The following is a 57671-nucleotide window of genomic DNA, read 5'->3' on the forward strand; positions in this document are numbered from 1 at the left end:
GTGACGCCGACGTTGTCGGTGGAGGCGCCCCACGACAGCGAGATGGTGGAGGAGGTCGTGCCCGTCACCTGGAGGTTGGAGGGCGCGCTCGGCGGGGTCGTGTCGCCGCCGCCTCCGCCGCTCTGGGTGGTGCCGGTGACGGAGTTGCTGGCGGCCGACACGTTCCCGGCGGCGTCCTTGGCCTTGACGGTGTAGGTGTAGCTGGTGCTCGCCGCGAGACCGGTGTCGGTGTACGTGGTGCCGCTCACGGTGTTCAGCAGGGTGGAGCCGCGGTAGACGTCGTAGGCGGTGACGCCGACGTTGTCGGTGGAGGCGCCCCACGACAGCGAGATGGTGGAGGAGGTCGTGCCCGTCACCTGGAGGTTGGAGGGCGCGCTCGGCGGCGTCGTGTCCCCGCCACCCCCACCGCCGCCGGTGACCGAGATCGCCGACACCGTGGCGTAGTTCGCCCCGCCGTTCATGTTGAACTGCACGTTGAGCTGGCCGTCGCTGACCGTCGTGGTGAACGACCTGTCGCACGCGGTCAGCGCGCCGCAGGAGGCGAAGATGTCGAAGCCGGTGAGCACGGTGGCGCCCTCGGCCTTCACGTCGAACTTGCGCTGGCCCGCGGCGTTCGCCCAGTCCTCGACCATCTTCAGCGTCACCGTGTAGGTGCCGTTGGCCACGTCGAACTTGTAGCCGGTCCAGCCGCTGAAGAGGTTGTAGTTCTGGTAGAGCCCGTCATCGGTGGTCCCGGCGATGGCGCTCGCGGTCGAGCTCGCCCCGTACAGCGTGTCGTAGCCCCAGTTGCCGCTGGCGTACGCCTTGTCGGCGGACCAGGAGTTCCCCGAGCCGTCGGTGAAGGCCGGGCCGTTCGAGTTGGCCCGGATCGGGACGGCCACCGCCCCGTACGCGCTGGGCGCCGAGACGGCGAGAGGAATCAGCAGTGCCCCCACTGCCGCTAAGAGGGTCGGAAGAATCCTGCGTTTCATAAATGCTCCACGTCCAATGGGCGGATACGAGGGGTGGGGTGCGCTGGACGCGTGCGAGGCGGCGGAGGGGCCGGTCGCTGGGTGGTTCGCAGTGTTTCCGCGGTGTTCGCGAAGGTTCGCCGTGTTCCGCGCTGGTTCGTGATGGTTCGCGGTGGCTTCGCGGTCTGTTTCGCGGGCGTGGGGTGCATGTCAGGATGGGGGCGGCGATCGCGGCATGGGCGCGCTTCCTGCCAGTGGGTTCCCGGGGAATTAATAGTAAGCTTTCTTGTTAATTTGACGTGAACCTACCCGCAGGCCGATGCACCGTCAATATGCGCGAACGCCTTACGGCCGCACGCCGAGGCTCCGCGAAACCCGTCAGCGCAGAACCTTCTCGTAGACCTCGACGCTCGTGACCACGAGGAGTGAGATCGCCAGCAGGGTGTACGTCATGGCCGGGGAGTGGCCCCGCCGGCCGGCGGCCTCGAAGAGGGGCGCGGTCGCCGCCGCGCGGGCCCGGGCGATCGCCGCCTGGTGGGAGAGGTAGCCGGTGGGGAAGGTGGTCACGCTGCCGCAGCCGCAGGCGGGACAGGTCATGCCGGACCACGGGGGCTGGACCTGCGTGCCCTCCCGGGTCCAGACGACCACGTCGTTGCCGTGTCCGTCGGACATGCGCCGGACGAGGTACTCCTCCTCCCAGACGCACAGACACCGCAGGCACTCGAACGGCCACGTCTCGTAGGCGCTGAACCCCTCCCGCACCTTGATCACCCCCGCATTTCTCACAAGCCCTTTTCGAGTGTGGTCGTGTGGCCAGAACGCCCGCAAGGGGAGGGCATGCCACGATTAGTAATGATTGCGTCGCTCGCCGCCTCCCGGCTTAAGGCTCAGCAGGGGGCTCAGGCCAGCTCCAGCACCCCGTCGATCGCCTGCAGTGCGAGGGTCTTGTAGCCCACCGAGTCGAAGAGCACGGTGACCCGGTCGCTCTCCCGGCTCATCACGATCCCCTGGCCCCACTCGGCATGCCGTACGCTCGCGTGGAGCGGGAACGGCCCGTTGCCGGTGGCGGGGGCGCTCGCCTCGCCCGAGCGGCAGGTGTCGCAGGCTCCGCAGGCCCGCTCGTACGGCTCGCCGAAGTATTCCAGCAGGAAGCGGCGGCGGCAGCCGCTCGTCTCCGCGTAGCCGCGCATCATGTCGAGGCGCGACTCCTCGAGCCGGTGCCGCATGTCGTCGAGCTCCATGGCCCGGGCGGCGGCCTCCCGGGGCGGCGGACCGTCGTCGGCGTATCTCAGCCCGCCTCCGTGGGCGGCCTCCACGGCGCCGGCCCTCTCCAGCAGGTTGATCTGGGAGGTCAGCTTGGCCGCCCCGATGCCGAGCAGCTCCCGAAGATCCCCGGCCGCGACCCCGGCCCTGTTCTCGCGGACGATCGTGGCGATCCGCTCCAGGAGCTCCTCGCCGGCCCGGCCGCCGGTGAAGAACTTGCGCAGCCCGAGGTCCTCCGACCTGTAGAACAGCACGGCCGAGGCGGGGTTGCCGTCGCGGCCGGCCCGGCCGATCTCCTGGTAGTAGGCGTCGACCGACTCCGGGGGCGAGGCGTGCAGCACGAACCGGACGTCCGGCTTGTCGATCCCCATGCCGAACGCCGACGTCGCCACCACGACGTCGAGCTCGTCCCCCTGGAAGCGCTCGTGGACGTCACGGCGCTCGGACGCCTTCATCCCCGCGTGGTACGGCTCGGCCTTACGGCCCCGCTCCCGGAGCAGCCCGGCGTACTCCTCGGCCTGGCGGCGGGTCGCCACGTACACGAGGCCGACGCCGTCGAGCCCCGCGGCGTGATCGGCGAGGGCTCCGCGCTTGTCCTCGTCCCTGACGAACCGGCGGACCTCCAGATCGAGGTTGGGCCGGTCGAAGCCGCGGACGATCTGCTGGGCCCCCGTGATGCCGAGAGATCGGATGATCTCCTCGCGCACGGTCGGAGCCGCGGTCGCGGTCATCGCGATCACCGGCGGGCGGCCGAGCCGTTCGATCACCTTGCCCAGCCGCAGATATTCCGGCCGGAAGCCGTGACCCCAGGCGGACACGCAGTGCGCCTCGTCCACCGCGACGAGCGAGGGCCGCGTCTCGGCCAGCCGGTCGACCACCTCCGGCTTGGCGAGCTGCTCGGGGGAGAGGAACACGTACTCGGCGTGGCCGGCGGTGACCTGGTCGAGGCCCGCGTCCACCGATCCGGCCGAGTTCACCGCCACCGCGCCGCCCGCGCCCGCCCTGAGCAGGCCCATGACCTGGTCGCTCTGCAGGGCGATGAGCGGCGAGACGACGACCGTGGGGCCGTCGAGGATGAGGGCCGGCACCTGGTAGACCGCCGACTTGCCGCCTCCGGTCGGCATGACGAGGAGCACGTCGCGCCCGGCCAGCAGGTGCTCCATCGCCTCCTGCTGGCCGGGGCGGAGCCGCTCCCAGCCGAAGGTGTCCCGGGCGGTGGCGCGCAGCCGTCTGCCCCGCCTGCCGAAGCGCCGCCCCCACCTGCCGCCCGCCCAGCCGCCCGCCCTCCGCCTCTCGCCCATGGTCACCGCTTTCCTCGCCGATCCGCCCTGCCCTACCCCGAGGGGCACGGGCGAACCGGCCCCCAGTCACAGGGCGGTCACAGGGCGGTCACAAGGCGGCGACAGCGGGAAGGATCAGCCGGAGTCGGACCCGCGCAGGGCCAGCGTCCTGTTGGTGAAGCCCGTGCCGGAGAAGGCATTGCGGTAGCCGGCTCCCCAGATCGTGGTGCTTCCGTTCGTCCCGGCGACCGCGGCCGCGCTGTTCAGCAGCCCGCCGTACTGCGTGGTCGTGCCCGGCTCGATCTGCCAGGAGGAGCCGTTCCAGCGCTCGACCAGAGGCTCCGGGTTGTTCGTCCCGGCGGAGGTGTAGCCGACGGCCCAGACCTTGCCGGGGCCGGTGCCGGTCACGCTGTAGAGGAAGTTGTTCCCGGTCCCGCCCAGCGCCGGTAAGGGGACCTCCGCCCACGCGGTGCCGTTCCAGTGGAAGCTGATCGGGGTGCGGTAGTCCCTGCCGCCGACGGCCCACACATCGGTCGGCGAGAGCGCCTTGACCCCGCGCAGGAAACCGCCCCCGGCGGGCTCGGGCACGGTCACCGGCGTCCAGGCCGAGCCGTCCCAGTGCAGGGCGAGCGGGTGGTACGGCTGGCCCGGGCCGCGGTCGCGCCAGCTGCCGACGGCCCAGACGTCGGTCGGCGAGGTGCCGGACACCGTGTAGACCTGCGTGAGGTAGTCGCCGACCGCCGGCAGCTCGACCTGTTTCCAGGTGGAGCCGTTCCAGTGGGCCGCGTAGCCGGCCCCCACCGCCGTGGGGGTCAGCGACTCGTAGTACCAGCCCACCGCCCAGGCGTCGCCGGGGGAGAGGGCCTCGACGCCGGTGACTGTGGGGGTGTTGGCCGGCTTGGGCAGGTCGACGATGCGCCAGCTCGTGCCGTTCCAGCGCCAGGCCGCGGCCTTCTTCGGGCCGTCGCCGCCGCCGTTCGGGCCGTGGGCGGTCTCGATCGAGCCGACGGCCCACGCGTCGCTCGCGGACGTGGCGTCCACCGCGTACAGCTCGTTGTAGAGCTGGGAGCCGTTGGGGCTGGTGACCCGCGACCAGGACGTGCCGTTCCAGCGGGCGATCAGCGACCGCTGGGCGCCCAGGCTGAAGTCGTAGGCCGAGCCCACCGCCCACGCGGCGTCGGGAGCCGTCGCGGCCACGCCGTACAGCTGGCTGAGATCGCCACCGGGAGTCGGGACCGCCGACCAGGTGGTGGACGCGGAGGCGGGTGAGGCGGCGAGGAGCGTGAGGGAGGCGGCCAGAGCGCCGATGACGGCGAGGGGGTGTCTGGTGGAGCCCACGGGGGTTTCCTTCCGTCGGAGTGTCCTGCCCCCACGACGTATCCCCGCCGGCCGCTGGCCGGGGGATGACCGGATGTGGACAAAACACAGGCTGTAGCGTCGGATCATGCGACTTGGAGTCCTGGACGTCGGTTCCAACACGGTGCACCTCCTGGTGATGGACGCGCATCAGGGCGCACGCCCCCTTCCCGCGTACTCGCACAAGGAGGAGATGCGCCTGGCCGAGCACCTCGTGAACGGCGACAGGCTGTCCGACGCAGGTGCCGCCCGGCTGCGGACCTTCGTGGCGGAGGCCGTGCGGATCGCGGAGGACAAGGGCGTGGAGGACCTGGTCGCGTTCGCCACCTCGGCGGTCCGCGACGCGGTCAACGGGGAGGAGATCCTCGCCCAGATCAAGGCCGACACGCGGGTGGACATCCAGGTCCTGTCCGGTGACGACGAGGCGCGTCTCACGTTCCTCGCCGTCCGCCGGTGGTTCGGCTGGTCGTCCGGGCGGCTCCTGGTCGTCGACATCGGCGGCGGGTCGCTGGAGATCGCCTCCGGGATCGACGAGGAGCCCGACGTCGCCGTGTCTCTGCCGCTTGGGGCGGGACGGCTGACCCGCGACTGGTTCACCGCCGACCCGCCGGACCCGGACGAGGTGCGTGCCCTGCGGCGGCACGCGCGGACCGAGATCGCCCGCACGGTCGGCGTCGTCGGCCGGTACGGCAGGCCGGACCACGCCGTCGCGACGTCCAAGACGTTCCGGCAGCTCGCCAGGATCGCGGGCGCGGCTCCCTCCAGCGAGGGCTCCTACGTCAAGCGGACGCTCGCGCACGAGGACCTGACGGAGTGGGCGGGCCGGCTCTCCCGGATGCCCGCGGCCGAGCGCGCCGAGCTGCCGGGCGTGTCGGCGGGCCGGGCCGCGCAGCTCCTCGCGGGAGCGGTCGTGGCCGACGCCGCCATGGACCTGTTCGAGCTGCCGGTCCTGGAGATCTGCCCGTGGGCGCTGCGCGAGGGGATGATCCTTCGCCGCCTCGACGTCCTGCCCGTCGGTCGCCCTCCGATAGCCGATCAGTAAGGCATGAGCCACCGGTAACGGGGCAAGTCAGGAGGTTCCGGGCCTATCTCTATCGAAGTCCGTCCGGGGGTCGTCTCTTAAGGGGGGAAGAGCGGAATGGTGGAGCTGCTGGGAGCGATCGTCTCCCTGGCGGCCGTGGCGGCGCTCACGGTGATGGCGCTGCTGGTGATCTCCGTCGTCGTGCTGGCCGTGCTCGGGGTGATGGCCGCCACGACCGGGCGGGAGCCGAAGGAGCGGATCGTCCGGTTCGGTCAGCCGAGCTTGTAGGCCTTCAGGTCGCGCAGCAGCAGGTAGCAGTCCTGGAGGGAGCCGGACTTGTCGCCCAGTGAGCGGTAGATGCCCCACTTCGGGCGGACCCGGTCGCTCAGCCAGGTGTCGAGCCCGCCGCGCTTGATGTCGAGGACCGTGGTGGAGCCGTCGCGGATCACCCAGTGGACCGAGCCGTTCGGGGCGTCGCCGATCTTCAGCTCGAAGTCGACGTCGATCCACTTGTTCTGCAGAGGGGCGAGGTTGGTGGACCCGACCACGACGCCGGAGTTCTCGACGTTCAGCTCGATCTTGGGCGTGCTGCCGTACCTGCGCAGTGAGGTGGTCAGGATGGGCGAGCTGTCGTTCCCCGGCATCTTCATCTGCATGATGTGCGTGAAGGTCGTGGTGGCCTTCAGCGAGGCCGGGATGTACATGGAGTAGGTGAGCCGCCAGGTCTCACCCTTCTTCCACTCCAGGTACGGCCCGCCGGCCGGGCTGCGCATGCCCTTGACCTCCTGGCGCTGGCGGTCGGTGGAGCTGTCCCGATCCTTCATGTGCATGTCGAACCGGTACACGCCGTTCTGCACGTAGATGTGCTTGACGCCGGGGTGGGAGCCCGCCCGGTCGTCCTCGACGCCCTCGAAGGCGGCGAGACCGTCCTTGGCCGCCGACGGCGACCACTTGAGCTGCCAGGCCGCTGCCTGCGCGGTGGGGCCGGTGAGCAGGCCGCCCAGCAGGGCCACGGCGCAGACGGCGGGCAGGAGGGCGCGTGAGCGGATCACTGAGGTTCACCTCGGGGGGGTTTAAAGCGAAGGGGGTGCTTTTGTTAGGAAGGTTTCTTATCATACGGAGACTACGGGCCGCCGTAATTCGAAAAAGGTACGGCTTCCACCCTGACGGGCGGAAGCCGTACCGGAGCGCGAAAGCGGGTGGATGAGTGCTCTCGCGCTCAGCTCATCGGACGCCGGGATCAGGCCCGGCCGGTTTTGATCATCTGTTCGCTCATGATCAGGAAGGCCCCGAGGCCGTGGAAGTCGTTCGTGGCCCGGGGACGGCCGTAGTAGAAGCTCAGCGCGTCATCCGCGTTGGTGCCGATGCAGATGTCGGCGACGTTCGTCCGGCCGTCGGAGCCGATCGACGTCTTGGCCAGCACGCCGTGGTAACCCTTGTCGGCGTAGGTCTGGTAGCTCGCGTCGACGTAGCCCTTCTCGATGGCCCGCGAGATCGTGGTCGTGTACATCGCCGAGCAGGACGTCTCCAGCCAGTTGTTCGGGTCGGTGCCCTTGTCGACGACCTGCCACCAGCGGCCCGTGGCCGGGTCCTGGTAGCGGGCGAACGCGTCGACCAGCTTGCGCAGGATGTCGATCAGCTGGGCCCGCTGCGGGTGGTCGGCCGGCAGCAGCTCCAGGATGTCCGTGATCGCCAGGCCGTACCAGCCCTCGGCGCGGCACCAGGTGATGCCGTTGGTGTTGCCCAGCTCGGGGTGCACCCAGCTCGCGGTGGCACCGCCCGGCTCGTCGTAGACGTGGTACAGGAGGCCCGCCTGCGGCCCGGTGGTCCGCTGGAGGTGCTTGGCGTAGACGACCAGCTGCTGGGCCGCGTTGTTGTTGCCCCACGTGGCGTCGTTGAACTGCTGGCCGTACCGGATCGCGAACGGGTCGGCCATGAAGGTGCCGTCGCCCCAGAGCTGGCCCTCGCGCGAGCTGCCGCTGCCGTGCCACCAGCCGCCGTCGGAGGTGCGCGGGTAGGTGGTCAGCCGGTCCCTGATCTTCTTCGCGGCGATGCGCCACTTGTCCTGGCCGGTCTCCTTGTACAGGATCAGCAGGACGTTGCCGGGCTCCATGCTGTCCAGGCTGCCGAAGCTGTTGCTGATGTTGCCGCTGCTGTCGACGAACCGGTTGCCCCAGTCCTTGATGTACTGCAGGTACCGCGCGTCGTGCGTGCGCAGGTAGACCTGGTACTGGCCCTGGAGGTAGAGCGCGACCGGGTAGCTCCAGCCGCCGATCGTGGACGGCGTGAAGCGGGCCATCGTCGAGTCGACGACCGCCTTCGACCAGTCCGTGGCCGGTGGCGTGACGACGTCGCCGACGGTGAGCGAGTCGACGTTCGGGCCGCCGTTGGAGGTGGTGCCGGTCGCCCGGATGACGTTCGTCCCGGCGACCAGGTTGGCGGTGACGGACTTGTTGGCCCAGGTGTCCCAGTTGCCCGTGCTGCCGAAGGAGAGCCCGGCGGAGACCACCGATCCGTTGACGGCGAGGTCCATCGGGCGGACGGTTGTGGTGCCGTTCGAGTACCGCAGCGTCAGGGTCTGCGGCCCCGCCGCGGCGGCGGTCACCGTCCACTCGACGTAGCCACCGGTGGTGTTCACGTAGTCGACGAACCCGGTGCCGGTGTAGCCGAGGTGGTTGTTGAACACTCCGGCCTGCGACAGCGTGGCGTTCTCGGCCTCGTAGACGGTGGAGGCCGCCGTGGCGGGGAGGGCGGGAAGGCCCGCCGCGGCGACCGCGGTTACCGCGATGGCTACGGCGAGCCTTCGCAAACCTCGGATGTGGGGGATCACCTTTCGGTCTCCTTGTCTCTGGAAACAGAGGGGGGACGGCAAGTCCTCCTATGTATGAGCTGCGCTCGGGACAGAGGCTTGCCGTACGGCCGTAACGCGCACGAGTCAGAAGCCGCACTGACCGTGTCCATCGGTTGTCAGGTCACGCTAAAAGATCCAACCTTTCGCGTCCACCTTTCCGTAATAGAGATACACCGTGGAGGCGAGTTCGGTCCATGTATCGGAACAAGAATCTGTATACCGGAACACGGTCGTGAAGGAAAGCGTTTCCTGTCGCCGGAACCCGGACAATTCGTGCAGACGGCGCACTACTCCGTGACATCCGATGTATCGGTCCGACATATCGGCGTTACAGGCAGGCAAACTTGCACCGGTCCATCTGTAACTTCGCGTTGACAAGCGACCGCCGAATGTGGGATCACGGTCCAAAGGTCCAACCTTTCGTCTCAGGAGCCTGCCGTCAGGGGCAGGCCGCCGAGGAGGTTCGATGAGATCTGGAAGGCCCAGAGCGCGCGCCGCGGTTCTCGTGGCGGCGCTGGTGGGAGGACTGTTGACCATGGGCGCGATGGCCGGACCGGCCGGCGCCGCCACTCGCTACGAGGCCGAGAACGCCACGATCTCCCAGGGCGCCGTGGCGACCAACCACCTGAACTACTCCGGCACGGGATTCGTCGACGGCACCAACGTCGCCGGAAGCTATCTCGAGTGGAGCTTCGACGCTCCGGCGGCCGGGACCGCGACCCTGGTGCTGCGATACGCCAACGGCACCACCACCACACGGACGTCGGACGTGTCGGTCAACGGCGCCGTGGTGTCGGCCGGGCGGGCGTTTCCCGGCACCGGCAACTGGGACACCTGGGCGAACTCGACCCTGACCGCCCCCGTGACAGCGGGCGCCAACAAGATCCGGGTGACCGCGACCGGCGCCGACGGCAACGCGAACCTGGACTACCTCGAGGTCACCGTGGCCGCGCCGTCGAACGACTACCAGGCCGAGGACGCCACCCTGTCCCAGGCCGCGGTGTTCAGCAACCACCTCGGCTACACCGGCACCGGCTTCGTCGACTACACGAACGTCACCGGGTCGTACGTGCAGTTCACCGTGAACGCCGCGAGCGCCGGGCCCGCCTCGCTGACGTTCCGCTACGCCAACGGCACCACGGTCGCCCGTCCGATGACGATCTCGGTCAACGGCGTGGACGTCGCCGCCGACCTCGTCTTCCCCGGCACCGGCAACTGGGACACCTGGGCGGACCTGGCCGTCAACGCGACACTGAACGCGGGCGGCAACACGATCCGCGCCACCGCCACCACCGCGAACGGCGGGCCGAACCTCGACCGCCTCAGCGTGGGGACTCCCTCGGACACCGAGCGGCCGACCACGCCCGGCCAGCCGTCCTGCAGCGGCGTCGGCGAGAACGGCCTCACCCTGAACTGGGGCGCCTCGACCGACAACGTGGGCGTCGTCGCGTACGACATCTACAACTACGGCAACAAGATCAGCGAAGCCGGGAACGTCACCTCCAAGCAGCTGACCGGGCTCACGCCGAACACGACCTACAGCCTGACCGTGTTCGCGCGGGACGCCGCCGGCAACGTGTCGCCGCCCAGCCCGATCGTCGAGTGCACGACGTCGCCGAGCTCCGACACCCAGAAGCCGAGCGCGCCGGGCACCCTGACGTCGTCGAACCTCACCGCCAACAGCGTCCAGCTCTCGTGGGGCGCCTCGACCGACAACGTCGGCGTCGTCGCCTACGAGGTCCGCAGCGGCACGACCGTCTACGCCACCGTGACCGGCAACCCGCCGGCCACTTCGGCGACCGTCAGCGGCCTGGCCTGCAACAGCCCGTACAGCCTGACCGTGGTCGCCAAGGACGCGGCCGGCAACGTCTCCGACCCGAGCAACACGGTCCAGTTCACCACCCCGTCCTGCAACGACCCCGACGGCGGCGTGCCGTCCGGCATCACGCAGATCTCCAGCGGCTGGACGATCCCGTGGGGCATGGCGTGGCTCCCCGACGGCCAGACCGCGCTCGTCACCGAGCGGGACGACAAGGTCGCGTCCGGCCAGTTCCGGGTCTACAAGGTCACCCTGTCCGGCACGAAGACGCTGGTCGGGACCGTCCCGAACGCCTCCACCACCGGCACGACGAGCGGTGAGGGCGGCCTGATGGGCGCGGCGGTGGACCCGAACTGGACCACCAACCACTTCGTCTACTTCTTCCACACGTCGCCGACGGACAACCGGATCGTCCGGATGACCTACAACGGCACGTCGCTGAGCAGCACTTCGACGCCCATCGTCACCGGCATCAGGCGGAGCCTGTTCCACAACGGCGGACGCCTCGCGTTCGGCCCGGACGGCTATCTCTACGCCACCACCGGTGACTCACAGCAGGGCAACCTCGCGCAAGACCGGAACTCCCTCAACGGGAAGGTCCTGCGGATGACCACGACTGGTCAGCCGGCGCCGGGCAACCCGTTCGGCACCCTCGTCTACAGCTACGGCCACCGCAACCCGCAGGGCATCGCCTGGGACTCCCAGGGACGCCTGTGGGAGGCGGAGTTCGGCAACAGCTCCGTGGACGAGCTCAACCTGATCAAGCCGGGTCTCAACTACGGCTGGCCGACCTGCGAGGGGACTTGCAGCGTCTCGGGGATGACCAACCCGAAGAAGACGTGGTCGACCGGCACGGCCTCGCCCAGCGCGATAGCGATCGTCCGGAACGTCGTCTACATGGCGGCGCTGAAGGGCGAGCGTCTGTGGCGAATCCCCATCGGAAGCGGTGAAAGCGTGGGCACCGCGACCGCCTACTACGTCGGCGCCTACGGCCGTCTCCGGACGGTGATCAAGGTGCCCGGCGCGAACCAACTGTGGCTCAGCACCACCAACTGCGACAACAACGGTGACGCTTCGCCAGGATCGGACCGGATCTTCCGGGTCACGATCACGTAATGAACGGCGAGTGGCCGCGTCCCAAGTCCCAAGGGGCGCGGCCACTCGCTCCCCAGCGCTGGAGGAACCCCCCACGTGGACAGACGAGATTTCATCAAGACCACAGGCATCATGGCGGGCGGCGTCCTGCTGACGGGGCTCACGCCCCGGTCGGCGTACGCCGCGTCGCCATGGGACCAGGTGCCGGCGATCCTGGCGAGGATCGTGCCGCCCACCTTCCCGGACCGGACGTTCGACATCACCGCGTACGGCGCCAAGCCGGACAACACGACCGACTGCACCGCCGCTTTCAAGAACGCGATCGCCGCGTGCAACGCCGCGGGCGGCGGCACCGTTCTGGTGCCGGGCACGGGGACGTTCCGCACCGGGAAGATCCACCTGCTGTCCAACGTCAACCTGCACGTCAACGCGGGGGGGACGATCCGGTTCCGCAGCGACGCCGCCTCCTTCCTGCCGAACGTGTTCACCCGGTGGCAGGGCATCGAGTGCTACAACTACTCGCCCTTCATCTACGCGTACGGCCAGACCAACGTCGCGATCACCGGCCCCGGGACCATCGACGGCAACGCCGCGGCGGGCCCCTGGTTCGGCTTCGACGACCAGCGCGGCCCCGACTGGGACCGGCTTCAGCAGATGGCGGTCGACGGCGTCCCGGTCAACCAGCGGCAGTTCGGCGACGGCCACTACCTCAAGCCGAACATGATCCAGCTCTACAACTGCACGAACATCCTGATCGAGGACGTCAACATCAAGAACCCCGCGATGTGGACGATCCACCCCGTGCTCTCGCGCAACGTGACCGTGCGGAACGTCAAGGTCTACAGCCGGGGCGCGATGGTCGACGGATGCGACCCCGAGAGCTGCTCGGACGTGCTCATCGAGGGCTGCTCGTTCGACACCGGCGACGACGGCACGGTGATCAAGTCCGGCCGCGACATCGACGGCCGCCGCGTCGGCGTGCCCAGCGAGAACATCGTCATCCGCAACAACAAGTACTACGGGCGCTGGGGCGCCATCACGGTCGGCAGCGAGATGTCGGGCGGCGTGCGCAATGTCTTCGCGCAGGACAACCAGATCTTCCCCGGTTCGAGCTACCACTCGTTCTACGCGGTCTACATCAAGACCAACAACCGGCGCGGGGGAGTGATCGACGGGATCCACGTCCGTAACCTCACCGGCGGCCCGTGCGACCGCGGCGGCTTCTTCATCGACATGAACTACAGCCTGACCGGCCCCGGCTTCGGCCCGATCGTCAACCCGGTCGTGCAGAACATCACCGTGGACGGGCTGAACATCGACAAGTCGCCGTTCGCGATCAAGCTGTCCGGGTCGTCGGCGAGCCACATCAAGAACGTGACGATCAGCAACAGCACGTTCACGAACATCACCACGGCGGCGCCCTCGATCAGCAACGCCGACAACGTGGTGCTGAGCAACGTCAGGATCAACGGCACCCTGTACGGCGGAGGCCCCCCGCCGGGGACCCGCTACGAGGCCGAGAACGCCACTCTCTCCGCGGGCAGCGTGGTGGCCAGCAACCACCTGAACTACTCCGGGGCCGGGTTCGTCGACACGGCGAACGCGGCGGGGAGCTACGTCGAGTGGACCGTGACCGCCGCGAACGCCGGCACCGCCACGCTGCTGCTCCGCTACGCCAACGGCACCACCGTCAACCGCCCGATGGACATCTCGGTCAACGGGACCGTCGTCGCGGCGGGCAAGGCCTTCAACGGCACCGGCAACTGGGACACCTGGGCCTCCTCGACTCTCACCGCCACCCTCAACGCCGGAAGCAACACCGTGCGCGTCACCGCCACCACGGCCAACGGCTGCCCCAATCTCGACTACCTGGAGGTGACCGGCCCATGAGAAAGGTCATAGCGGTCCTCGGCGGGGCGCTCCTCGTCCCCCTCGCGTTCATCCCCCTCGCCCAGACCCCCGCCCAGGCCGCCCCCGGCTGGGAGCTGAAGTGGGCCCCCGAGGCGAGCCGTGACGGCCTGGCGGCGTTCGAGACGATCGAGGACGACCGGGCCGACTCGCACAAGGCGGGACAGCCGCACATCTTCGCGGAGGGCAACAACTTCCGCTGGAACATGCACATGGTCGACCGCGACTCGATGACCGACCGGCAGCGCCAGGAGGTCACCGGCATGCGGACCCCCGCCGGCGGGCCGTACCTGCAGATGCTGAGCGGCCAGAGCTGGCGGTTCACCTACTCGATGTTCATCCCGAGCACGCTGAAGGGCACGACGACCTTCACCCACATCATGCAGTTCAAGATGCCGGGCACCGGCTCGCTGCCGATCATGACGATCTCGCTGGACCGCGACAGCAACAACCAGCAGATCATCGAGATGCAGGACTTCAACGAGAACAACCTCATCATCGGGTCGACGCCGCTGGTGCCGCTGCAGAACTCCTGGATCGACGTCGAGGTCGAAACCAAGATCGGCAACGGCACGGCCGGGTCGCTGCGCTTCGTGATCAAGAAGGCCGGGACGACGATCCTCGACAAGACCAAGACGGGGATCGACACCTTCCTGGACGACCGCGTCCGGCCCAAGTGGGGCATCTACCGGTCGCTCGGCGACAGCTCCGGTTCGCTGCAGGACACCTACATGCTCATCACGAACATGCGAGGCTACCAGTGGACCAACAACGCGACCCCCAGCCCGTCGCCGTCGCCCTCGCCCAGCCCGTCGCCGAGCCCGTCGCCCTCGCCGTCTCCCACTCCGACCGTGACGAACCGGTATGAGGCGGAGACCGCGACGATCTCCCAGGGCACCGTGGCGTCGGACCACACCGGGTTCAGCGGCACCGGCTTCGTGGACTACACGAACGTGGCCGGAAGCTACGTGCAGTGGGCCGTGAACGCGCCGGCGGCGGGCCAGTACAACATCAAGCTCCGGTACGCCAACGGCACGACGGTCGACCGGCCGGAGGACATCACGGTCAACGGCAACCTGGTCGCCAACGACCTGTCCTTCCCGGCGACCGCGAACTGGGACACCTGGCAGACCAAGACGATCACAGCGACCCTGAACGCGGGCACCAACCTGATCCGCGCGACGGGGGTCACGGCCAACGGCGGTCCCAACACCGACTACATCGAGATCGACCCGGCCCCTGCCGCGGTCGACTATCAGGCGGAGAACGCCACGATCTCCCAGGGCGTCGTCGAGTCCAACCACCTCGGCTTCACCGGCACCGGGTTCGTGAACTTCACGAACGTGGCCGGCAGCTACCTCCAGCAGGCCGTCAGCTCCACCGCGGCCCGCACCGGCTCGCTCACGATCCGCTACTCGAACGGCACCACCGTGAACCGGCCGATGGACATCACGGTCAACGGCGTCCTCGTCGCGGACAACCGCGCCTTCAACAGCACCACGAACTGGGACACCTGGGCGACCGCCACGATCCCGATCACGCTGAACGCCGGTTCCAACACGATCAAGCTGACGTCCAGCACCGCCGACGGCGGACCGAACATCGACAAGATCACGATTGGCTAGGGGCCTCCCGACATGCATGCTTCCCGACGTGAGTTCCTGAGGGCCGCCGGGCTGGTGGCGGGCGGCGCGCTGCTGCCCGTCCCCGTGCTGGCCGGCGCCGCCTCGGCCGCTTCCGGCACCGCCGCCGCCCTGGCGGCGTCCCCGTGGGACCAGGTCCCGGTCATCCTGGCCAGGATCGTCCCGCCGGCCTTCCCCGACCGGACGTTCGACGTCACCTCCTACGGCGCGGTCGGCAACAACAGCACTGACTGCACCACCGCGTTCAAGAACGCGATCGCCGCGTGCAACGCCGCGGGCGGCGGCACGGTGCTCGTCCCGTCTGGCACCTTCCGCACCGGCAAGATCCACCTGCTGGACAACGTCCGGCTCCAGGTGAACGGCACGATCAAGTTCCGGACGGACCACGGGTCGTACCAGCCGAACGTCTTCACCCGCTACGAGGGGATCGAGTGTTACAACTTCTCGCCCTTCATCTACGCCAACGGGAAGACCAACATCGCGATCAGCGGCACCGGGACGATCGACGGCAACGCGCCGGCCGGTGACTGGTCGTCGTTCGGCAGCAGCGGCACCGACCGCACGAAGCTCACCCAGTACGGCGCGAACGACACCCCGGTCGAGCAGCGCCAGTTCGGCGACGGGCACAAGCTGCGGCCCAACATGATCGGCCTCTACAACTGCACGAACGTCCTGGTCGAGGGCGTCACGCTGACCAACCCGCCGATGTGGAGCCTGCACCCGGTCTACAGCACCAACGTGACCGTGCGGGGCGTCACCTTCCGCACCACCAACTCGCAGGGCGACGGGTGCGACCCCGACTCCTGCACCGACGTCTACATCCACGACTGCCGGTTCGACACCAACGACGACTGCATCCCGGTGAAGTCGGGCCGCGACCGCGACGGCCGCCGGGTCGGCAAGCCGAGCGAGAACATCGTCATCGAGAACTGCAAGTTCAGCGGCCGCTGGGGCGGCGTGACCATCGGCAGCGAGGCGTCCGGCGGTGTGCGCAACGTCTTCGCGCAGGACTGCCAGGTCAACCCCACGGACTTCCCCGGCCGTTACCCCTGCAAGTACGCCCTGTACGTGAAGACCAGCTTCAACCGGGGCGGCTTCATCGAGAACGTCCATCTCCGCCGCATCAACGGGCGCAACCTGGAGCGGTCGGCGCTCTACATCACGCTCAACTACGAGACCAGCGGCTCGCTCCCGCCGGTCGTGCAGAACTTCACGGCCGACCAGATCGTGATCGACGGCGCGGCGCAGGCGTTCAACCTCGACGGTCGCTCGGCCGACCACATCAAGAACGTGACGATCACCAACAGCACGTTCACCAACATCACGACCGCGGCGCCGACGGTGAACTACGTCGACAACCTCGTGCTCACCGGCGTCACCGTCAACGGCAAGGACATCTCGAACACCCAGCCCCCGCCGGCGAACCGGTACGAGGCCGAGAACGCGACCATCTCGCAGGGAATCTTCGAGAACACGCACACCGGCTTCAGCGGCACCGGCTACGTCAACACCGACAACGTGGCCGGGGCGTACGTCGAGTTCACGGTGCCCGCCGACACCGCGGGCAGCAGGACGCTGCGGATCCGGTACTCGAACGGGACCACGACCAACCGGCCGATGGCCATCGCGGTCAACGGGACGACGGTCGCCACCCGCAACTACAACGCCACGGCGAACTGGGACACCTGGGTGACCGACACGCTCACCGTGACGCTCAACGCGGGCTCCAACACGATCCGGCTCACCGGGACGACCGCGGGCGGCTGCCCCAACCTCGACTGGATCGAGGTGGCCTGACATGAAGCGCGTGACGAGAAGGACGGCGCTCGCCCTTGGGGGCGCCGCCGTGCTGCCCTGGTGGCTCGCCGAGCCCGCGCGGGCCTCGGCGCTGTGGACCGGAGACCCGGCCCTTGGCACCGGCGTCTTCGACGGGATCGAGCTCGAACCCGGGAAGATCACGGTCGTCAACGACCCCAAGGGCCTGTACGGCTCCTGCTTCAAGTACGAGACGTGGGGCAACCCCGACGGGTCGAAGGCCCGCTGCGAGAGCCGCGGCCTGCGCAACCCCGACGGGTCGGTGCTGCGCCTGAACGACGCCTACCTCGGCGCCGTGCAGTACCTGGGCTGGCGGGCCCTGTGGAACCCGATGCCGACCAAATCGGGCAGCTGGATCGCGCTCTACCAGTGCCACATCTCCGGCGAGTCCAGCTCGCAGCCGCAGTCCGGCCCGTTCGTGCTGCGCACGCTCGGCGACGGCATGCTGCACTTCCAGCTGACCACGCCGGGCGGCTCGACCCCGCACATCTGGAACGGGCCACTGCGCCTCAACACCTGGCAGAGCTTCGTCATCGGCTACCGGGTCTCGCGCGGGACCGACGGCTGGGTTGAGTTCTACGTCGACGGCGTCCAGCAGAAGTTCACCAACGGCCAGACCCGCTATCCCTGCGCCACTCTGTGGGGCGACCACATCAACCACAAGTGGGGCGTCTACCGCTCCGGCTCGAACGGCGACGCCGTCGCCGACGCGTACCTGAACAGCGCGCGTCTGGCCACGACGTACGCCGAGGCGGTGCCGGGCGGCGGGACCACACCGCCACCGCCGCCGCCCGTCACACGCTACGAGGCGGAGAGCGCGACGATCTCTCAGGGCGTGCTGGAGACGACCCACACCGGCTTCAGCGGCAGCGGCTACGTCAACACCGACAACGTCTCCGGGGCGTACGTGCAGTTCGCCGTCTCGGCGGAGAGCGCGGGGAGCAGGACGTTGCGGATCCGGTACTCGAACGGCACCACGACGAACCGTCCGATGGCCATCGCGGTCAACGGCACCACGGTCGCGACCAGGAACTACAACGCCACGGCGAACTGGGACACCTGGGCGACCGACACGCTGACCGTGACGCTCAACGCGGGCTCCAACACGATCCGGCTCACCGGGACCACCGCGGGCGGCTGCCCCAACATCGACTACATCGAGGTCGCATGAGATATCTGAAGCGCCTGGCCGCCGTCCTGGCGGCCGGCATCGCGTTCGCCGGCGTCCAATGGACACCGGCCTCGGCCGCGGCCGAGTACAACGTCAAGGACTACGGTGCGACGGGCAACGGGTCGACCAACGACGACGACGCCATCGACAAGGCCATCAACGCGGCCAACGCGGCGGGCGGCGGCATCGTCGTGTTCCCGTCCGGGAACTACCGCTCGCGGACCATCCACCTGAAGAGCAACGTCACGCTCCGGCTTGACTCCGGCTCGACGATCAAGGCGGCCGCCAGCGGAATGGACGCCCCCGAGTCCAACAGCTACAGCCAGTACCAGGACTTCGGGCACAGCCACTTCCACAACTCGCTCTTCTGGGGCGACCACGTCAGCAACGTCGGGTTCACCGGCGTGGGCACGATCGAGGGCGACAAGAACCTCTCGACCAGCAGCTCGCCGCCCTCCGGCGCGGCCAACAAGGCCATCGCGCTGACCGAGTGCGACCACATCACGATCTCCGGCATCACGATCAAGCACGGCGGCCACTTCGCGCTGCTCATGAACGGCTGCCACGACGTCCTGATCGACCACCTGACGACCGTCCGTGACACGTCCGCCACCCGCGACGCGCTCGACATCATCAACAGCTGGAACGTCGAGGTCGCCAACAGCAACATCGCCTCCAACGACGACGCGATCGCGTTCAAGAGCGACTACGCGCTCGGCCACACCTACGTGAGCCACGACAACTACGTCCACGACACGACCGCGTACTCCTACCAGAACAACGCGCTCCAGTTCGGCTCGGAGACCTGCGGCGACTTCCGCGACATCCGGTTCGAGAACGTCACGGTCACCGGGGCGGGCAAGGCCGGGATCGGGATGGTCTCGATGGACGGCGCGATCATCGAGAACATCAGCTACACCAACGTGACGCTGTCGCGCACCACCACCCCGATCTACTTCAAGATCGGTGAGCGCAAGCGCTGCCCCGGCTCGCCCCCGGCCGGCCGGATCAGGAACATCACGCTGACCGACGTCACGGGCTCGAACCTGAACGCCCCCGTGGTGGACGGCACGACCGGCGCGAACGACTACGCCAGCACGGTCACCGGCACCACCTCGGTGGACATCGGCCCCGGCATCACGTTCAACAACGTGAACCTGACCGTCCCCGGCGCGCACCCTGCCTCGGACGCCACCAAGGTTCCTGGGGAGTTCCTGACCAGCTACCCGCCGCGCGACTACGGCACCCGCCCGTCGTACGGGTACTGGATCAGGCACGCCACCGGCGTCAAGGTCAACGGCGGCACGCTGAAGTTCAGCTCCAACGACGACCGGCCCGCCATCATCGCCGACGACGCCTCGACGGTGGTCGTGGACGGCCTGACCGCGCAGCGCGGCAGCGCCAGCCCGTATGACGTCGGAGTCAGCAACGTCACCGGCTACGCGGTCACCAACAGCAAGAACACCTCGGGCGGCGCGCTGCGGGTGAAGGCGACCAACTCGACGCCGCTGCCGAGCGGGCCCCCGCCCACGAGGTACGAGGCGGAGAACGCGACCATCTCGCAGGGCATCTTCGAGACGCTCCACCCAGGCTTCAGCGGCACGGGTTACGTCAACCTCGACAACCTCGTGGGCAGCTACCTGGAGTACTCGGTCACCGCCGCGCAGGCCGGCAACGCCACGATCGCCATCCGGTACGCCAACGGCACCACCGTGAACCGGCCGATGGACATCGCGGTCAACGGCACAGTGGTGGCGGCGGGCAGGGCGTTCAACCCCACGACGAACTGGGACACCTGGGACACCTCGACCCTGACCGTCCCGCTCAACGCCGGTTCCAACACGATCCGGCTGACCTCCACGACCGCGAACGGCGGGCCGAACCTGGACTACCTCGACGTGAGCCAATGAGCTGAGGCGAGCGACGAGGTGAACCGGTCGTAGACCGGCGACCGAGCCGCGTCCGGCAGGCGGTGTCCGCAGCGTTCCCGCCTGCCGGACGCAAGCAATCCCTTTCCAACTCCCGAACACCCCCCGAAACCCCCCGAGGCCCTAAAGGAGCCCGCACCATGGTTTCCAGTTCCAGGAGACGAATCGCCGCCGCGTTACTCGCGGTGGCGACCGTCGTCCTTAGCATGACGCTCGTCAGCCCCGCCCGGGCGGACCTGCAGAACCCGCGCCAGGCGTTCCTGCGCAACTCGATCTCCGGGCTCTTCCTGCACTGGGGCGAGCGCACCTCGCCGCAGCACACGAGCTGCACCCAATGGGAGGCCGACGTCACCAACGGCGGCTGGGACCCGAACTACTGGGTGAACGAGGCCAAGAAGCTGCACGCGCAGTACCTCGTGCTGGCCACCTTCCACAGCCGCCTCGGCTACGCCCGGCCGTACCCGTCGAAGATCCCCGGCTCCTGCGCCACCAAGCGCGACTTCCTGGGCGAACTGATCAACGCGGCCGACGCGCAGGGCCTCAAGGTCATCAACTACATGACCGACGACCCGCAGTGGCACACCCAGGGCCTCAGCTCGGGCAGCTGGCTGAACTCCTCGGCGTTCTCCTCCTACGTCGGCCACAGTGTGGACATCACCACCCGTGACGGTTTCGGCGAGTTCAGCTACCTGCAGTTCTTCGAGCAGATGCAGCGCTATCCGAAGCTGGCCGGATTCTGGATCGACAACGACAACGCGTACTGGGAGAGCCACAACCTGTACGGCCAGATCCAGCAGCAGCGGCCCGACATGACGCTCAGCAACAACAACGAAGACACGCCGATCATGGACATGATCAGCAACGAGCAGAAGACCGGCATGACGCCGAGCTACGACTACCCGCAGGCGGTCTACACGGCGGCCCCGCGGCTGATCGAGGCCGACTTCAAGCTGCCGTCCACCGGCGCGTGGTGGTACGACGGGTCCAACTCGTCCGTCGACAACAAGCTCACCCTCGGCCGGCTGATCACGAACGCCGGGTCGTCGGTCAAGGCGCTCATGGCCGAGACCGCGATGGTGAACGGCAAGTTCCCGAGCAACCAGGTGAACTTCAACAACTTCGCCAACACCTACCTGGACCAGATCTGGGAGTCCCTCAACGGGACCGAGGGCGGCGGCTACATGTACGGCGGCCTCAAGCCCGGCTTCTGGAACAACGGCGCCCACGGCGTGACGACGATCAGCAAGACCAACCCCAACCAGCACTACATCCACGTCGTCACCGCGCCGTCGGGCAGCACGCTGCAGGTTCGCGACAACGGCTACAAGATCTCCAGCGTCACCAACCTGCGGACCGGCGCCGCGGTGAGCTTCACCCAGGCGAACGGCACGCTGACGCTCTCGGGCATCTCCAGCTGGGACCCGTACGACACGGTGTTCAAGGTGATCTCCAGCGGCCGTGAGGGCATCTACTCCGGTGTCACGGTGAGCGCGAGCTCCTCCACCAGCGGTCACGGGGGCTCCGCCGCCGGTGACGGCGACTACCTGACCTACTGGGACAGCAACGGAGCCGAGCCCGCCTCGCTCACCTTCGACCTCGGCTCCGCCAAGAAGGTCCAGTACATCGGGTTCAACCAGCGCGAGGACTCCACGGTCTACCCGTCGACCGACTCGGCGCGAATCGCGGGCTACTCGGTCTACCTGAGCAACGACGGGTCGACCTGGGGCAGCGCCGTCAAGACGGGCACCGTGCCCAACGCCCGCGGCGTCCAGTTCATCGACCTGTCCGGCCAGACCGCCAGGTACGTCAGGCTGACCAAGACCGGCCACCACGGCATCTCCCGGTGGCGGGTCGACGAGGCCTGGGTCGGCGGCGCCTACGCCGCGGGCGGCGGCGTGGTCGAGCCTCCGCCGGGCCGGTACGAGGCCGAGGACGCGACGATCTCCCAGGGTGTCCTGGAGACCACGCACACCGGCTTCAGCGGCACCGGTTACGTCAACGGCGACAACGTGGCCGGGTCGTACCTCCAGTGGAACGTGAACGCCGCGTCGGCGGGCACCGCGACGGTCAAGCTCCGCTACTCGAACGGCACCACGACCAACCGGCCCAGCGCGATCTCGGTGAACGGCACGACCGTGTTCGCGAGCCGCGACTACAACAGCACCACCAACTGGGACACCTGGGCGACCGACACCTTCACCGTGCCGGTCAACGCGGGAGCCAACGCGATCAAGGCCACGTCGACGACCGTGAACGGCAACCCCAACATCGACTACATCGATGTGGACGTCACACCGGGCGGCGGCGGAACCCCGACCGACTACCAGGCCGAGGACGCGACGATCTCCCAGGGGGCCGTGGCGAACAACCACCTGAACTTCACCGGGACCGGCTTCGTCGACTACACCAACATCGCGGGTAGTTACGTCGAGTTCACGGTGAACGCGGCGTCGGCCGGCAGCGCGCCGCTCGTCATCCGCTACGCCAACGGCACGACGGTCGGCCGGCCGATGGACATCTCGGTGAACGGCACCGTGGTGGCCTCCGACGTGCCCTTCAACGCGACCACCAACTGGGACACGTGGGTCACCTCCACGCAGTCGGTGCCGCTCAACGCCGGAAGCAACACGATCCGGCTGACCGCCACCACCGCCAACGGCGGGCCCAACCTCGACAAGATCACGGTAGGCTAGCCTGCCGATTTGCCCCCACCAGGCCTCGCCTGGTGGGGGCATCGCCGTTTCCGGGCTGCTCAGCCGGAGGAAACGGGGGGACTGGTCAGCTGGACTCGCGCTGGTCGCCGGAGAGCGCTTTTACCAGCTCGGTGAGATGCGCGACCTGCGTCTCAAGCCCGCGCACCCGGGCCTCAAGCTCGATCAGCGTGGGGTTCTGGAAGCCGTCGGCGATCTGCCTGGTCATCGTTATCCTCCCGAGCGGCTCCAGGTGGGGGCCGGCGTAGGCGCGCACGCCTCCGCCTGTCACAGCCGGCACGGCCAGTCAGGGCCGGGGACGAGCCATGGCGGGGGCGTATTGGCGAAGTCCTGTTGTCCTATTCCCCGAATACGGTGGTTATCCCGGCAATCCGCCGCCCAGTTCCGCCGGAGTGCGGGGAGGTGCGAGGGAACTGCGAGGCAAGATGGAACGGTGAAGGTCGTGGTGCTGTCGGACACCCACGCTCCGCGGCGGTGGAAGTCCTGTCCGCCCGCGGTGGCCGGGCATCTCCGCCACGCCGACGTGATCCTGCACGCGGGCGACGTCTGCACGGCGAGCGTGCTCGACGAACTGACCGCCTACGCGCCCGTCCACGCGGTGCTCGGCAACAACGACGGGCCGGACGTCGCCGCCTGGGGCGCGCCGGAGACCCTGGAGCTCGATCTCGCCGGGCTGCGCGTCGCGATGATCCACGACAGCGGGCAGGCCACCGGCAGGACCGCCCGGATGCGCCGCCGGTTCCCAGCCGCGGACCTCGTCGTCTTCGGCCACTCCCACATCCCGATGGACCTGACCGGCGACGGCGTCCGGATCTTCAACCCCGGCTCCCCGACCGACCGCCGCCGCCAGCCCCACGGCACTCTCGGCGTCCTCGGCATCGCCGGCGGCCGCCTCGTCAAGGCCGAAATCATCCCGGTGACCTGACCGTACGGCGGAGTAAGGCCGTGCCGTGCGTGTGAGCCGGACCTCCAGCGTGATCCCGTCGGCCCGGACGTCGCAGGTCCGGAAGACGTCTCGGCACGGGGCCCGCTCACCCGTTACGCTGCCACGATGGCTGATGTGCAGGAGCCGCGGCACGAATGGCGGGTGCCGGGGCGGATCACCGTGCTGAAGGCCGTGGGCGCCGCCGTGTGTCTGGCGCTCGCGCTCGTCGGCGACCGCCTGCAGCTCTTCCTCGCCGGGGTGGCCGCCCTCGGCTTCGCCGTACTCGTGATCCGCGACCTCATCGCGCCTGTGCGGCTCGCGGCGGGGGAGGACGGGCTGGTCGTCGCCGGGCTCGCCGGCAAGGAGCGCGTCTCCTGGAACGACGTCGACCGCATCCGCGTGGACAGCCGCCGCCGGTACGGCCTGACGACCGAGCTGCTGGAGATCGACGCCGGAGACCAGATCCACCTCTTCAGCCGCTTCGACCTGGGCGAGTCGGTGTTCGACGTGGCCGAGGCCCTGATCCGCCTGCGCCCCTGATCATCCCTGATCGCCATCTTGATCGTTTCGTCATGGCGATCGCAACCGGAGCGCAACTGGCGGGCCGTACGGTTCGAACGTGCCACAGAACATCCTCCTCCCGCTCATCCTCGGTCTCATCGGCGTGGTCTTCGCGCTCATCGGAGGCGGGCTGACGATCAGCGCCCGCGACTTCCGGAAACGGGCCCAGCGCGTCCAGGGTGAGGTCGTCCGGCTGCGCCCGAGCCGGTCCAGCGAGGGCGGCACCGTCTACTACCCGACCGTGCGCTTCACGACGGTGTACGGCCAGCGGGTGGAGGCCGAGTGCCCCTTCGGCAGCAGCCCGCCGCCCGCGATGCCGGGTGACCAGGTGCCGATCCTGTACGACCCGGCCAAGCCGACGAGGGTCCGCATCGACAGCGCGACGGGCAGCGGAACGCTCATCGGCGTGATCTTCCTCGGCGTCGGCCTCGTCCTGTTCACCGCCGGAGTGGTGGTCGCAGCCGTCATGTGACCCCGTCTCCGGCGCGGTACACGACCAGTGTGACTTTGTGTCTGACTCCTTGTCATTGCCGTCGTGGGGCCGCTCGGCGAGAATGGCGACTGCCGGGAACCGACCTTAGGGGCGTCGCCATGCGCATCACCGCCGTCGAGTCCACCGAGCTCTTCGTCGAGGGCCCGCGCCAGATCGTCCGGGTCACCCTGGAGGGGCCCTCCGGAGCTGTCCAGGTGCGGATCACCGGCCGGGACGTCTCCGGTACGGCGACCTCCCACGGTGAGGCAGCGGGAGCCCGCGCGGCCGAGGTGCCCGTGGAGACGGGCGCGCCGCCCGGAACCCGCGTCCCCATCATGGTCCGGGCCGCCGTCGCCGGCTCGGCGGCCGGGCACCAGGCCGTCGCGGAGGCCGAGTTGGTCGTGGCGGAACCGGGGTGGACGGTGTGGATGATCCCGCACTTCCACTACGACCCGGTCTGGTGGAACACGCAGGCGGCCTACACCACAACGTGGGACAGCGCGGGCGACTGGGCGCAGGCCACCCGGATGGAGTTTCAGCACGCGGGCTTCGAGCTGGTCCGGCTGCACATGGAGACCGCCAGGCGCGACCCCGGCTACAAGTTCGTGCTCGCGGAGGTCGACTACCTCAAGCCCTACTGGGACGCCCACCCCGAGGACCGCGCCTATCTCAGGCGGCTCCTCGCCGAGGGCCGCCTGGAGATCATGGGCGGCACCTACAACGAGCCGAACACCAACCTGACGAGCGCGGAGTCGACGATCCGCAACATCGTGCACGGGATCGGCTTCCAGCGCGACATCCTCGGCGGAGATCCGCACACAGCCTGGCAACTGGACGCGTTCGGGCACGACCCGCAGTTTCCCGGCCTGATCGCCGACGCGGGGCTCAGCTCCAGCTCGTGGGCGCGCGGCCCGTTCCACCAGTGGGGCCCCATGCTGGTCAGGGGCGGGTGGAACGATCCCTCCGTCATGCAGTTCCCCTCCGAGTTCGAATGGCTGTCGCCGTCGGGCCGCGGCGTGCTCACCCACTACATGCCCGCCCACTACAGCGCCGGCTGGCGGATGGACTCGGCCGCCACGCTGGAGCTGGCCGAAGCCCAGGTCTACGACCTGTTCGTGCTGCTCAAGAAGGTCGCCGCCACCCGTAACGTCCTGCTTCCCGTGGGCACCGACTACACGCCGCCGAACAAGTGGATCATGGACATCCAGCGCGACTGGAACGAGCGCTACGTCTCGCCCCGGTTCGTCTGCGGACTGCCCAGGGAGTTCTTCGCGGCGGTCCGCTCCGAGATCGGGGCCCTCTCGCCGCAGACCCGGGACATGAACCCGATCTACACCGGCAAGGACGTCTCCTTCATCGACACCAAGCAGGCCCAGCGGCACGCCGAGGCGCAGCTGGCCGACGCGGAGAAGTTCGCCACGATAGCCGCGATCGAGTGCGGCCTGCCGTACCCCCATGCCGTGCTCGACAAGGCCTGGCGGCAGCTGGTGTACGGCGCGCACCACGACGGGATCACCGGGTCGGAGTCCGACCAGGTCTACCTCGACCTGCTGACCGGCTGGCGCGAGGCCTGCGACCTGGGCGCCGAGGTCCTGGAGGCGTCGCTCCGCCGCCTCGCCGACGGCCTGGACGGCGTCGTGGTCTTCAACCCGTCCTCCTGGCCCCGGACCGACCTCGTCAGGGTGCGGCTCACGCTCCCCGAGCCCGGCGCGTACGGCCTCACACTCGAAGCGGCCCTCGAAGACCGTGCCGCGCCGGAGCACGCGTTGCTGCTGGAACACGCCGAGCATCACCCCGACCGGAGCCTTTCGGCCGTGGACGTCGTGTTCCTGGCCCGCGACGTCCCGGCCCTCGGGTACCGGACGTTCCGGCTGGTCCCGACCCGCAGGCCGTCCCCGGTCGGCTGGGCCGTACGGGAGGGGAACCGGATCCAGAACGCCACCCACGCGGTCGAGGTCGATCCGGCGCGCGGGGGAGCGGTGTCCAGCCTGCGGGCCGGCGGCCGGGAGCTCCTCCAGGCGGGCCGGGTCGGCAACGAGCTGCTCGTCTACGACGAGCACCCGGCGCATCCGAGCTTCCACGAGGGGCCCTGGCACCTGCTGCCGAGCGGCGCGGTGGCCGGCTCGGCCGAGGCGCACGCCGAGGTGGTGGTCATGGAATGCCCGGCCGGGCGGCGGATCGCCGTCACCGGCAGGGTCGGGCCGGTGGCCTACACCCAGGAGATCACCCTGTGGGACGGGCTTCCCCGCGTCGACCTCACCACCCACGTGGACGAGTTCGAGGGGACGGACAAGCTGCTGCGGCTGCGCTGGCCGGTGTCCGTGCCGGGAGCACTGCCGGTGAGCGAGGTGGGGAACGCGGTCATCGGCCGCGGGTTCGGCCTCATCGACGTCGACTCCGCGGAGCATCCGTGGACGCTGGACAACCCCGCGCACAACTGGTTCGCCCTGTCGTCGACGGCCCGGGTGGTGCTGCGCCCGCCCAGCCGGGGTAGTGCGGGGCGAGGGGGAAGCGCCCGCGCGATCGGCATCGCCGAGATCATCGCGCCGGCCTCTTCGGACCTCCCGGTCAGGGAACTGGCCGTGGCGCTCGTACGGCAGGGCGTCACGTCCACCTGCTCGACCGGTGCCGGCCCGCGGTACGGCGATCTCGCGATGGACTCGAACCTGCCCGATGTCCGGATCGCCGTCGGCACGCCCGAGGAGAACCCGTTCGTGGCGGAGCTGCTCGACGACGGGGAGGCGGCGCTGCTGCGCGAGCGGCTCGACGCCCACGGCCGGGCGAGGATCTGGATCCCGGCGGCCGAGCCCCTGGAGAAGGTCTGGGTGCCGGGCGCCGACCTGACCGGGCGGAGGGCGCTGCCGGTCCTGGTCGTCTGCGGAGAGGGAGCCGTCGAGGAGCTGATCGCCGACCTGCACGACGCGACGATCGAGGTGGTCCAGCCGGACGCCGAGCCGGCCGAGCCTTTGGACGACTACACGATCGGTCTGATCAACCGGGGCGTGCCCGGCTTCGCCGTGGACTCCTCCGGGGCGATGCACGTGTCGCTCATGCGCTCGTGCACCGGCTGGCCGTCCGGCATCTGGATCGACCCGCCGCGCCGCACCGCGCCCGACGGCTCCAACTTCCAGCTCCAGCACTGGACCCACTCGTTCGAGTGCGCGCTCGTGGCGGCTCCGGGGGACTGGCGCGACGCCGATCTCGTACGGCTCGGCCACGACGTCAACCATCCGCTGCTCCCAGTCTGGGCGGGCGCCGTACAGGCCGGACGTTCACCCGGGGGCGGCGGCGAGGCGCGCTCGTTCCTGGAGACCGGGCCGGGTGTGGTCCTCACGGCGCTGAAGGCGGCGGGCAGTCCGATCGCCTCCGGCCGGACACCGGGACCGGTCGGCGCGGTGACCGTCCGGCTGTACGAGGCCCACGGCGGGGAGGCGGACCCGGCGATCACCACGTCCCTGCCCCTCGGCCCCTGGGAGCGCGCCGACCTCCTGGAGAACGTCACAGGGAAGGCTCCCGAGACGCTGACCGGCATGGAGATCGTCACGCTCCGGGCCGGCCTCTCGGATGACATCGAAACACGAGGCGCCGCCGTCGGAACACAGGGCGCCGCCGTCGCGGCCGAGCCGTACCAGCCGGTCTACACCCGATACTGGCTCAACAACACCGGGCCCGCGCCGCTGGGCAACCTCCCCGTGGCGGTACACCTCTCGGAGACCGACGTGGTGCTGGACGGGGACGCCTCGGGCCCGGTCACCACGCTGACGCTCACGGTGGCGTCCGGCCTGACCGAGGAGGAGGCGGCGGGCGCGGTCGTGCTGACCCCGCCGGACGGCTGGACCGTGGATCCCGCCACCCTGCCGTACGCGCTGTCCCCCGGCGGTCACGCCCTCGTCCCCGTACGGCTCACCCCGCCCGCCGACGTCCGGGGCGGGCTCCACCTGCTCCGGGCCACGACCGAGTTCGGCGGGCAGGCCTACGAGGACGTGACCCGCCTCCACGTCGGCGGCCGCCACGCCACGGGGCCGGAGGCGTCGCTGGAGGGCTTGGGCGATCCGCCGTTCGTGCGGCTGCGGCCCGGCGGCGAGGCGGAGATCGTCGTGCGGCTCCAGTCGGGGGCGCTGTCCCCGATGCCCGTCCAGGCGCGGCTGATCAGCCCCTGGCACACCTTCGAGCTGTTCCCCGGCTGGAACACCGGAGTGGTCGTGCCGGCGGAGGGAGAGGCCGAGGTCCGCTTCGCCGTACGGCCTCCGAAGGGTGCCAGACCCGGCCGCTGGTGGGCCGTCGTGAAGCTCGCCGCGGCCGGCTGGCTCCACTACACCGACACGATCGAGGTCGAGGTGCTCTGACCGGCGTTCAGCTGGGATTTCGTGCCAAAGGGACGGCCCCGCGACGGTCGAAGACGGACGTTTCGGGGCAAGGACTAGGGCATGGGACGGCAGCTCAGCGCGCTGGACGCGCAGTTCCTCAACTTCGAGACGGCCACGAACCTCGCCCACATCGCGGGGCTCACGATCCTCGACCCCTCCACCGCTCCCGGCGGGGCGATCACCCGCGACGGCCTGGTCGGCCTGCTCAGCAAGCGGCTCCACCTCGCTCCGCCGCTCCGCCGTCGTCTGGTGGAGGTCCCCCTGGGGCTCGACCATCCCTATTGGGCCGAGGACCGCGATGTGGACTTCGACTACCACGTCCGGGAGATCGCGCTGCCGCCGCCCGGTGACGATCACCAGCTCGCCGCGCTGGTCGCGCGGCTGCACGGGACGCGCCTGGACCGGCGGAGGCCCCTGTGGGAGCTCGACCTCATCCACGGGCTGGCCGAGGGCCGGGTGGCCGTCTACACCAAGGTCCACCACTCTGCCATCGACGGGGTGACCGGCGCGGAGGTCCTGGCCGCGCTCATGGACTTCACGCCGGAGCCCCGCGAGGTCCCGCCGCCGGAGCCGGCGGCCGACGTCCCCATCTGGGAGTCGGCGGAGCGGGCGCCGGACGCGGTCGAGATGGTCATCCGAGGGGTCGCCCGCGTCCTGGACAACCCCCTCGCCCTGGTGCGCTTCATCGCGGGGGCGGTGCCACGGCTCGACGAGGTGCCGATCGTCTCCCAGATCCCCGGCGCGGGGCTCCTCTCCCGGCTGATCCGCGGCGTCGGCACCGACCTGCCCGATCTGCCGCGCATGGCCGTGCCGCGCACGCCGTTCTCCGGGCCGATCTCACCCCATCGCCGGTTCGCGTTCGGCACGCTGCCGCTCGCCGAGGTCAAGCGCGTCAAGAACGCCTTCGGCGTCACCGTGAACGACGTCGTCATGGCGCTGTGCGCGTCGGCCCTGCGCCGCTGGCTGGCCAAGCGCGACGAGCTGCCGCGCCTTCCTCTGGTCGTCGGCATCCCGGTCTCGACCAGGGGCGAGCTGCCCAACGACTCCCTGGCGAACGAGGTCACGCTGGCGATGACCGCGATCCCCACCGACATCGCCGACCCGGAGGCCCGGCTGAGAGCTGTGAGCCAGGCCATGAAGCTGGTCAAGGAGCGGTTCGCGGCGGCCCCGGCGACCTGGCTGCTGGAGTTCAGCCAGGCCATGCCCGCGGCGCTCAGCGCACTCGCCGACCGGGCGGCCTTCCGGCTCGCGTCCCGGACCGCGCCCGCCATGAACCTGGTGATCTCCAACGTCCCCGGGCCGCAGTCGCCGCTCTACATCTGCGGCGGGCGGGTCGTCGCGCAATATCCCATGTCGGTGATCACGGACGTGAGCGGCGGGATCAACATCACGGTGTTCTCGTACGACGGGTCGCTCGACTTCGGCATCGTCGTCGACCGCGAGATGGTCCCGGACGTGTGGGACCTCGTCGACTACCTGCGTGACGCCCTGTCCGAGCTGACGACCCTCGCGGAGCACGAGCCGTGAGGCGGCGCCGGCGCAGGCCCGACCTCGGCTAGCCTGGACCGGCGGCGCCGAAGGCGCTGCCGACCGTGTCCTTGCCCGCCACGTGGCCGAGGCACCGGTAGGTCCGCACCCCGGCGGCGAAGCGGGCAGCGCTCGGCGGGAGCACCGTGACGTCCCACCTGTCCGCTGACACCGCCCTCGCCGCGCCGGTCCGGGACTTGAGCAGGACGGCCATCGTGCAGAGCCCCGCCACTGCGGGGTGCCTGGACACCGTGTACTCGTCGCTCGTGGTCACGTCCTTGGGAAGCGGAGCGATGGCGAAGGTCTCCCATACGTGCTCCCCAGCGCAGGGGAGCGGTCGCGCCGTCACGTCACCGGCGGTCGAGACGGTTCCGGCCCAGCATTCCGGCTTGGCGACGCAGGCCGCGCCCGCCCCGGCGACCGACGCGGCGGGGCAGCCGTCCGTGCGGACGGGCACACCAAGGCGGCCGGCGGCGGAGGTCACGCCCGGCGCGGCCGTACGTGCCGTCCGACCCGGTGCCGTCCCGGTCGGCTCGGCGGACGGCGTCGACTGGGGACTCCCGTCGCCACGCGCTATCACGACGATCCCGGCGGTGAGCAGCAGAGCGAAGACCGCCGCGACCGCCGCGAAGCCGAGCGAGTGGCGTGACCCGCCCGCCGGACGTGTGGTCGGCCCACTGCGCGCGTTCCCGAGGCCGCCAGGGGGCGCGGGCGCCGCCAGGCGGCCCGGCGGGGCCGGGTGGCCGGGTCCGGCCAGGGCGTTGGGCTCGGTCATCGCCCTCCGCACGTCCGGTACGGCCGCCACCCCCCGCCGGCCGCTCGGGCCGGTGACGGCGTAACGCGGAGGCGCCGTCCCCGGGCCGCCCGGTCCGGAGGGCCGCCACTGCTCCGGCACCGCGCCGCCGGAGGGATCCGCCCCCCAGGACAGCGGGGAACCGGGCGACCCCGCGCCGGGCGCGGCGGCCGGATGACCGTGGCGGGCGGACCCGTCGACATCGAGGGCGGCCAGGGCGTCCCGCAGTTCGGCGGCCGTCTGAACACGCTGCCCGGGGTCACTGGCCATGCCGTGCCGCAGCACGTCGGTCAGAGCGGACGGCACGCCGGGGATGTCCGGGATGGGCCGCCGATGCAGCGCCATGATGACGGCGATGTTGACCACGCCGCTCTCCGGGAAGCGCGGCGGCCTGCCGTACAGGAGGGCGTAGAGGGTCGCGGCCAGCGCGTAGACGTCACCCGCGGCCGTGGGTTCGGAGAGGTCGAACGCCTCTGGCGGGGCGTAGGCGGGCGTGAGCGACTCCCGAGTCACCGAGACCTCGCCCTGCGCCGTGCCGCCCTGCGCGGGCATCGTGGCCAGCCCGAAGTCGGACAGCGCGACCAGCCCGTAGGAGTTGATCAGGATGTTGGCGGGCTTGACGTCCCGGTGCAGCACTCCGGCGGCGTGGGCGGCGGCCAGCGCGTCGGCGATCTTGATGCCGATGTCCCGGACCTCGCGCACGCTCAGCGGCCCATGCCTCTTCAGCCGGTCCGCCAGCGACCCGCCCGGGCACAGCTCCAGCACCATGTACGGCCGGCCGTCCGAGAGCACTCCAGCGTCGTAGACGTCGGCCACGTGGGGGTGCCCCGACAGCGCGCCCGCCGACGTGACCTCGCGCATGAAACGGCGCCGGTCCCGGTCGGAGACGAGCACCCGGTTGTCGATCTTGAGGGCGACCTCGCGGCCGACCGCGAGCTGCCGGGCGCGGTAGACGATCCCGAACCCGCCCTGACCGAGGATCCCGAGCACCTCGTAGCCCGGAACCAGCGGCCCGCCCGCCTCGTCCACCTCTGCCGCCTCCAGACCCCTTGACATCGGGCGAATCCCGCGTCCGGCACATTACCGGAGAGATCGCCCGGTCGATCGTTTTCCGGCCCGGTCGAGTCCCGTCACGACCCGGGTCACGATCCCCCGCCGCGCTCGCGGTCACGGGGAAACCGGCACCCTATGCTGACTGCATGGCGGGCACAGCGGAGCGAGGCCGGAGCCCGGAACGGCGGCGGGAGTTGCTCGACGCGGCCGATCGAGTCATCCGCAGGGAGGGCCCGGAGGCGTCGATGGCCGCCATAGCGGCGGAGGCGGGGATCACCAAGCCCATCCTCTACCGGCACTTCGGCGACAAGAGCGGGCTCTACCAGGCACTCGCCGAGCGGCACACCCGCGTCGTGATCAATCTGCTCCGGCCAGAGTTCGCCAAGCCGAGAGCCGACCTGCGGGTCCGGGCGCGGGCGACGATCAACGCGTACCTCGACACGATCTCGGTCAACCTGAACCTGTACCGCTTCCTGTTCCACCGGGCCGGCGCGGAGGACAGCCGCACGCACACGCAGATGGCGGCCATCGTCCGGAGCCTCGGTGAGGAGCTCGGCGCGGTCTTCGCCGAGGAGGGCGTGGCCGACCCCGTACGCGCCCAGGTGCTCGGGCACGCCTTCGTGGGCATGGTCCAGGCCATCGGCGACTGGTGGCTGGAGAACCGCGACGTCGACCGCGCCACCGTGGTGGACGGCCTCGCCGACGTCATCACCGCCGCCCTGAAGGTCTAGCGCGATGTCGCTCGGCGCGACAACCCGACCGTTCGGCGATCGGTGATATCACGGGTACGTCGGCGACTTTACGCTGCGAGTCAGCCCGTGTCCGATAGGAGAGTGCGTTGACGACCCCCCGCACTGATCGCAGCCCATGGAACTGGCTGCTCCTGGTCGCGATCATCATTCCGCTCATCCCACCGCTGTTCAACGCCATGGAGCCGCGGCTCTTCGGCGTCCCGTTGTTCTACTGGCTCCAGCTCGCCTTCATCCTCATCGGCGTCACGGCCACCACGGTCGTGTACCGCATGACGAGGAGGGGCCGATGACCACTGAGATCATCGTCTTCGCCGTCCTGTTCCTGCTGGTCAGCGGCATGGGGTTCGTCGCCTCCCGCTGGCGGCGGCCCGACGACCTCGCCAGCCTGCACGAATGGGGGCTCGGCGGCCGCAACTTCGGCTCGTGGATCACCTGGTTCCTCGTCGGCGGCGACCTCTACACGGCCTACACGTTCGTGGCCGTCCCGGCCCTGCTGTTCGGCGCCGGCGCGACGGGATTCTTCGCCGTGCCGTACACGGTGATCACCTATCCGCTCGTGTTCGTCCTGCTGATCCGGCTGTGGTCGGTGTCCCACGTGCACGGGCTCGTCACCCCGGCCGACTTCGTGCGGGCCAGGTTCGGCTCGCCGACGCTGGCGCTGCTGATCGCGATCACCGGCATCGTGGCGACCATGCCGTACATCGCGCTGCAGCTCATCGGCATCGAGGCGGTCCTGAAGACGATGGGGGTGCAGGGCGACCTGCCACTGATCATCGCGTTCGCGATCCTGGCGGCGTACACCTACCAGTCGGGGCTCCGCGCGCCCGCCCTCATCGCGTTCGTCAAGGACTCGCTGATCTACATCGTCATCATCGCCGCGATCATCTACATCCCGGCCAAGCTCGGCGGCCTGGGCGCGATCTTCGACGCGGCCAAGGCGAAGTTCGACGCCACCCCGGCTCCCGGCGACGGCGTCCTGCTCAACGCCAACAACCAGTTGCAGTACGTCACCCTCGCCTTCGGCTCGGCGCTGGCGCTGTTCCTCTACCCCCACAGCGTCACCGGCGTCCTCGCGGCGAAGAACCGGGACGTGATCAAGCGGAACATGTCCGCGCTGCCCGCATACAGCCTGCTGCTCGGCCTGATCGCGCTGCTCGGCTACATGGCCATCGCCGCCGGGATCAAGCCCATCGGCAAGGACGTGAACACGGTCGTCCCGCAGCTGTTCGACAAGATGTTCCCCGACTGGTTCGCCGGGGTGGCCTTCGCCGCGGTCGGCATCGGCGCGCTCGTGCCCGCCGCCATCATGTCGATCGCCGCGGCGAACCTCTTCACCCGCAACATCTACCGGGAGTACATCAAGCGGGACGCCACTGACGCCCAGGAGGCCTCGGTCAGCAAGATCGCCTCGCTGGTCGTGAAGGTCGGCGCGGTGCTGTTCATCCTACTCATCGACCCGCAGTTCTCGATCGACCTCCAGCTGATCGGCGGCGTGATCATCCTCCAGACGCTCCCGTCGATCGGCCTCGGGCTGTTCACCCGCTGGTTCCACCGGGCGGGGCTGATCGCCGGGTGGGTCGCCGGGATGGGCGCGGGCGTGCTCATGCTGTACAACGTCGCCAACCCGGTCACCAACCACGCCCATTTCGGCGGGTCGGCGTTCCCGCTGGCGAAACTCGGCCTGGACACCAAGGTGACGATCTACGCCGGGTTCCTCGCGCTCATCGTCAACCTGGTCGTCGCCGTCCTCGGCACGGTGATCGCGCGGCTGGTCAACGCGGCCGACGGCCCCGACGCCACGCGCCCGGACGACTACGTCGCCGACCAGGGCGACCCCCGCGTCCACGACCTGGAGGTGGCGGGCTCCACCTGACATGTCGTACTGCGGCCCCCGGGCTGCTCGGGACGCCGGGTGTCAATGCATGATCACGAAGAGTGTCGCCGCAGGCCGGGCCGTACAAGCGGGAACCCGCGCATGATCACGCGCGGGCTCGGCGCAGGTAAGCGCACTCCCGGGAATCTCTGCATGATCACGCCGGGAGGGGGCGGGGGAGGAGGACGGCCGACGGGTAGTCGGGGGTGTGGAGGACCTCCTGGTCGGAGGTGAACACGGCGGCCCCCAGTGGCAGGGGGTCGCCGGTGCCGGGGTTGCTGGCGATGCGGGGGTAGGCCCCGCTCGCCACATGCACGCGGATCCGGTGGCCGCGGCGGAACCGGTGCCCCATGGGCCACAGCTCCACCTCGACCCGGCGCACGCCGTTCTCGTCGGCCCGCAGGGCCGGGGTGAGACGGCGCACGCCCTCGCACACGTTCATGGACGCGCCGTCGGGGTGGACGTCGCAGACCCGCACCACCATGTCGGTGTGCTGCCGGCCCGTCCGCACGAACAGCTCGGCCGTCACCGGCCCGATCAGGTCGGTGTCCTCGGCCAGGGCCTCCGAGGTGTAGACGAGCAGGTCGCGCCGGGTCTCCAGCCGCCGGTTGTCGCGCGGCTCGGAGTTGCCGATCAGCACGGGGCCGCCGTAGACGGGAGTGGGGTCGGCGGGGTCGTAGCGGTACCGGTCGGGCGCCGAGTCGGCCGGGTTGGCCCGCGCCAGGGCGAAGCCCGGCTGCAGGTGCCAGCGCTCGTGCCGGGTCCCCGGCAGCGGCCATTCGGGGTAGTCCCGCCACTGGTTCGCGCCCGTGATGTAGAGCCGGACCGGCGAGCGGCGCAGCCCCGAGGGGTCGCCCATCAGGTGGGCGCGGAACCAGACCAGCGCGTCCGCGTTGGCCACCCGCCCGTGCCGGATGTCGGCGTGATACCACGGCCCGATCGTCAGGTACGGCCGGCGTCCCGCCGCCCGCATGGCCGCGTAGTCCTTGAGCTGCCAGGGCAGGAAGACGTCGTACCAGCCGCCGGTCATGGTGACCTCCGCGGTCACCTCGCCCACGGTGGCCGAGAAGTCCCTCTTCTCCCAGTAGTCCGAGTAGGGCCGGCCGTGGTGGTTGAGCAGCTCCTGGAAGAACGGGAGCGGCCTGCCCGCCGAGACGAGATCGAGCTCGGACAGCGGGCGGCCGGAGGTCACCGCCCGCCGAGTCCGCCAGGGGGCCGTCAGCGCGGCCATGCCGCCGAAGCGCCCCTCCATGTGGGCGGTCAGCGTGGTCCAGATCAGCGACGACTCCAGCGCGAAGGCCCCGCCGACGTAGGCGGCGTCGCGGAAGCACGAGGCGGCCACCTGGACGGCCATCGCCTTGAGGTCGGGCGTATCCGCCGCGATCGCCCACTGGTTGTACCCGAGGTAGGACGGCCCGTGCATCGCGAAGGTCCCGCCCCACCACGGCTGCCCGCGCATCCACTCGACCGTCGCGAGGCCGTCCGCGTGCTCGTCTCCGAGGGGGTCGAGCAGGCCGCCGGAGCCGAAGCCGCCGCGGCAGCTCTGGATGAGCACCTGGAACCCGTGCCTGGCGAAGGTCCAGCCGTACATCCAGCCGAAGACCCCCGCCCGGCCGTACGGCGTGCGGATGAGGATCGTCGGCGGCCTGGTCACGCCGATCGGAGCATAGTGATCCGCCAGAAGGGCCACGCCGTCCGCCATCGGGACGGGGACGTCGCGCCTGACCTGCACGCGACGGCCCGGTAGGCCGTTTGGCCGGAGAGCCGGCAGCCGGGGGACTGGTAGCCGGGGTACGGGCAGGTACGCCACGCCGCCTCCTTAACCTCTTGGTAACAGAATAACAATACGTTGCGTCACTTTGGGAGTTAACATCCGTTTTGTCTCGTTGCATGATCGTGGTCAGGGCCGCTACCCTTGCTGGCATGCGAACTCCTACGCGCCTTCAGTGGTGGCGCCGCTAGCAGGCGGCGTGGTTTTCGCATTCGCGAGCACAGTGACTGGCCGCCCCGAGAGGCGGCCTTCTGTATGTCCGCCCCCGGGGCATACGACTTGAGGGGCGAGACAGTGGAGATCAGCGGATATACCACCGCCGGCGGCGTCGCCGTCGAGCGCGGCGTGCGTGAGGTGCCCGAGGCGGCGCTCGAAGAGATCGTCACGGCGCTGACCGAGCGCCGGGGCGGGGCCTTCTCTTCCGGAATGGACTATCCGGGCCGTTACAGCCGCTGGGCGTTCGGCTACGTCGATCCGTGCGTGGAGATCGTCGCCAGGGGCCGGCGGATCTCGGCCCGCGCGCTCAACGAGCGTGGCCGCGTGGTCCTCCCGGTCATCGCGTCCTGCCTGCTCGCCGCCGGGAAGCCGGTCGCCGAGCCGACCCCCGGCCACGTCGAGGTCCACATCCCCGAGTCGGAGGACCTCCTGCCGGAGGAGATGCGCAGCCGCCGGCCCACCGTCTTCACCGCGATCCGCGAGGTGATCGCCGCCTTCCGCGGCGACGACCCGCACCTCGGCCTCTACGGCGCGTTCGGTTACGACCTCGCCTTCCAGTTCGAGCCGATCCGCTACCGGCTGGCCCGCCCGGACGACCAGCGCGACCTCGTCCTCCACCTGCCCGACCGGCTCGTCGTGATCGACCGGGTCCGCGAGACCAGCGTGGAGTACCTCTACGAGTTCACCGTGGACGGCGTCTCCACCGCCGGCATGGAGCGGACGGGCGAGAGCGTCCCCCTCACCACGCCGGCCGAGATCCCGGAGAATCCGGCGAGGGGGACGTACGCCGAGGTCGTCGCCAAGGCCAAGGAGAAGTTCAAGCGCGGCGACCTGTTCGAGGTCGTCCCCGGCCAGGTCTTCCACTCCTCCTGCACCGATCCCTCCGCCTTCTACCGGTCCCTGCGGACGAGCAACCCGGCGCCGTACGAGTTCCTGCTCAACCTGGGCGACGGCGAGCACCTCGTCGGCGCGTCCCCCGAGATGTACGTCCGGGTGACCGGCGACCGGGTCGAGACCTGCCCGATCTCCGGCACGATCGCCCGTGGCGCCAACCCGGTCGAGGACGCCGAGGCCATCCGGACCCTCCTGTCCAGCGTCAAGGAGGAGTCCGAGCTCACGATGTGCACCGACGTGGACCGCAACGACAAGTCGCGGATCTGCGTCCCCGGAAGCGTGCAGGTCATCGGCCGCCGCCAGATCGAGATGTACTCCCGGCTGATCCACACGGTCGATCACATCGAGGGGCGCCTCCGTCCCGAGTTCGACGCGCTCGACGCCTTCCTCACCCACATGTGGGCCGTCACTGTCACCGGCGCGCCGAAGGCGTGGGCCATGCAGTTCATCGAGGACCACGAGGAGACCACCCGCCGCTGGTACGGCGGAGCCGTCGGCTTCATCGGCTTCGACGGCTCCATGAACACGGGCCTGACCCTGCGGACCGCGCAGATCCGCGACGGCGTCGCCATGGTGAGGGCCGGCGCGACGCTGCTGTTCGACTCCGACCCGGAGGCCGAGGAGCGGGAGACCGAGCTCAAGGCCAGCGCGCTGCTCGGCGCCCTCGCCGCGGTCGGCCGCCCGAGCGCCGAGGCCGCGGCCGAGCGGGCCGCCGACAGACCCGGCGACGGCCACACGGTCCTGCTCGTCGACCACGAGGACTCCTTCGTCAACACGCTGGCCGACTACTTCCGCCAGCAGGGCGCCTCCGTGGTGACGCTCCGGCACGGGTTCCCGCTGGAGATGATCGAGGAGATCGCGCCGACGCTCGTCGTGCTCTCGCCCGGCCCCGGCTGGCCGTCCGACTTCGGCTGCTCGGCGCTGGTCGAAGCGCTGTACGCGCGGAAGCTGCCCGTCTTCGGCGTCTGCCTCGGCCTCCAGGCCATGGTCGAGCAGGCGGGCGGCACGCTGGAGCTACTGCCGTACCCCGAGCACGGCAAGCGCGGCCGGGTGCACCGCAAGGGCGACAGCGCGCTCCTGGAGGGGCTGCCGGAGGAGTTCGTCGCGGCCCGCTACCACTCGCTGCACGCCAAGGAGCCGGGCGTGCGCGGCTTCGCGGTCACCGCGCAGACCCCGGACGGCGCGGCGATGGCGATCGAGGACGTGGAGAACAGGCGCTTCGGGGTGCAGTTCCACCCCGAGTCGATCCTCACCACCGAGGGCGGCGCCGGAGCGCGCATCATCGCCAACGTCCTGCGCCTCTGCTCGAAGTAGAGCCGCCGTCTCCGCCCTCGGCAAAGCCCCTCGGCAAAGCCCCTGGGTAAAGACGGCGGCGAAAGCCGTACCGGGCCGGCATGGGAGCCGTAGAGTCCACTCCCGTGCCGGAGACCAGACTGGACGACGTGCTCGTGTCACCGTCGCTGCCGGACGCCGTCCGCGCCGCGCTCCTCGCGCCGATGGTCGACCACCACTGCCACGGCGTGCGGCGCGACGATCTGTCCCGGTCGGAGTTCGAGATGCTGATCACCGAGGCGGGCACGCCGGCGCCCCCCGGCACCACGCACTTCGACACGCCCGTCGGTGTGGCGATCCGGCGCTGGTGCGCGCCGGTCCTCGACCTCGAACCGCACGTGCCCCCGGCCGTGTACCTGTCCCGCCGGGCCGAGCTCGGCGCGGCGGAGGTGAACCGGCGGCTGCTCCGCGCGGCCGGGATCGCCGCCTTCCTCGTGGACACCGGCCTGGAGAGCCCCGAGCTGCTGTCGGCGGCCGAGATGGGCAGGCTGGGCGGCGCGGCGGCCGACGAGATCGTCCGGCTGGAGCAGGTCGAGCAGGAGGTCGCCGAGGCCGGGATGCCGGCCGTCGACTACGCCGGGACGCTGCGCGAGGAGCTGGCGGCCAGGGCCGCCCGCGCGGCCGGGCTGAAATCGATCGCCGCCTACCGGTGCGGGCTCGGCTTCGACCCGTCCCGCCCCTCGCGAGGCGCGGTGATCGCGGCGGCGGGCAGGCGGCTGGCCGAGCCCAAGGAGCGCCTGACCGACCCGGTGCTCGTGCGCCACCTGCTCTGGACCGCGATCGACGTCGCGAGGGAGCGGAGCCTGCCGCTGCAGTTCCACTGCGGCTACGGTGACACCGACCTCGACCTGCACCGCTCCGACCCCGCTCTCCTGACCGGGTTCATCCGGGCGGTGGCACCGTCGGGGGTGCCGGTGATCCTGCTGCACTGCTACCCGTACCACCGGCAGGCGGCCTACCTGGCGAACGTGTTCCCGCACGTCTACGTGGACGTGGGGCTGGCGCTCACCTACACGGCGGCGGGCTCGGTCTCGGTCCTCCGGGAGCTGCTGGAGCTCGTCCCCTTCCACAAGCAGATGTTCAGCTCCGACTGCTACGGCGTCGGCGAGCTGTGCCTGCTCGGCGCGGTCTACCACCGGCGCGGCCTCGCCCGCGTGCTCGCCGACCGGCTGGGCGAGGGCGAGTGGTCCCCGGCCGACGCGGCCCGGATCGCCCACATGATCGGGTCCGGCAACGCCAGGCGCGTCTACCGCCTCTGAACTCTCTGAAAATCTCTGGTACGGGCCGGTCAACGGCTACTTGCCGAAGGGCCGGGGACGGATCATCCCTGAAGAGGAGGAACCGACCCCTCCCGGGCGCGATAATCGGCGCGATGAGTGCCATAGAGATCCGTAATCTGACGAAATCATTCGGCGCGCTCAAGGCCGTCGACGGCGTGTCCTTCACCGTGGAGGCAGGCTCCGTCACCGGTTACCTGGGGCCCAACGGAGCCGGGAAGACCACCACACTGCGCTGCCTGCTCGGCCTGGTCGCACCCGACTCGGGGGAGGCCCTGGTCGGCGGCAGGCGCTACACCACGCTGCCCCAGCCCGTCACCGAGGTCGGGGCCGTGCTCGAAGCCACGAGCTTCCACCCCGGCCGCACGGCCCGCAACCATCTGCGGATCCTGTGCACCGCCGCGGGGCTCCCCGTCCAGCGGGCCGACGAGGCGCTGGAACAGGTGGGCCTGGCGGAGGCCGCGGACAAGCGGGTGCTGGGCTTCTCGCTCGGCATGCGGCAACGTCTCGCCCTCGCGTCCGCGCTGCTCGGCCGCCCGAAGGTCTACATCCTCGACGAGCCCGCCAACGGCCTCGACCCCGCCGGGATCGAGTGGCTGCGCGGCTTCCTCCGCCACCTGGCGCACGACCAGGGCGCGGCGGTGCTGGTCTCCAGCCACGTGCTGCCGGAGGTCGAGCAGACCGTCGACAACGTGGTCATCATCGCCAAGGGCCGGCTCGTACGGCAGGGCACCCTGGCCGAGCTCACCACGAACGGCGACACGGCCGTCCGGGTCCGCACGGCGAAGTCGGCCGAGCTGGCCCCGGCCCTGGAGGCGGCGGGCGCGACGGTCGAGCGGGTCGAGGACGGCCTGCTCCGCGTGCACGGCCTCGACGCCGAGGCGGTCGGGCAGGTCGCGCTCGACCAGCGGGTGGTGCTGACCGAGGTCACCCAGGAGCGGTCCGACCTCCAGAAGGTCTTTCTCGAGCTGACGGAGGGGCGATGATCGGGCTCGTCAAGGCGGAGCTGCGGAAACTGTTCACCACCCGGCTGTGGTGGATCATGCTCCTGGTCATGATCCTGCTGGTCGGGGTGCAACTGGGGTTCCTGATCGGGTTCGCCGGGGTGAGCCAGAACGGGGCGCCCGGGCTCCCCAAGCGGGACACCGTGGAGTGGGCGCAGATCGCCTGGTCCGCGGGGTCGGTGGGCGCGATCTTCGTGATGATCCTCGGCGTCGTCATGATGACCGCCGAGTATCGCTATCAGACGATCACCGGGACGTTCCTGACCACGCCGAGCCGGGGGCGCGTCATCGTCGCCAAGCTGATCGGCGGCCTGCTCGTGGGCCTGCTGTTCGGCGTCGCGGTGCTGGTGTTCGAGGCCTTCACGGTGATTCCCACGGTCCTGATCTCCGGTGGCGAGTTCTCACCCGGAGCCTCGCACATCCCGCGGATCAGCCTGGGCATCGTCGCGGCCCTGGCGCTGTACGCGCTGTTCGGCATCGGCCTGGGGGCGCTGGTCCGCAACCAGATCGCGGGCATCGTCGGCGCGGTGGTGTGGTCCTACGTGATCGAGAACATCCTGATCGCGATCCCCGCGCTTCAGCCCGTGGGCAGGTGGCTCCCGGGTGGGGCGGCGCAGGCGCTGATCAGCGTCGACGTGGACACCGGGCTCGGCAGGCCCCACCTGCTCGCCCCGTGGGCGGGCGCACTGGCCCTCGTGGCCTACGGGGTGATCTTCGCGCTCGTGGCCTCCGCCACGACGGTCCGCCGCGACATCACCTGAGCCCCCGGCTGTTTCCCGGTGGCCGGGTTCTGATCACCCCTCCGAACCTGGTTTGCTTGGACCCGTCACGTCGTAATCGATAACGGGGATCTATCACCATGCGCAGCGTCGAACCCGAGGTCTTCCTCGTCGCCAGGCCCGAGCTGGACTACGACGAGCTCGCGCGCTACCTGCGGGAGATCGGAGGGGAGAGCTGGCTGGACCGGCTGGAGCGCGGGGACTTCGACGCGCAGAATCTGGCCGAGTTCGCCGGGAGGCTGTGCTACCGCTCCTTCGAGCCGGGGCTGAACCCCAACGTGACCCGCATCCGGGCCGACCAGAACGACTACCTGCGCAACATCCTCGCGAGCGCGCACGGCTCGGTCCTGGAGCACATGAGCTTCAGCTTCGTGCTGCACAACGTGTCCCGGGTCTTCACCCACGAGCTCGTACGGCACCGCCCGGGCGTGGCCATCTCGCAGGAGTCGCTCCGCTTCGTCCGGCTGTCGGAGATCCCGTTCTGGTTTCCGGAGTGGGCCCAGGAGGACGCCGAGCTGATGAAGCGGGCGTCGGCCGTCCTCGACCAGCTCGAGGAGTTCCAGACCTGGATGGCGGACCACTTCGGGCTCGACGAGGAGGGCGTGCCGTTCGCGGAGAAAAAGCACCGCACGTCCTTCATGCGCCGCTTCGCTCCCGAAGGGCTCGCGACCGGCCTGGTCTGGACGGCCAACGTCCGCACGCTCCGGCACACGATCGAGGCGCGTACGGCCGTCGGCGCGGAGGAGGAGATCCGCCTGGTGTTCCAGCGCATCGGCGAGCTGATGAAGGAGGAGGCTCCGGCGCTGTTCGGCGACTACGTGGTCGAGGACGGCGCCTGGATCCCCGGCTGGCGGAAGGTCTGATAGATTACCCGACGAAATTAGTAGGCTTTAGGGAAATTGCCGCCGGATGACGATCGAACACACGTTTCAGGTCCGCCCGGTCGCGGTCGGAGATCCGGAGGTCCAGCCGCTGCTCGACGGCCTCGCCTTCGAGTACGAGACCCGCTATGGGGCCAACAACGAGCTGACCCGCTTCCCGGACTCCGACTTCGCGCCGCCGGACGGGGCGTTCCTGATCCTGGTGGAGAACGGCGAGACCATCGCCGGCGGCGCGTTCCGGCGGTACGACGAAGTGACGGCCGAGCTCAAGCGGATCTGGACCCACCCCGGCCACCGGCGCCGCGGGCTCGGCGAGCTGGTCGTGCGGGAGCTGGAGAACGAGGCCGTACGGCGCGGCTACCGGCGGGTCTACCTCACGACCGGCCCCCGGCAGCCGGAGGCCGTCGCCCTCTACATCCGAGCGGGTTACCGGCCGCTGTTCGACGTCACCGCCTACCCCGGGGCGATGGGACCGCACCCCTTCGAGAAGGAGCTCTCCGTTCCGGAGTGACCGAGGCGGCATGTTCTTACGGCCTCATGGGCAGCAAAACGCCTAATCGCGACAGGATCGCCCCGCGATCTTGGCTTCGGTGGCCTTGGTGATGATGACGTCGAGTCTGTCGCGGATGCCCAGCAGCTCGCCGATTTTCCGGTTGACGCGTTTCTGCTCGGCCGACAGCCGATCGAGCGTTGTCGCCCACACTTCACCCGTCTCGAAAGACGGCAACAGGTCCACAATCGTCCTGCTCGTCAGTCCCGCGGCGTACAGCTGCTGAATCAGCTGAACGCGGTCGACCGCGCTGTCCGGATAGTGCCGCTGACCGCTGGGGCTGCGTTCCGCGGTGAGCAGGTTCTGTTCTTCGTAGTAGCGCAGTGCCCGCACGCTCACACTCGCACGGGCGGCCAGTTCACCGATGCGCATCAACGCCTCCTCAGTGACTCCTGTCACATCACTTGCCTCTGACGTCAACGTCAGCTTTTAGCTTAGTGATGCCACCGCACTCCTCGTGTCACCGCAGGTCGGACGAGGTGCGGAGAACACCACTCAGTGACGAATATGGAGTCCCCCATGTCTTCCTCCAGTGCCGCCCTCCGCGCAAGCCGGATCCTCCGCCGCCCCATGACCGTTGGCAGCCTCACCGTGGCGAACCGCATCGTCATGTCGCCGATGACTCGTGAATTCTCGCCGGACGGTGTCCCTCGTGCCGATGTGGCGCAGTACTACGCGCGCCGGGCTGCCGGTGGAGTGGGCCTGATCATTACCGAGGGCACCTACATCGACCACCCCTCGGCGGGTGACAGCGACCGGGTGCCGCGATTTCACGGGGAGGAAGCCCTGGCGGGCTGGGCGCATGTGGCGGCGGAAGTCCACCGCGCGGGCGCGAAAATCATTCCCCAGCTCTGGCACGTCGGCATGGTCCGTGCCCCCGGTGCCCCGCCGTTCCCCGAAGCCGCCCCGATGGGCCCTTCCGGAATCGGCCTGGACGGCAGCCGATCGGGCCAGGCGATGACCCAGGACGACGTGGACGCGGTGGTCGCCGCCTACGCCGACGCCGCCGGCACTGCCGAGGGTCTCGGCTTCGACGGCATCGAACTACACGCCGGCCACGGCTACCTGATCGACCAGTTCCTCTGGGAGTACACCAACCGCCGTAGCGACCGGTACGGCGGGGACCTGGCCTCCAGAGCCCGTTTCGCCGCTGAGATCGTAGCCGCCTGCCGCAAGGCCGTCGCCCGTGACTTCCCGATCCTGTTCCGCTTCTCGCAGTGGAAGGCGGACCACTATGACGCCAGGCTCGCCGAGACCCCTGAGGAACTCGAAGCCATCTTGACGCCGCTCGTGGAGGCCGGTGTGGACGTCTTCCACGCCTCCACCCGGCGTTACTGGCGACCGGAGTTCGACGGCTCCGACCTCAATCTGGCGGGGTGGGCGAAGAAACTCACCGGGAAGCCGGCCATCACCGTCGGTTCCGTGGGTCTCAGCGAAGATGTCATCGCGACGCTGGAAGACGGGAAGCAAGCTCGGGTCGCCGGCATCGAGAAGCTGCTGGACCGACTCGAAGGGGACGAGTTCGATCTTGTCTCCGTGGGTCGCGCCCTCCTCGCCGACCCGGAATGGGCGGAGAAGATCCTCACCGGGCGCATGGACGCGGTCGTGCCTCACACCGCGGAACAGCTCGACGTCCTGCACTGAGAATGGCGATGGTGCCGTAGCGGGCGAACGCGCCCACCGGTCAGCAGAGAGCGGGGAGGACGTAGATCTCGGCGCCGGGAGGGAGTGCGCAGGACAGGCCGCCGAACTGCCGGGCGTTCTCCCCGCAGACGAACATGCTGATGTGCCGCCGGATGTGGCCGTACTCGTCGCGCAGCCGCTCCTCCAGCGACGGGTGCGTACGGCGGAGCGTGTCGAGGGCGGCGCCCAGAGTCGGGATCTCCTCCTCGGACGCGGCCACGGCGAAGACCCTGACCTCGGCCTGGTCGCCGACCCAGTGCCGGAGCGTGCTCGGCAGGACGAACGTGACCAGCGTGATCGGCCTGGCCACTCAGAGCACCGCCACGCATACGGGGTCGACCTCGAACGGCCCGCCGCCGGAGGAGCGCGCGAGGAACAGTCCTTTCCTCGTCCCGATCGCGAGCAGCGCTTCCATGGCGACCCCCTCGTGTGCCTCCCGCCCATCGTGCCAGGGGCAGGCCGATCCCGCGCGGGGATCCGGCACGCGGCTAGGGTTCGTCCTGGACGGTGTCGCGATGGATCCGGCAGAGCGGGACGCCGGACGCCTGCAGGCGGCGTACGGTCTCGTTCACCATGGCGGCCGGGCCGCAGACGTACACGTCGTGCTCGGCCCACGAGTGGAAGCGCTCCACCACGTCGGGCAGCCTGCCGCGCATCCCGTCGTAGGCCGGCTCGTCGGAGACCACCGGCAGCACCCGCAGCCAGGGGAAGGACGACTCCATCCGGACGAGGTCGTGGATGTCGTACAGCTCCGACGCGTGCCGTACGCCGAAGAGCAGGTGGATGTGGGGGCGGCGGCCGGACGCGATGACGTGCTCGATGATGGCCTTCAGCGGGGCGAGGCCGGTGCCCCCGGCCACGCAGAGCACGTCCCTGCCCGAGTCGACCGGCACCATGGTGCCCACGGGCGGGCCGAGCAGGACCTGGTCACCGATCCGGGTGTGCTGGACGAGCGCGGAGCTCACCCAGCCGCCGGAGACGGCCCGCACGTGCAGGCGCAGGGTGTTGTCGTCCCGGGGGGCGTTGGCGATCGAGAACGTCCGCCACACCCGGGGCCAGCGGGCGGTCTGCACGGTGACGTACTGGCCGGGCGTGAATTCCAACCGCTGCGTCGGCCGTACGGTGATGACCGCGATGTCGCGGGTCCGGCGGTCGTGGTCGACGACCTCGCCGAGCCACCACGGGGGAGAGACGCCCGCGTCCGCCGCGGCCGCCTCGATCATGAGATCGGCGGCCATGCCGTACGCCGTGGTCCAGGCGGCCTCGATCTCGTCCGTCCAGACCTCGGCGGCGAAGTGCTTGATCGTGGAGAGCAGGGCCTTGCCGACGGCCGAGTAGTGCTCGACGGCCACGCCGTACTTTCGATGGTCGCGCCCGAGTTGCGCGAGGTACCCCGCCAGCCCTCCGGGGCTGTCGAGCATCCAGACGATCCTCGTGAGCGCGCTGAAGAGGCGGTCGCGCTGAACGTCCATCGCGGGCGGAAACATCGCCCGCAGCTGCGGGTTCTCCGCGAACAGCCGCCCGTAGAAGTACGCCGCGGCCTTCTCCGCGACGGGTTCGACGACGGAGAAGCTCTCTTTGACGAGGCGCGGATTAAGCGTCATCTGCTGTGTCCCACCCTAGGGACCGGAAGTGTGCTCCGGTCTTGTCGATCCACCTCCCTGACGGCTCCGGGTGACGAGCGGCGGCGGCCCCGGCTCAACCGATCGCTCATTCGGGAGTCTTTCACTCGCAGTCGGGCGTCACAACCGATTCTTCACAAGGTGGTGCGAAGGTGCACGGATAGTGATTGCTTCGTAATTTTAAGTGATCGATCATGGTCATGATGGCGGAAGTGATAGGTGAGATACGTGACAAAAGAGAAAACGCTTACGCCATGATTGGGGCGAGCCGATAAGGAAGACTCCGGGAGACCGCATGGCACGTCCGATCGTTGGCATCACCACCTACCTGGAGGCCGCCCGGTGGGGCGTCTGGGTCCGCGAGGCGGTCATCTCCCCGCAGGGGTACGCGCGGGCGGTCGAGAAGGCGGGCGGCGCCCCGGTCCTCCTGCCGCCGATGAGCCCGGTGTCAGCCGGCGACTACGTGCGGGGCCTCGACGGGCTCATCCTCGCGGGCGGCGTCGAGATCGACCCGTCGCTGTACGGCGAGGCCGCCGAGAGCCGGGTGGAGGAGCCGCAGGGCCACCGCGACCGCTTCGAGCTGGCCCTCACCCGCGCGGCCGTCGAGGCGAACGTGCCGATCCTCGCCATCTCACGTGGGATGCACATGCTCAACATCGCCCAGGGCGGCACGCTGATCCCCTGGCTCCCCGAGGTGGTCGCCCACGAGCGGCACGAGACGGCCAAGCATGTGGTCACCGTGAGCGTGTCGAGCAAGCTGGGCAAGGCGATCGGCGACCGGGCGGAGGTCACGGGGGCGCACCACCAGGCCGTCAAGCGGCTCGGCACCAACCTGCTCGCCGTGGCGTGGGCCGACGACCAGATCGTCGAGGGGATCGAGCTCCAGGGCCACCGGTTCGCGGTCGGCGTCCAGTGGCACCCGGAGCGGGGCACGGACAACCGCCTGCTCGAAGCCCTGATCGACGCCTCCCGCCCCTGATTCTCCGGCGTGATCATGCACAGGTGCCGGGAGTGCGCCGCGATGGTCAGAAGCTGCGCGGCAGGCCGAGGACCTGGGTGGCGAGGTAGTTCAGCAGCAGCTCCTCCGTCACGGGGGCGATCTTGCCGATGCGGGCGTCCGTGAGCAGCCGGGCCACCGGATACTCCAGCGAGTACGCCATGCCGCCGTGGGTCTGGAAGGCCGCGTCGGCCGCCTCCCACGCCGCCTGCGACGCGGTCAGCTTGGCGATGTTGGCCTCGGTCCCGCAGGGCAGCCGGTTGTCGAACGCCCAGGCGGCCTTGTAGAGCATCAGCCGGGCCAGCTCGATCTTGGCCTTCACCTGCGCCAGCGGGAACGCGATGGCCTGGTTCGACCCGATGGGCCGCCCGAACACCTCCCGTTCCTTGGCGTAGTTCACGCCGACCCGCAGGGCGACCTCGGCCCCGCCGAGAGCGCTCGCCCCGAGGAGGATCCGCTCGGGGTTGAGGATGTCCCACAGCACGACCGCGCCCCCGTGCAGCTCGCCCACCACGTTCTCGGCGGGCACGCGCAGCTTGTCGATGAAGACCATGTTGGACGGGGTCGTGTTCGCGCCCATCTTGGGGATCGGGCGGTAGGAGAGCTGCCCCGCCGCGACGGCCTCGGGCACGTTGACCAGGAACACCGTCATGCCGTTCGCCCGCGGCCTGGCGTCGGCGGCCGGGATGGTGCGCGTGACGAGCAGCATCCACGTGGCCCGCTGGACGCCCGTGATCCAGATCTTCTGGCCGTTGACGACGAACTCGCCGCCGTCCTGCCGGGCGAAGGTGGAGATCGCCAGGGAGTTGGACCCGGCGTCCGGCTCGGTCAGGGCGAAACACGTCTCGATCTCGCCGGTCGCGAGCTTCGGCAGCAGCTCGGCCTTCTGCGCGGCGGTGCCGTGCCTGGCCAGGGTCATCGCGCCGAAACCGGGCGTCAGCACGTACGTGAAGGCGGAGCCGCCCGCCGAGCCCGACGCCGCCAGCGTCTCCGTCGCCACCGCGAGCTCCAGCAGGCCCTGCCCCGCTCCGCCGTACACCTCGGGCACGGCGAGGCCGAGCCAGCCGCCCTTGGCGAGCTCCGCCCAGACCTCCTCGGGCCAGCGCTTCTCCGTCTCACACCGCTCCCAGTAGTCCATGCCGTAACGGGAGCAGATGTCGGCGATTCCCCGTTGTACGGCCTGCGCGCTCTCGGGCAGCGAGAAGTCCATGGCGGTCTCCATTCCTGGTGGCGTGGCAATACTAGAACGGAGTTCGGCTTTTTGGCGGATTCGAGATCACTCCGTGAGACCCGGCCTCAGCGGCGTGGCCGTCTCGCGTGGTAGACGAAGGCCGGGGGCAGGTTGCGCCACACCGTACGCCCCGGGACGACCTCCTCGAACGCGTCCGCCAGCCCCCGGCGGAACCGCAGCGCGGGCGGCAGCGGCCGCGCGTGGACGTACGAGAACGTGGTGAACGCCCCATTGGGGTCGAGCGCCTCGACGACCGCCGCCAGAAGCGAGGACTGGTGGGCCGGGGAGAACGCCGCCCAGGGGAGCCCGCTCACGATCACGTCGGCCGCCGGGAGGCGCCGGTCCGCCAGCAGCCGGGGGAGCCGCGCGGCGTCGCCGACGACGATCTCGACGCCGGGATGGGCGGCGGCGAGGTGGCCGGCGAGGCGCTGGTTGATCTCGACGGCGAGATGGCGGCCCCGGCCGCCGAGCCGCCGCTGGATCTCGGCGGTGAACGGGCCCGTCCCGGGGCCGAGCTCGACCACCACCGGGTCGCCGCGTTCCGGCACCGGCACGCACACCGCGGACGACAGCCGCCGCGAGCTCGGCGCGATCGCCCCCGTCACGGCGGGTGAACGCAGGAACTGCCCGAAGAAGAGCGCTGATTCGTTGGCCATGGCCCGAAGCTAGGGCCGCCGGCCTCGGGTGACCGCCCGCCCTCCGGCCCGTCCCGGCGGCCACAAGGCCCGCCCCGAGCGGCCACAAAGTGCCCGGCGGGCGGCCAGAAGGAGACGCGACGAGCGGCCAGAAGGAGGAGGCGTCCTCCTCCCTCTGGATGAACGAGGTGCGACCGCGCGCCGGATACCGTTCGTTCATGCGGTGGCGTGGCGCGGCGTGGGACGTTCTCCTGGCGGTATCCGGGGTCGTCCTGGACGTGCTCGTCACGTGGGGATCCTGGGGCGGGCCCTCGGCGCCGGTCTGGATCGCCGCGCTCTTCTCGCTCCTCGCCGGCCTCCCCATGGGCCTGCTGCGCCGCCGGCCGGGGCCGGTCGGCCTCTATCTGGCCGGACTGCTCGTGGTCTGCGACCAGCTCGGCGCGTTCACCGCCAACACCGCGCAGATCCTGCTGCCCATCTCCGTGGGCGTCCTGGCCCGCACGCGAGACCTGCGCTGGACGGCGCCCGTGGCGGTGCTCGCCGCCGTCGCGACGGCGATCAACCTGGCCGACCCGGGCATCGCCTTCACCAGCAACGCCTGGTTCTACTCGGTCGGCCTGATCGCCTTCCCCGTGATGGTCGGCCGTTACCTGCGGAGCCGGGAGAACCGCGTTCCCGCGGACTCCGCGCCGCTGCTCGATCTCCTGCTGGCCGGGGGCGGGGTCGCGTGCGCCGTCCTCGGCACCTGGCCGTTCTGGGACAGCGGGGCGCTCCCCGTCTGGGCCGTCGGCCTGGGGGTCGTGCTGGCCGGGCTCGCCCTCGGCGTGGTCCGCCGCCTCCCCGGCGCGGTGCTCCTGCTGCAGAGCCTCACGCTGGTCGTGGCCGACCAGTTCGCCCCCCGGACCGAGAGCAGCCTCCAGCTCCTCGCCCTGGTGACGCTGGGCGTGTTCGCCACCCGCGCGAGCTGGTCGTGGGTCGCCGCGGGATATGCCCTGACCTGCTCCGTCACCGCCATCGCGACCGTCGGCGACGGCACCGAGATCACGTTCTTCCGGGTGGTCGCGCTCATGGCGATCGTCACCGCTCCCGTCGCGATCGGCCGGTACGTCCGGGCGCGCCAGGCGGGGGCGCGGCAGGCCGGGGAGCTCGCCGTCGAGCGGCTGCGCGCCGACCGGCTCGCCGAGCGGGAGCGGATCGCCCGCGAGGTCCACGACATCGTGGCCCACCACGTCGGCGCGATGGTGCTGCGGGCGAGCGCGGCCCAGTACGCGGGGGCGACGGGACCGGCGGCCGAGGCGCTGACCGACATCAGGGAGACGGGCCACCGGGTCCTCGAAGACCTGCGCGGCCTGCTCACCGTGCTGCGCGACCCCGTGTGGGACGAGGCGGCGCGGGCGGAGGTCGTCCTGGCGGATCCCGGCGACGTGATGCGCGACGCCGCCGCCCGGATGGCCGCCGCGGGCCTGCGGGTGGACCTCCGCCTCGCCGCCGAGGCGGCCGCCGCGCCGCTCGTCGTGCGGGCGTCCGCGGCCAGGATCGTCCAGGAGGGGTTGACGAACGTGCTCAAGCACGCCGGTCCCGGCGCGCGGGCCGAGATCACCGTGGGCATGGAGAGGGACGCGATGACAGTGGAGGTCCGCAACGGCCCCGGCTCCGCCCGGCCGGAGGAGACGCTGCCCTCCACCGGTCAGGGCATCGCGGGCATGCGGGAGCGCGCCCGGGCCCTCGGCGGCCGCCTCAGCGCCGGGCCCGTGGAGGACGGCGGCTGGCGGCTGGCCGCCTCTCTGCCACTGCCCGACCGGCAGCCGGCCGCCGATCCCGAATGCCGTTGGACGGCCCCGGGGAGGACCGCGTGATCCGGGTCGTGGTCGCCGACGACCAGGCGCTCGTCCGCGCCGGGGTCCGGATGATGCTGGAGGCCGCCGGGGACATGGAGGTGTGCGGGGAGGCCGCCGACGGGGCCGAGGCCGTACGGCTGGCCGGAAGGCACCGCCCCGACGTGCTGCTGATGGACCTGCGGATGCCCCGGGTCGACGGGCTGGAGGCCACCCGCCGGATCCTCGCCCTCGACCCCGCCGCGCGGATCGTCGTGCTCACCACGTTCTCCGAGGACGCGAACCTCTACGCCGCCCTGCGCGCCGGGGCGCTCGGCTTCCTGGTGAAGGACGACCCGCCGGACCGCATGGTCGAGGCCGTACGGCGGGCCGCCGTGGGGGAGCCGCTGCTCGCGCCGTCCGTGCTGCGGCGCGTGGTCGAGCGGGCCCTCACGGCCGAACGGGCCGTCGTGCCGCTGCCAGGCAGCCTCACCGAGCGGGAGGTCCAGGTGCTCACCCTGGTCGGGATGGGCCTGTCCAACGCCGAGATCGGCGACCGGCTGCACGTGGGCGTGACGACGGTCAAGAGCCACGTCGCGGGGATCATGGACAAGCTGGCCCTGCGGAACCGCACCCAGGCCGCCGTGGTGGCGCACCGGTTCGGCTTGGTGGACGCCGAGTTCAACGCCCTGGATCCGCCACGCGGAGGGCGGCGGGGAGGCATGTAGGGTCTGGGGCGTGAACGCTGCCGAGGACCGGATCTGGACAGTCCCCAACCTGCTGAGCTTCCTCCGGCTGCTCGGCGTTCCGGTGTTCCTCTGGCTCGTGCTCGGACCCAGGGCGGACGGCTGGGCCATCGCCCTGCTCATGCTCGCCGGGTTCACCGACTGGCTCGACGGCAAGCTCGCCCGCGCCTGGGACCAGACCAGCAGGCTCGGCCGCCTGATCGACCCGCTCGCCGACCGCCTCTACATCCTCGCCACCCTCGCCGGGCTGGTCCTGCGGGGCGTCATCCCCTGGTGGCTGGCGCTGGCCGTGCCCCTGCGCGACGTCCTGCTCCTGTGGATCCCGCCCGTCCTGCGCCGCCACGGGTACGGCCCGGCCCTCCCGGTCCACTTCCTCGGCAAGGCCGGCACGGCGAGCCTCATGTACGCCTTCCCGCTGCTGTTCCTCGCCTCCCACCACGGGTGGTACGCCCAGATCTGCGCGATCTTCGGATGGGCTTTCGCCATCTGGGGAACTGGTCTGTATTGGTGGGCGGGGGTGTTGTATGTCGTACAGGTGCGCCAGCTAACGAAGGGGTGACCCGTGAAGGCCGTCGTCATGGCGGGCGGAGAGGGGACACGGCTCCGGCCGATGACCGCCAACCAGCCAAAGCCCCTGCTTCCCATCATCAACCGGCCGATCATGGAGCACGTGCTCCGGCTGCTGAAACGGCACGGTTTCACCGAGACGGTCGTCACCGTGCAGTTCCTGGCCGCCCTGATCCGCAACTACTTCGGCGACGGCGACGAGCTCGGCATGAGCCTCCACTACGCCACCGAGGAGATCCCGCTCGGCACGGCCGGCAGTGTGAAGAACGCCGCCGACAAACTGCGCGAGGACCGCTTCCTCGTCATCTCCGGCGACGCGCTCACCGACATCGACCTGACCGACATGCTGCGGTTCCACCGGGAGAACCGGGCGCTGGTCACCATCGGCCTCAAGCGGGTCCCCAACCCGCTCGAGTTCGGGATCATCATCGTGGACGAGAACGGCCGCATCCAGCGCTTCCTGGAGAAGCCCACGTGGGGCCAGGTGTTCTCGGACACCGTCAACACCGGCATCTACGTCATGGAGCCCTCCGTCCTCGACGAGATCGCCCCCGGGCAGTCCGTGGACTGGTCGTCCGACATCTTCCCGGCGCTGCTGGAGCGGGGGGCGCGGCTGTTCGGCTACGTGGCCGACGGCTACTGGGAGGACGTGGGCACCCACGAGAGCTACCTCAAGGCCCAGGCGGACGTCCTGGAGGGCAAGGTCAAGGTCGATTTCGACGCCTTCGAGCTGGCGCCGGGCGTCTGGGCCGCCGAGGGAGCCTCGGTCGACCCCGAGGCCGTGCTCAAGGGCCCCCTCTACATCGGTGACTACGCCAAGGTCGAGGCCGGAGCCGAGCTGCGGGAGTACACCGTGCTCGGCAGCAACGCCGTGGTCAAGGAGGGCGCCTTCCTGCACCGCGCGGTCGTCCACGACAACGTCTACGTCGGCCCGGCCGCCCACCTGAGGGGCTGCGTGATCGGCAAGAACACCGACGTGATGACCGGCGCCAGGATCGAGGAGAACGCGGTCGTCGGCGACGAGTGCGTCATCGAGGCGGAGGCCTACGTCTCCTCCGGCGTGAAGATCTACCCGTTCAAGACCATCGAGGCGGGCGCGGTCGTCAACACCAGTGTGATCTGGGAGTCGCGCGGCCAGCGCAGCCTGTTCGGCCCGCGCGGCGTCTCCGGCCTCGTCAACGTCGAGATCACCCCCGAGCTGTGCGTACGGCTGGCCAGCGCGTACGCCACGACCCTGAGCAAGGGCGACACGGTGGTCACCTCGCGCGACGCCTCCCGGGCCGCGCGGGCGTTCAAGCGGGCCGTGATCAGCGCGCTCAACTCCAGCGCCATCAATGTGGTCGATCTCGAGGCGGCCCCCCTGCCGGTCGCCCGGTTCAACACCTCCAGGGAGAACGTCAGGGGCGGCATCGCGCTGCGCACCACCGCCGGCGACCCCCAGAGCGTCGACATCGTGTTCATGGACGAGTCCGGCGCCGATCTCTCCCAGGCGGCCCAGCGGAAGCTGGAGCGGGTGTTCTCCCGCCAGGAGTACCGCCGGGCCTTCCCCGGCGAGATCGCCGAGCTGACCTTCCCCGCCAGGGCGGTCGAGACCTACGCCCGCGAACTGCTCGGCTGCGTCGACATGAGCGGGATCAAGGACGCCGAGATGAAGGTCGTCGTCGACTGCGCCGGGGGCACCTCCTCGCTCGTGCTGCCCAGCCTCCTGGGCCGCGCCGGGGTCGACGTGCTCACGGTCAACAACCGGCTCGACGACGCCTCGCCGACCGAGACCCTGGCCGAGCGCCGCCGCGACCTCCAGCGCCTCGCCGAGCTGGTGGCCTCCTCCCGGGCGGCCTTCGGCGTACGGTTCGACCCGGTGGGCGAGCGGGTCTCGCTGGTCGACGAGATGGGCCAGCTCATCAGCGAGGAGCGGGCGCTGCTCGTGGTGCTCGACCTGGTGGCCGCCGAGCGCAGGGGAGGCCGGGTCGCGCTGCCCGTCACGACCACCCGCGTGGCCGAGATGGTCTGCCGGTTCCACGGCGTGCAGGTCGACTGGACGGCCACGAGCGTGGACACGCTGACCACGGCCGCCAAACACCCAGACATGATCTTCGCCTGCGACGGCAGGGGCGGCTTCATCGTGCCCGAGTTCGCCCCCACGGTGGACGGGCTCGCGGTGTTCCTCCGCCTGCTCGGCCTGGTCGCCCGGACCAGGCTGTCGCTGAGCCAGATCGACGCCCGCATCCCGGAGGCCAAGCTCCTCAAGCGGACCGTCCCCACCCCGTGGGCCCACAAGGGCACCGTGATGCGCTCGGTCGTCGAGGCCGCCGAGGGCTACCGCCTGGACACCACCGACGGCGTCCGGGTGGTCGAGGAGGACGGGAGCTGGGCCCTGGTCCTGCCCGATCCCGCCGAGGCGGTCACCCACCTCTGGGCCGAGGGCCACGACGTGGACACCGCCCAGGCCATCCTCGAACGCTGGGCCCGGGTAGTGGAACAGGCCGCCGGCTCCCAATAACCCCCCTCCCTTCGTCCGTGATCGTCTCGGGGCGCCCTTCCGGCGTTTCGTGTTTGACAGTAAATGACCGGTCGTCTAGCATCTTTGTAGACCGGTCGTCTATGACCGGCGGACCGGCTTCTACCTGCAAAGGACAGTGTTAACGTGACAACCATGGGTAGCGATCGTGGACAGAAGGTCGCTGTGATCACCGGAGCGTCCCAGGGCATCGGCGCCGCCCTGATCGACGCGTTCCGCGGACTCGGCTACGGGGTCGTCGCCACGTCACGCTCGATCACGCCCTCCACGGACGCGGACGTCGTGACCGTGCGGGGCGACATCGCGGAGGCGGCCACGGCCGACCGGGTGGTCGCCGAGGCGCTGGGCCGCTTCGGCCGCATCGACACCTTGGTCAACAACGCCGGCATCTTCATCGCCAAGCCGTTCACGGACTACACCGAGGACGACTTCGCGGCGGTGCTCGGCGTGAACCTCGCGGGGTTCTTCCACATCACCCAGCGCGTTCTGGGCCCGATGGCCGAGCGGGGGAGCGGCCACATCGTCAACATCACGACCAGCTTCGTGGACCATCCCAACTCCAGCGTGCCGTCCGTGCTCGCCTCGCTGACCAAGGGCGGGCTGGCCTCGGCCACGAAGTCGCTGGCCATCGAGTACGCGAAGCGGGGCGTGCGAGTGAACGCCGTCTCGCCCGGGGTCATCAAGACCCCGATGCACCCCGCCGAGACCCATGAGACGCTCGCCGGCCTGCACCCCGTCGGCCGGATGGGCGAGATCGGCGACATCGTCGACGGCGTGGTCTTCCTCGAGTCGGCGCCTTTCGTGACCGGCGAGATCCTCCACATCGACGGCGGCCAGAGCGCCGGGCACTGACCCATGCCCGCACGTGCCTGGCACGTGCCCGCACGACCGGCGCCCGCGAGAACCCGGCTGACGCCGGTCGCGGGCGCCGTCGCAATGTAAACAGTGTGGCAGGATGGACCTTGAACGGTTGTGGGTTGTAGCGTTGGTCAGTCCACGCCCAGCGACGCTTCTTGACCTTTGTCCCTGATCAGCGTAAGTTGCGGCATTCGCAGTCTGAGCAAGTCGTGAGAGAGGCCGAGCCGATCGATGCCCAGCGTCTACTGCACGCAGTGCGGTCATGCCAACCCCGAGGATGCCCGTTTCTGTTCACGATGCGGTTCGCCGCTGAGCGCTCCGGCGCCCGTCGCTCCTGACACGACCTCGACGATCTCGCTCGAGGCGCTGGATAGTGAGACGGGCCAGACGCTTCTGCCGGACAGGTCGGCCGTCGAGCAGCTCCCTCCGGGGACCGCGCTTCTGGTCGTGATGCGCGGGCCGAACGCGGGCAGCCGCTTTCTGCTCGACAGTGACCTCACTACGGCGGGTCGCCACCCGGAAAGCGACATTTTCCTGGACGATGTGACCGTGTCCAGGAGGCACGTGGAGTTCTACCGGCGCGGTGGCCAGTTCACCGTCCGTGATGTCGGAAGCCTGAACGGCACCTACGTCAACCGTGAGCGGATCGAGGAGTTCCCGCTCGCGGGCGGAGACGAGGTGCAGATCGGAAAGTTCCGGCTGGTGTTCCTCACACGTGGCCCTGGAGGGCCATGATCGGTGAGGAGGGGGAGTCATGAGCGCGCAGGCCGTACGGGCGTTCATGAGCATCGGGGAGGTGCTCGCGCTTCTGCAGGGCGAGTTCCCCGACGTGACGATCTCCAAGATCCGGTTTCTGGAGGGTGAGGGGCTCATCGAGCCGCAGCGGAGCCCGTCGGGGTACCGCAAGTTCACCCACAACGACGTCGAGCGCCTGCGCTACATCCTCACCGCGCAACGTGACCACTACCTCCCGCTCCGGGTGATCAAGGATCATCTCGACGAGCAGGCCACCCGCCCGCGGGCCGTGCCCGGGGAGGCCCCTGCCGTACGGCTGAGCAGGGAGGAGCTGATCGAGGCCGCTGGGATCGACGAGGATACCCTGTCGGAGCTGGAGAGCTTCGGCCTCGTGGCCGAGGTGGCCCGCCAGTACGACGCCGACGCC

General features: G+C 70.0%; 47 protein-coding genes (1 of these 47 running past the window's edge). 32 read left to right on the top strand and 15 right to left on the bottom strand.

Features of this window, described 5'->3' with window-relative positions; genetic code table 11:
* The 4 genes from ABH927_RS00005 to ABH927_RS00020 all read right to left on the bottom strand — a co-directional run.
* Positions 1-935: malectin domain-containing carbohydrate-binding protein (locus ABH927_RS00005; RefSeq protein ID WP_370017298.1), on the bottom strand; the 935-nt coding region annotated here is incomplete at its 3' end.
* A 393-nt stretch (positions 936-1328) separates the two neighbouring features.
* Positions 1329-1721 carry a hypothetical protein gene (locus ABH927_RS00010; RefSeq protein WP_370017299.1) on the bottom strand — a complete coding sequence of 131 codons (393 nt, stop codon included), beginning with the start codon at positions 1719-1721 and terminating at the stop codon, positions 1329-1331.
* 128 nt (positions 1722-1849) lie between these two features.
* Positions 1850-3514 (bottom strand): ATP-dependent DNA helicase RecQ, encoded by a 1665-nt coding sequence (locus tag ABH927_RS00015; protein WP_370017300.1) that lies wholly within the window; start codon positions 3512-3514, stop codon positions 1850-1852.
* Between the two features lie 114 nt (positions 3515-3628).
* Entirely contained in the window at positions 3629-4831 is a 1203-nt protein-coding gene (locus ABH927_RS00020) for a hypothetical protein (protein ID WP_370017301.1), read from the bottom strand.
* A 106-nt stretch (positions 4832-4937) separates the two neighbouring features.
* Here ABH927_RS00020 and ABH927_RS00025 point away from each other — a divergent pair, with 106 nt between their 5' ends.
* On the top strand, positions 4938-5891 hold the full coding sequence (locus ABH927_RS00025) for a Ppx/GppA family phosphatase (RefSeq protein WP_370017302.1): 954 nt from the start codon (positions 4938-4940) through the stop codon (positions 5889-5891).
* A 96-nt stretch (positions 5892-5987) separates the two neighbouring features.
* Complete coding sequence (locus ABH927_RS00030; protein ID WP_370017303.1) at positions 5988-6158, top strand: hypothetical protein; 171 nt, start codon at positions 5988-5990, stop codon at positions 6156-6158.
* Here the strand turns inward: ABH927_RS00030 and ABH927_RS00035 are convergent.
* Positions 6143-6922 (bottom strand): heparin lyase I family protein, encoded by a 780-nt coding sequence (locus ABH927_RS00035; protein WP_370017304.1) that lies wholly within the window; start codon positions 6920-6922, stop codon positions 6143-6145. The two genes, ABH927_RS00030 and ABH927_RS00035, sit on opposite strands and share 16 nt — an antisense overlap.
* 188 nt (positions 6923-7110) lie before the next feature.
* The gene (locus ABH927_RS00040; protein WP_370017305.1) at positions 7111-8700 is read right to left on the bottom strand and encodes a glycoside hydrolase family 88 protein; all 1590 of its coding nucleotides are present in this window, start codon (positions 8698-8700) and stop codon (positions 7111-7113) included.
* A gap of 487 nt (positions 8701-9187) precedes the next feature.
* Between ABH927_RS00040 and ABH927_RS00045 the strand changes: the two genes are divergently transcribed.
* From ABH927_RS00045 to ABH927_RS00075, 7 genes are all read left to right on the top strand, one after another.
* On the top strand, positions 9188-11656 hold the full coding sequence (locus ABH927_RS00045; RefSeq protein ID WP_370017306.1) for a PQQ-dependent sugar dehydrogenase: 2469 nt from the start codon (positions 9188-9190) through the stop codon (positions 11654-11656).
* A gap of 75 nt (positions 11657-11731) precedes the next feature.
* Positions 11732-13525 (top strand): glycosyl hydrolase family 28 protein, encoded by a 1794-nt coding sequence (locus ABH927_RS00050; RefSeq protein WP_370017307.1) that lies wholly within the window; start codon positions 11732-11734, stop codon positions 13523-13525.
* Positions 13522-15168, top strand: a complete 1647-nt coding sequence (locus ABH927_RS00055; RefSeq protein WP_370017308.1) for a CBM35 domain-containing protein — start codon at positions 13522-13524, stop codon at positions 15166-15168. Before ABH927_RS00050 ends, ABH927_RS00055 begins: the two co-directional genes overlap by 4 nt.
* A gap of 12 nt (positions 15169-15180) precedes the next feature.
* Entirely contained in the window at positions 15181-16983 is a 1803-nt protein-coding gene (locus ABH927_RS00060) for a glycosyl hydrolase family 28 protein (RefSeq protein ID WP_370017309.1), read from the top strand.
* Position 16984: 1 nt separating this feature from the next.
* The gene (locus tag ABH927_RS00065; RefSeq protein WP_370017310.1) at positions 16985-18172 is read left to right on the top strand and encodes a carbohydrate-binding protein; all 1188 of its coding nucleotides are present in this window, start codon (positions 16985-16987) and stop codon (positions 18170-18172) included.
* Positions 18169-20082: a glycosyl hydrolase family 28 protein gene (locus ABH927_RS00070; protein WP_370017311.1), complete on the top strand. Its 1914-nt coding sequence runs from the start codon at positions 18169-18171 to the stop codon at positions 20080-20082. The genes ABH927_RS00065 and ABH927_RS00070 overlap by 4 nt, the downstream gene beginning before the upstream one ends.
* A gap of 158 nt (positions 20083-20240) precedes the next feature.
* A complete protein-coding gene (locus ABH927_RS00075) occupies positions 20241-22793 on the top strand; it encodes a CBM35 domain-containing protein (RefSeq protein WP_370017312.1) in 2553 nt (850 codons plus the stop codon).
* Positions 22794-22878: 85 nt separating this feature from the next.
* Here ABH927_RS00075 and ABH927_RS00080 read toward each other — a convergent pair whose 3' ends face one another.
* Positions 22879-23019: a hypothetical protein gene (locus ABH927_RS00080; protein WP_370017313.1), complete on the bottom strand. Its 141-nt coding sequence runs from the start codon at positions 23017-23019 to the stop codon at positions 22879-22881.
* A gap of 225 nt (positions 23020-23244) precedes the next feature.
* Between ABH927_RS00080 and ABH927_RS00085 the strand changes: the two genes are divergently transcribed.
* The 5 genes from ABH927_RS00085 (at position 23245) to ABH927_RS00105 (ending at position 30663) form a co-directional block, all read left to right on the top strand.
* On the top strand, positions 23245-23736 hold the full coding sequence (locus tag ABH927_RS00085; RefSeq protein WP_370017314.1) for a metallophosphoesterase family protein: 492 nt from the start codon (positions 23245-23247) through the stop codon (positions 23734-23736).
* 126 nt (positions 23737-23862) lie between these two features.
* Positions 23863-24276 (top strand): PH domain-containing protein, encoded by a 414-nt coding sequence (locus tag ABH927_RS00090; protein WP_370017315.1) that lies wholly within the window; start codon positions 23863-23865, stop codon positions 24274-24276.
* Between the two features lie 79 nt (positions 24277-24355).
* A complete protein-coding gene (locus tag ABH927_RS00095) occupies positions 24356-24769 on the top strand; it encodes a DUF3592 domain-containing protein (protein ID WP_370017316.1) in 414 nt (137 codons plus the stop codon).
* A 119-nt stretch (positions 24770-24888) separates the two neighbouring features.
* A complete protein-coding gene (locus tag ABH927_RS00100; RefSeq protein WP_370017317.1) occupies positions 24889-29115 on the top strand; it encodes an NEW3 domain-containing protein in 4227 nt (1408 codons plus the stop codon).
* An 81-nt stretch (positions 29116-29196) separates the two neighbouring features.
* A complete protein-coding gene (locus ABH927_RS00105) occupies positions 29197-30663 on the top strand; it encodes a wax ester/triacylglycerol synthase family O-acyltransferase (protein ID WP_370017319.1) in 1467 nt (488 codons plus the stop codon).
* Between the two features lie 28 nt (positions 30664-30691).
* Here ABH927_RS00105 and ABH927_RS00110 read toward each other — a convergent pair whose 3' ends face one another.
* A complete protein-coding gene (locus ABH927_RS00110; RefSeq protein WP_370017320.1) occupies positions 30692-32512 on the bottom strand; it encodes a protein kinase domain-containing protein in 1821 nt (606 codons plus the stop codon).
* Between the two features lie 143 nt (positions 32513-32655).
* On the opposite strand from ABH927_RS00110, the gene ABH927_RS00115 reads away from it, so the two are divergent.
* The 3 genes from ABH927_RS00115 to mctP all read left to right on the top strand — a co-directional run bounded on the left by ABH927_RS00115 (position 32656) and on the right by mctP (position 35134).
* Positions 32656-33240 (top strand): TetR family transcriptional regulator, encoded by a 585-nt coding sequence (locus ABH927_RS00115; protein WP_370017321.1) that lies wholly within the window; start codon positions 32656-32658, stop codon positions 33238-33240.
* Between the two features lie 107 nt (positions 33241-33347).
* Positions 33348-33551 carry a DUF3311 domain-containing protein gene (locus ABH927_RS00120; protein ID WP_370017322.1) on the top strand — a complete coding sequence of 68 codons (204 nt, stop codon included), beginning with the start codon at positions 33348-33350 and terminating at the stop codon, positions 33549-33551.
* The gene (gene mctP, locus ABH927_RS00125) at positions 33548-35134 is read left to right on the top strand and encodes a monocarboxylate uptake permease MctP (RefSeq protein ID WP_370017323.1); all 1587 of its coding nucleotides are present in this window, start codon (positions 33548-33550) and stop codon (positions 35132-35134) included. The genes ABH927_RS00120 and mctP overlap by 4 nt, the downstream gene beginning before the upstream one ends.
* A gap of 157 nt (positions 35135-35291) precedes the next feature.
* On the opposite strand, the gene ABH927_RS00130 is transcribed toward mctP, so the two are convergent.
* Positions 35292-36866 (bottom strand): CocE/NonD family hydrolase, encoded by a 1575-nt coding sequence (locus ABH927_RS00130; protein ID WP_370017324.1) that lies wholly within the window; start codon positions 36864-36866, stop codon positions 35292-35294.
* 333 nt (positions 36867-37199) lie between these two features.
* Here ABH927_RS00130 and ABH927_RS00135 point away from each other — a divergent pair, with 333 nt between their 5' ends.
* The 6 genes from ABH927_RS00135 (at position 37200) to ABH927_RS00160 (ending at position 43799) form a co-directional block, all read left to right on the top strand.
* Entirely contained in the window at positions 37200-39329 is a 2130-nt protein-coding gene (locus tag ABH927_RS00135) for an anthranilate synthase component I (RefSeq protein ID WP_370017826.1), read from the top strand.
* A 104-nt stretch (positions 39330-39433) separates the two neighbouring features.
* Positions 39434-40606, top strand: coding sequence for an amidohydrolase family protein (locus tag ABH927_RS00140; RefSeq protein WP_370017326.1), 1173 nt, complete (start codon positions 39434-39436; stop codon positions 40604-40606).
* A 113-nt stretch (positions 40607-40719) separates the two neighbouring features.
* Positions 40720-41610 carry an ABC transporter ATP-binding protein gene (locus tag ABH927_RS00145; protein WP_370017327.1) on the top strand — a complete coding sequence of 297 codons (891 nt, stop codon included), beginning with the start codon at positions 40720-40722 and terminating at the stop codon, positions 41608-41610.
* The gene (locus ABH927_RS00150) at positions 41607-42389 is read left to right on the top strand and encodes an ABC transporter permease (protein WP_370017328.1); all 783 of its coding nucleotides are present in this window, start codon (positions 41607-41609) and stop codon (positions 42387-42389) included. The genes ABH927_RS00145 and ABH927_RS00150 overlap by 4 nt, the downstream gene beginning before the upstream one ends.
* 98 nt (positions 42390-42487) lie before the next feature.
* Positions 42488-43270 carry an FAD-dependent thymidylate synthase gene (thyX, locus tag ABH927_RS00155; RefSeq protein WP_370017329.1) on the top strand — a complete coding sequence of 261 codons (783 nt, stop codon included), beginning with the start codon at positions 42488-42490 and terminating at the stop codon, positions 43268-43270.
* A 46-nt stretch (positions 43271-43316) separates the two neighbouring features.
* On the top strand, positions 43317-43799 hold the full coding sequence (locus ABH927_RS00160; protein ID WP_370017330.1) for a GNAT family N-acetyltransferase: 483 nt from the start codon (positions 43317-43319) through the stop codon (positions 43797-43799).
* Positions 43800-43841: 42 nt separating this feature from the next.
* Here ABH927_RS00160 and ABH927_RS00165 read toward each other — a convergent pair whose 3' ends face one another.
* A complete protein-coding gene (locus ABH927_RS00165) occupies positions 43842-44210 on the bottom strand; it encodes a MerR family transcriptional regulator (protein ID WP_370017331.1) in 369 nt (122 codons plus the stop codon).
* Between the two features lie 198 nt (positions 44211-44408).
* Between ABH927_RS00165 and ABH927_RS00170 the strand changes: the two genes are divergently transcribed.
* A complete protein-coding gene (locus tag ABH927_RS00170) occupies positions 44409-45482 on the top strand; it encodes an NADH:flavin oxidoreductase (protein WP_370017332.1) in 1074 nt (357 codons plus the stop codon).
* 40 nt (positions 45483-45522) lie between these two features.
* On the opposite strand, the gene ABH927_RS00175 is transcribed toward ABH927_RS00170, so the two are convergent.
* The 3 genes from ABH927_RS00175 to ABH927_RS00185 are packed head-to-tail and all read right to left on the bottom strand — an operon-like array spanning position 45523 to position 47125.
* Positions 45523-45831 (bottom strand): hypothetical protein, encoded by a 309-nt coding sequence (locus ABH927_RS00175; protein ID WP_370017333.1) that lies wholly within the window; start codon positions 45829-45831, stop codon positions 45523-45525.
* Complete coding sequence (locus tag ABH927_RS00180; RefSeq protein WP_370017334.1) at positions 45832-46005, bottom strand: hypothetical protein; 174 nt, start codon at positions 46003-46005, stop codon at positions 45832-45834.
* Between the two features lie 4 nt (positions 46006-46009).
* Positions 46010-47125, bottom strand: a complete 1116-nt coding sequence (locus ABH927_RS00185) for a globin domain-containing protein (protein WP_370017335.1) — start codon at positions 47123-47125, stop codon at positions 46010-46012.
* Positions 47126-47438: 313 nt separating this feature from the next.
* On the opposite strand from ABH927_RS00185, the gene ABH927_RS00190 reads away from it, so the two are divergent.
* The gene (locus tag ABH927_RS00190) at positions 47439-48122 is read left to right on the top strand and encodes a gamma-glutamyl-gamma-aminobutyrate hydrolase family protein (protein WP_370017336.1); all 684 of its coding nucleotides are present in this window, start codon (positions 47439-47441) and stop codon (positions 48120-48122) included.
* Positions 48123-48168: 46 nt separating this feature from the next.
* Here the strand turns inward: ABH927_RS00190 and ABH927_RS00195 are convergent, their stop codons facing one another.
* The gene (locus ABH927_RS00195; protein WP_370017337.1) at positions 48169-49350 is read right to left on the bottom strand and encodes an acyl-CoA dehydrogenase family protein; all 1182 of its coding nucleotides are present in this window, start codon (positions 49348-49350) and stop codon (positions 48169-48171) included.
* An 86-nt stretch (positions 49351-49436) separates the two neighbouring features.
* On the bottom strand, positions 49437-50027 hold the full coding sequence (locus ABH927_RS00200; RefSeq protein WP_370017338.1) for a class I SAM-dependent methyltransferase: 591 nt from the start codon (positions 50025-50027) through the stop codon (positions 49437-49439).
* A 197-nt stretch (positions 50028-50224) separates the two neighbouring features.
* Between ABH927_RS00200 and ABH927_RS00205 the strand changes: the two genes are divergently transcribed.
* The 7 genes from ABH927_RS00205 to ABH927_RS00235 all read left to right on the top strand — a co-directional run.
* Positions 50225-51862 carry a sensor histidine kinase gene (locus tag ABH927_RS00205; RefSeq protein ID WP_370017339.1) on the top strand — a complete coding sequence of 546 codons (1638 nt, stop codon included), beginning with the start codon at positions 50225-50227 and terminating at the stop codon, positions 51860-51862.
* Positions 51859-52548, top strand: a complete 690-nt coding sequence (locus ABH927_RS00210; RefSeq protein WP_370017340.1) for a response regulator — start codon at positions 51859-51861, stop codon at positions 52546-52548. Before ABH927_RS00205 ends, ABH927_RS00210 begins: the two co-directional genes overlap by 4 nt.
* 10 nt (positions 52549-52558) lie before the next feature.
* Positions 52559-53125, top strand: coding sequence for a CDP-alcohol phosphatidyltransferase family protein (locus tag ABH927_RS00215; RefSeq protein WP_370017341.1), 567 nt, complete (start codon positions 52559-52561; stop codon positions 53123-53125).
* 3 nt (positions 53126-53128) lie between these two features.
* Positions 53129-55633 carry a sugar phosphate nucleotidyltransferase gene (locus ABH927_RS00220; protein ID WP_370017342.1) on the top strand — a complete coding sequence of 835 codons (2505 nt, stop codon included), beginning with the start codon at positions 53129-53131 and terminating at the stop codon, positions 55631-55633.
* 153 nt (positions 55634-55786) lie between these two features.
* Complete coding sequence (locus ABH927_RS00225) at positions 55787-56503, top strand: SDR family NAD(P)-dependent oxidoreductase (protein ID WP_370017343.1); 717 nt, start codon at positions 55787-55789, stop codon at positions 56501-56503.
* Positions 56504-56740: 237 nt separating this feature from the next.
* Positions 56741-57244 carry an FHA domain-containing protein gene (locus ABH927_RS00230; RefSeq protein ID WP_370017344.1) on the top strand — a complete coding sequence of 168 codons (504 nt, stop codon included), beginning with the start codon at positions 56741-56743 and terminating at the stop codon, positions 57242-57244.
* 19 nt (positions 57245-57263) lie between these two features.
* On the top strand, positions 57264-57671 hold the 5' portion of the coding sequence (locus tag ABH927_RS00235; RefSeq protein WP_370017345.1) for a MerR family transcriptional regulator. It continues 249 nt past the right edge of the window; the window shows 408 of its 657 coding nt (coding positions 1-408); it begins with the start codon at positions 57264-57266; the stop codon falls past the right edge of the window.

The organism is Planotetraspora sp. GP83, from assembly GCF_041262585.1.
Taxonomy (GTDB): Bacteria; Actinomycetota; Actinomycetes; order Streptosporangiales; family Streptosporangiaceae; genus JAOEGB01.

Bases quoted from the DNA above. Each gene is read 5' to 3' on its own strand.
- ABH927_RS00110 (WP_370017320.1), bottom strand. From the start codon at position 32,512: ATGTCAAGGGGTCTGGAGGCGGCAGAGGTGGACGAGGCGGGCGGGCCG.
- ABH927_RS00025 (WP_370017302.1), top strand. From the start codon at position 4,938: ATGCGACTTGGAGTCCTGGACGTCGGTTCCAACACGGTGCACCTCCTG.
- ABH927_RS00070 (WP_370017311.1), top strand. From the start codon at position 18,169: ATGAGATATCTGAAGCGCCTGGCCGCCGTCCTGGCGGCCGGCATCGCG.
- ABH927_RS00060 (WP_370017309.1), top strand. From the start codon at position 15,181: ATGCATGCTTCCCGACGTGAGTTCCTGAGGGCCGCCGGGCTGGTGGCG.
- ABH927_RS00150 (WP_370017328.1), top strand. From the start codon at position 41,607: ATGATCGGGCTCGTCAAGGCGGAGCTGCGGAAACTGTTCACCACCCGG.
- ABH927_RS00160 (WP_370017330.1), top strand. From the start codon at position 43,317: ATGACGATCGAACACACGTTTCAGGTCCGCCCGGTCGCGGTCGGAGAT.
- ABH927_RS00230 (WP_370017344.1), top strand. From the start codon at position 56,741: ATGCCCAGCGTCTACTGCACGCAGTGCGGTCATGCCAACCCCGAGGAT.
- ABH927_RS00170 (WP_370017332.1), top strand. From the start codon at position 44,409: ATGACCGTTGGCAGCCTCACCGTGGCGAACCGCATCGTCATGTCGCCG.
- ABH927_RS00065 (WP_370017310.1), top strand. From the start codon at position 16,985: ATGAAGCGCGTGACGAGAAGGACGGCGCTCGCCCTTGGGGGCGCCGCC.
- ABH927_RS00075 (WP_370017312.1), top strand. From the start codon at position 20,241: ATGGTTTCCAGTTCCAGGAGACGAATCGCCGCCGCGTTACTCGCGGTG.
- ABH927_RS00080 (WP_370017313.1), bottom strand. From the start codon at position 23,019: ATGACCAGGCAGATCGCCGACGGCTTCCAGAACCCCACGCTGATCGAG.
- ABH927_RS00200 (WP_370017338.1), bottom strand. From the start codon at position 50,027: ATGGCCAACGAATCAGCGCTCTTCTTCGGGCAGTTCCTGCGTTCACCC.
- ABH927_RS00090 (WP_370017315.1), top strand. From the start codon at position 23,863: ATGGCTGATGTGCAGGAGCCGCGGCACGAATGGCGGGTGCCGGGGCGG.
- ABH927_RS00100 (WP_370017317.1), top strand. From the start codon at position 24,889: ATGCGCATCACCGCCGTCGAGTCCACCGAGCTCTTCGTCGAGGGCCCG.
- ABH927_RS00015 (WP_370017300.1), bottom strand. From the start codon at position 3,514: ATGGGCGAGAGGCGGAGGGCGGGCGGCTGGGCGGGCGGCAGGTGGGGG.
- ABH927_RS00195 (WP_370017337.1), bottom strand. From the start codon at position 49,350: ATGGACTTCTCGCTGCCCGAGAGCGCGCAGGCCGTACAACGGGGAATC.
- ABH927_RS00055 (WP_370017308.1), top strand. From the start codon at position 13,522: ATGAGAAAGGTCATAGCGGTCCTCGGCGGGGCGCTCCTCGTCCCCCTC.
- mctP (WP_370017323.1), top strand. From the start codon at position 33,548: ATGACCACTGAGATCATCGTCTTCGCCGTCCTGTTCCTGCTGGTCAGC.
- ABH927_RS00145 (WP_370017327.1), top strand. From the start codon at position 40,720: ATGAGTGCCATAGAGATCCGTAATCTGACGAAATCATTCGGCGCGCTC.
- ABH927_RS00030 (WP_370017303.1), top strand. From the start codon at position 5,988: ATGGTGGAGCTGCTGGGAGCGATCGTCTCCCTGGCGGCCGTGGCGGCG.
- ABH927_RS00205 (WP_370017339.1), top strand. From the start codon at position 50,225: ATGCGGTGGCGTGGCGCGGCGTGGGACGTTCTCCTGGCGGTATCCGGG.
- ABH927_RS00225 (WP_370017343.1), top strand. From the start codon at position 55,787: ATGGGTAGCGATCGTGGACAGAAGGTCGCTGTGATCACCGGAGCGTCC.
- ABH927_RS00165 (WP_370017331.1), bottom strand. From the start codon at position 44,210: ATGCGCATCGGTGAACTGGCCGCCCGTGCGAGTGTGAGCGTGCGGGCA.
- ABH927_RS00185 (WP_370017335.1), bottom strand. From the start codon at position 47,125: ATGACGCTTAATCCGCGCCTCGTCAAAGAGAGCTTCTCCGTCGTCGAA.
- ABH927_RS00115 (WP_370017321.1), top strand. From the start codon at position 32,656: ATGGCGGGCACAGCGGAGCGAGGCCGGAGCCCGGAACGGCGGCGGGAG.
- ABH927_RS00045 (WP_370017306.1), top strand. From the start codon at position 9,188: ATGAGATCTGGAAGGCCCAGAGCGCGCGCCGCGGTTCTCGTGGCGGCG.
- thyX (WP_370017329.1), top strand. From the start codon at position 42,488: ATGCGCAGCGTCGAACCCGAGGTCTTCCTCGTCGCCAGGCCCGAGCTG.
- ABH927_RS00190 (WP_370017336.1), top strand. From the start codon at position 47,439: ATGGCACGTCCGATCGTTGGCATCACCACCTACCTGGAGGCCGCCCGG.
- ABH927_RS00105 (WP_370017319.1), top strand. From the start codon at position 29,197: ATGGGACGGCAGCTCAGCGCGCTGGACGCGCAGTTCCTCAACTTCGAG.